At 62.3% G+C, this 57,671-nt stretch carries 46 protein-coding genes and 1 pseudogene (2 of these 47 cut by a window edge); 6 read left to right on the forward strand and 41 right to left on the reverse strand.

From position 1 onward, the window contains the following. Both AB3G88_RS19310 and AB3G88_RS19315 read right to left on the reverse strand, forming a co-directional pair. Positions 1-11,597: the 5' portion of a non-ribosomal peptide synthetase gene (locus AB3G88_RS19310; RefSeq protein ID WP_480451235.1), read on the reverse strand. The gene continues 1,291 nt to the left of window position 1, outside the view; the window shows 11,597 of its 12,888 coding nt (coding positions 1-11,597); it begins with the start codon at positions 11,595-11,597; its stop codon lies off the left edge, out of view. A gap of 54 nt (positions 11,598-11,651) precedes the next feature. After that, positions 11,652-12,404, reverse strand: a complete 753-nt coding sequence (locus tag AB3G88_RS19315; protein ID WP_250924909.1) for a thioesterase II family protein — start codon at positions 12,402-12,404, stop codon at positions 11,652-11,654. 299 nt (positions 12,405-12,703) lie between these two features. Between AB3G88_RS19315 and AB3G88_RS19320 the strand changes: the two genes are divergently transcribed. Continuing rightward, positions 12,704-13,255, forward strand: a complete 552-nt coding sequence (locus tag AB3G88_RS19320; protein ID WP_034117025.1) for an RNA polymerase factor sigma-70 — start codon at positions 12,704-12,706, stop codon at positions 13,253-13,255. 48 nt (positions 13,256-13,303) lie between these two features. On the opposite strand, the gene AB3G88_RS19325 is transcribed toward AB3G88_RS19320, so the two are convergent. The 3 genes from AB3G88_RS19325 to AB3G88_RS19335 all read right to left on the reverse strand — a co-directional run bounded on the left by AB3G88_RS19325 (position 13,304) and on the right by AB3G88_RS19335 (position 15,890). Continuing rightward, a complete protein-coding gene (locus tag AB3G88_RS19325; protein ID WP_099584159.1) occupies positions 13,304-14,317 on the reverse strand; it encodes a GNAT family N-acetyltransferase in 1,014 nt (337 codons plus the stop codon). A gap of 67 nt (positions 14,318-14,384) precedes the next feature. Continuing rightward, on the reverse strand, positions 14,385-15,173 hold the full coding sequence (locus AB3G88_RS19330) for a substrate-binding periplasmic protein (RefSeq protein WP_099584158.1): 789 nt from the start codon (positions 15,171-15,173) through the stop codon (positions 14,385-14,387). Between the two features lie 93 nt (positions 15,174-15,266). After that, on the reverse strand, positions 15,267-15,890 hold the full coding sequence (locus tag AB3G88_RS19335; RefSeq protein WP_158876864.1) for a TetR/AcrR family transcriptional regulator: 624 nt from the start codon (positions 15,888-15,890) through the stop codon (positions 15,267-15,269). Positions 15,891-16,167: 277 nt separating this feature from the next. On the opposite strand from AB3G88_RS19335, the gene AB3G88_RS19340 reads away from it, so the two are divergent. Then, on the forward strand, positions 16,168-16,710 hold the full coding sequence (locus tag AB3G88_RS19340) for a 3'-5' exonuclease (RefSeq protein WP_099584156.1): 543 nt from the start codon (positions 16,168-16,170) through the stop codon (positions 16,708-16,710). Positions 16,711-16,774: 64 nt separating this feature from the next. Beyond that, complete coding sequence (gene ppnP, locus AB3G88_RS19345) at positions 16,775-17,059, forward strand: pyrimidine/purine nucleoside phosphorylase (protein ID WP_010208796.1); 285 nt, start codon at positions 16,775-16,777, stop codon at positions 17,057-17,059. Between the two features lie 65 nt (positions 17,060-17,124). Here ppnP and AB3G88_RS19350 read toward each other — a convergent pair whose 3' ends face one another. Both AB3G88_RS19350 and AB3G88_RS19355 read right to left on the reverse strand, forming a co-directional pair. Then, positions 17,125-17,931: an MOSC domain-containing protein gene (locus tag AB3G88_RS19350; protein ID WP_099584155.1), complete on the reverse strand. Its 807-nt coding sequence runs from the start codon at positions 17,929-17,931 to the stop codon at positions 17,125-17,127. Between the two features lie 40 nt (positions 17,932-17,971). Next, entirely contained in the window at positions 17,972-18,907 is a 936-nt protein-coding gene (locus tag AB3G88_RS19355; RefSeq protein WP_032887940.1) for a chemotaxis protein CheV, read from the reverse strand. Positions 18,908-19,459: 552 nt separating this feature from the next. Between AB3G88_RS19355 and AB3G88_RS19360 the strand changes: the two genes are divergently transcribed. The 3 genes from AB3G88_RS19360 to AB3G88_RS19370 all read left to right on the forward strand — a co-directional run bounded on the left by AB3G88_RS19360 (position 19,460) and on the right by AB3G88_RS19370 (position 21,813). Further along, a complete protein-coding gene (locus AB3G88_RS19360; RefSeq protein WP_177411557.1) occupies positions 19,460-19,909 on the forward strand; it encodes a hypothetical protein in 450 nt (149 codons plus the stop codon). Positions 19,910-20,263: 354 nt separating this feature from the next. Further along, a complete protein-coding gene (locus AB3G88_RS19365; RefSeq protein ID WP_099584153.1) occupies positions 20,264-21,157 on the forward strand; it encodes a sensor histidine kinase in 894 nt (297 codons plus the stop codon). Continuing rightward, a complete protein-coding gene (locus tag AB3G88_RS19370; protein WP_099584152.1) occupies positions 21,154-21,813 on the forward strand; it encodes a response regulator transcription factor in 660 nt (219 codons plus the stop codon). The genes AB3G88_RS19365 and AB3G88_RS19370 overlap by 4 nt, the downstream gene beginning before the upstream one ends. Here AB3G88_RS19370 and yegS read toward each other — a convergent pair. The 34 genes and pseudogenes from yegS to AB3G88_RS19540 all read right to left on the reverse strand — a co-directional run. Then, positions 21,772-22,689 (reverse strand): lipid kinase YegS, encoded by a 918-nt coding sequence (gene yegS, locus AB3G88_RS19375; protein WP_099584151.1) that lies wholly within the window; start codon positions 22,687-22,689, stop codon positions 21,772-21,774. The two genes, AB3G88_RS19370 and yegS, sit on opposite strands and share 42 nt — an antisense overlap. 92 nt (positions 22,690-22,781) lie before the next feature. Continuing rightward, positions 22,782-23,327: a hypothetical protein gene (locus AB3G88_RS19380; RefSeq protein ID WP_099584150.1), complete on the reverse strand. Its 546-nt coding sequence runs from the start codon at positions 23,325-23,327 to the stop codon at positions 22,782-22,784. Positions 23,328-23,360: 33 nt separating this feature from the next. Beyond that, positions 23,361-23,687, reverse strand: coding sequence for a hypothetical protein (locus AB3G88_RS19385; RefSeq protein ID WP_099584149.1), 327 nt, complete (start codon positions 23,685-23,687; stop codon positions 23,361-23,363). Between the two features lie 24 nt (positions 23,688-23,711). Then, positions 23,712-24,023, reverse strand: coding sequence for a hypothetical protein (locus tag AB3G88_RS19390; RefSeq protein WP_480451240.1), 312 nt, complete (start codon positions 24,021-24,023; stop codon positions 23,712-23,714). Positions 24,024-24,451: 428 nt separating this feature from the next. Next, entirely contained in the window at positions 24,452-24,763 is a 312-nt protein-coding gene (locus tag AB3G88_RS19395; RefSeq protein ID WP_112196363.1) for a hypothetical protein, read from the reverse strand. Positions 24,764-24,773: 10 nt separating this feature from the next. Then, positions 24,774-32,552, reverse strand: a complete 7,779-nt coding sequence (locus AB3G88_RS19400) for a hemagglutinin repeat-containing protein (RefSeq protein ID WP_480451243.1) — start codon at positions 32,550-32,552, stop codon at positions 24,774-24,776. Between the two features lie 24 nt (positions 32,553-32,576). After that, positions 32,577-33,098 (reverse strand): toxin-activating lysine-acyltransferase, encoded by a 522-nt coding sequence (locus AB3G88_RS19405; RefSeq protein WP_099584145.1) that lies wholly within the window; start codon positions 33,096-33,098, stop codon positions 32,577-32,579. An 11-nt stretch (positions 33,099-33,109) separates the two neighbouring features. Then, positions 33,110-34,855, reverse strand: a complete 1,746-nt coding sequence (locus AB3G88_RS19410) for a ShlB/FhaC/HecB family hemolysin secretion/activation protein (protein WP_244643504.1) — start codon at positions 34,853-34,855, stop codon at positions 33,110-33,112. A gap of 188 nt (positions 34,856-35,043) precedes the next feature. After that, positions 35,044-35,436, reverse strand: coding sequence for a DUF2802 domain-containing protein (locus AB3G88_RS19415; RefSeq protein ID WP_099584144.1), 393 nt, complete (start codon positions 35,434-35,436; stop codon positions 35,044-35,046). Beyond that, a complete protein-coding gene (locus AB3G88_RS19420; protein ID WP_099584165.1) occupies positions 35,437-35,919 on the reverse strand; it encodes a chemotaxis protein CheW in 483 nt (160 codons plus the stop codon). Positions 35,920-35,999: 80 nt separating this feature from the next. Then, positions 36,000-36,800: a CheW domain-containing protein gene (locus AB3G88_RS19425; RefSeq protein WP_099584143.1), complete on the reverse strand. Its 801-nt coding sequence runs from the start codon at positions 36,798-36,800 to the stop codon at positions 36,000-36,002. After that, the gene (locus tag AB3G88_RS19430) at positions 36,800-37,588 is read right to left on the reverse strand and encodes a ParA family protein (protein ID WP_090399980.1); all 789 of its coding nucleotides are present in this window, start codon (positions 37,586-37,588) and stop codon (positions 36,800-36,802) included. The genes AB3G88_RS19425 and AB3G88_RS19430 overlap by 1 nt, the downstream gene beginning before the upstream one ends. A gap of 50 nt (positions 37,589-37,638) precedes the next feature. Next, on the reverse strand, positions 37,639-38,526 hold the full coding sequence (motD, locus tag AB3G88_RS19435; protein WP_099584142.1) for a flagellar motor protein MotD: 888 nt from the start codon (positions 38,524-38,526) through the stop codon (positions 37,639-37,641). 31 nt (positions 38,527-38,557) lie between these two features. Continuing rightward, a complete protein-coding gene (locus AB3G88_RS19440) occupies positions 38,558-39,298 on the reverse strand; it encodes a flagellar motor protein (RefSeq protein WP_099584141.1) in 741 nt (246 codons plus the stop codon). Next, positions 39,298-40,437, reverse strand: coding sequence for a protein-glutamate methylesterase/protein-glutamine glutaminase (locus AB3G88_RS19445; RefSeq protein ID WP_480451247.1), 1,140 nt, complete (start codon positions 40,435-40,437; stop codon positions 39,298-39,300). The genes AB3G88_RS19440 and AB3G88_RS19445 overlap by 1 nt, the downstream gene beginning before the upstream one ends. Before the next feature lie 48 nt (positions 40,438-40,485). After that, positions 40,486-42,642 (reverse strand): chemotaxis protein CheA, encoded by a 2,157-nt coding sequence (locus AB3G88_RS19450; RefSeq protein WP_480451249.1) that lies wholly within the window; start codon positions 42,640-42,642, stop codon positions 40,486-40,488. Positions 42,643-42,653: 11 nt separating this feature from the next. Continuing rightward, positions 42,654-43,442, reverse strand: coding sequence for a protein phosphatase CheZ (locus AB3G88_RS19455; RefSeq protein ID WP_099584138.1), 789 nt, complete (start codon positions 43,440-43,442; stop codon positions 42,654-42,656). A gap of 18 nt (positions 43,443-43,460) precedes the next feature. Beyond that, a pseudogene (locus tag AB3G88_RS19460) lies at positions 43,461-43,836 on the reverse strand (chemotaxis response regulator CheY). Positions 43,837-44,006: 170 nt separating this feature from the next. Continuing rightward, positions 44,007-44,747, reverse strand: coding sequence for an RNA polymerase sigma factor FliA (gene fliA, locus AB3G88_RS19465; RefSeq protein WP_015885174.1), 741 nt, complete (start codon positions 44,745-44,747; stop codon positions 44,007-44,009). Continuing rightward, entirely contained in the window at positions 44,744-45,577 is an 834-nt protein-coding gene (fleN, locus tag AB3G88_RS19470) for a flagellar synthesis regulator FleN (protein ID WP_003192912.1), read from the reverse strand. Before fleN ends, fliA begins: the two co-directional genes overlap by 4 nt. A 106-nt stretch (positions 45,578-45,683) precedes the next feature. After that, a complete protein-coding gene (flhF, locus tag AB3G88_RS19475; protein ID WP_099584137.1) occupies positions 45,684-47,000 on the reverse strand; it encodes a flagellar biosynthesis GTPase FlhF in 1,317 nt (438 codons plus the stop codon). 12 nt (positions 47,001-47,012) lie between these two features. Further along, positions 47,013-49,127: a flagellar biosynthesis protein FlhA gene (flhA, locus tag AB3G88_RS19480; protein ID WP_178117141.1), complete on the reverse strand. Its 2,115-nt coding sequence runs from the start codon at positions 49,125-49,127 to the stop codon at positions 47,013-47,015. 258 nt (positions 49,128-49,385) lie between these two features. Further along, positions 49,386-49,589 (reverse strand): cold-shock protein, encoded by a 204-nt coding sequence (locus tag AB3G88_RS19485; protein WP_191959176.1) that lies wholly within the window; start codon positions 49,587-49,589, stop codon positions 49,386-49,388. A gap of 368 nt (positions 49,590-49,957) precedes the next feature. Continuing rightward, the gene (gene flhB, locus AB3G88_RS19490) at positions 49,958-51,094 is read right to left on the reverse strand and encodes a flagellar biosynthesis protein FlhB (protein WP_099584134.1); all 1,137 of its coding nucleotides are present in this window, start codon (positions 51,092-51,094) and stop codon (positions 49,958-49,960) included. 3 nt (positions 51,095-51,097) lie between these two features. Next, positions 51,098-51,883 (reverse strand): flagellar biosynthetic protein FliR, encoded by a 786-nt coding sequence (gene fliR / locus AB3G88_RS19495; protein ID WP_099584133.1) that lies wholly within the window; start codon positions 51,881-51,883, stop codon positions 51,098-51,100. Between the two features lie 4 nt (positions 51,884-51,887). Next, on the reverse strand, positions 51,888-52,157 hold the full coding sequence (gene fliQ, locus AB3G88_RS19500; protein ID WP_099584132.1) for a flagellar biosynthesis protein FliQ: 270 nt from the start codon (positions 52,155-52,157) through the stop codon (positions 51,888-51,890). 4 nt (positions 52,158-52,161) lie between these two features. Then, complete coding sequence (gene fliP, locus AB3G88_RS19505; RefSeq protein ID WP_099584131.1) at positions 52,162-52,905, reverse strand: flagellar type III secretion system pore protein FliP; 744 nt, start codon at positions 52,903-52,905, stop codon at positions 52,162-52,164. Beyond that, the gene (gene fliO / locus AB3G88_RS19510) at positions 52,905-53,345 is read right to left on the reverse strand and encodes a flagellar biosynthetic protein FliO (RefSeq protein ID WP_191959174.1); all 441 of its coding nucleotides are present in this window, start codon (positions 53,343-53,345) and stop codon (positions 52,905-52,907) included. The genes fliP and fliO overlap by 1 nt, the downstream gene beginning before the upstream one ends. A gap of 1 nt (position 53,346) precedes the next feature. Next, positions 53,347-53,814: a flagellar motor switch protein FliN gene (fliN, locus tag AB3G88_RS19515; protein WP_099584129.1), complete on the reverse strand. Its 468-nt coding sequence runs from the start codon at positions 53,812-53,814 to the stop codon at positions 53,347-53,349. 34 nt (positions 53,815-53,848) lie between these two features. Then, positions 53,849-54,817: a flagellar motor switch protein FliM gene (gene fliM, locus AB3G88_RS19520; RefSeq protein WP_480451254.1), complete on the reverse strand. Its 969-nt coding sequence runs from the start codon at positions 54,815-54,817 to the stop codon at positions 53,849-53,851. A 9-nt stretch (positions 54,818-54,826) separates the two neighbouring features. After that, the gene (gene fliL / locus AB3G88_RS19525) at positions 54,827-55,327 is read right to left on the reverse strand and encodes a flagellar basal body-associated protein FliL (RefSeq protein WP_099584128.1); all 501 of its coding nucleotides are present in this window, start codon (positions 55,325-55,327) and stop codon (positions 54,827-54,829) included. A gap of 221 nt (positions 55,328-55,548) precedes the next feature. Beyond that, on the reverse strand, positions 55,549-56,889 hold the full coding sequence (locus AB3G88_RS19530; protein WP_099584127.1) for a flagellar hook-length control protein FliK: 1,341 nt from the start codon (positions 56,887-56,889) through the stop codon (positions 55,549-55,551). Positions 56,890-57,017: 128 nt separating this feature from the next. Continuing rightward, on the reverse strand, positions 57,018-57,365 hold the full coding sequence (locus tag AB3G88_RS19535) for an Hpt domain-containing protein (protein WP_191946571.1): 348 nt from the start codon (positions 57,363-57,365) through the stop codon (positions 57,018-57,020). A 30-nt stretch (positions 57,366-57,395) separates the two neighbouring features. Beyond that, positions 57,396-57,671: the final stretch of an ATP-binding SpoIIE family protein phosphatase gene (locus tag AB3G88_RS19540; RefSeq protein ID WP_191959172.1), read on the reverse strand. It continues 1,443 nt past the right edge of the window; 276 of the gene's 1,719 nt are visible here — the last part of the coding sequence; the start codon falls outside the window, past its right edge; its stop codon occupies positions 57,396-57,398.

Consider the following 57,671-nt stretch of genomic DNA (forward strand, 5'->3'; position numbering starts at 1 on the left):
AGGTACGGCAGTTTGCTCAATTGGTTGTTGAGCATGCCGCGCTGTTCGACCATCACGCCTTTGGGCAGGCCGGTCGAGCCCGAGGTGTAGATCACGTAGGCGAGGTTGTCCGGGCCGCTGTAGATGCCTGGGTTTTCACCACGCGCCGGCACGTCTTCCCATACCAGCAATTGGCAGTCGACACCGTCAAGCAACTCGATGGCCTGCTCACGGCACGCCTCGGTGCACACCAGCAACGGCGTACGGCTCATGTCGATGATGCGGCTCAAGCGCTGGCTTGGCAGGCCTGGGTCCAGCGGCAGGTAACCGGCACCGGCCTTGAAGCTGCCGATGATCATGCCCAGCAGGTCGAGGTTACGCTCGGCCAACAGTGCCACCGGTTGATCCAGGCCGACGCCCGCCGCGATCAGCGCATGGCCGAGGCCATTACTGCGACGGTTGAGTTCATCGAACGTCCATTGCTGGTCCAGGCAACTGGCGGCGATCCGCTGCGGATGCTCGCCGACTTGCGCTTCGAACAGCTCTATATAGGTGCGGTCCAGCGGGTAGGCGTGCTCACTCTGGTTGCAGCCTTCTACCAGGAACTCGCGCTCCTGCTCGCCAATCAACGGCAGGTCGGCCATGTCGCCATGGAAGCCCTGCACCAGCGCCAACAGCAGGCGCTTGAACTCGCCGAGCATGCCTTGCACGGTGGTTTCGTCGAAGTAACGCTGGTCGTAAGACAGGTGCAAGCCCAGGTCATCACCGGGGTAACACACCGCGGTCAGCGGGAAGTTGGTGTGGGTGCGACCGGAATCCGAAGTGGCATTCAGGCTTTGCGCACGGTCCAGCACAGAGGTTTCCACCGGGGCGTTTTCGAACACGAACAGGCTGTCGAACAGCGGCTGGCCCTTGGGCAGTTCGCTGTGTTCCTGGATCGTCACCAGCGGCAAATATTCGTACTCGCGCAGCTGCATATTGCTGTCGAGCAGGCCGTTCAACCATTGGCGCACGCTGCACGGTTGATCGTCTTGCGGCAGCTTCACCCGCAGCGCGATGCTGTTGATAAACAGGCCGACGGTGCGTTGCATCTCCGGCATTTGCACCGGGCGCCCGGCCACGGTAACGCCGAACAGCACGTCGCGGTCGCCGCTCAAGCGGCGCAGCACCAGGGCCCATGCCGCCTGGGCAAAGGTGTTGATAGTGAGCTGATGGGCCTGGGCCAGTTCCCGCAGTTGCGCGCCATCACGGGCATCCAGGCGGGTGTAGCAGTCGCCCACCACCATGCCGCCGCTGTGGCCGGCGTGTTCGCGCAGGAACGGCCGGTCGCTCGGGATCGGCGTGGTGCGCTCAAAGCCTTGCAAGTTCTGCTGCCACCACTGGCGTGCTTCATTCAGGTTCTGGCGTTGCAGCCAGGCGATGTAGTCGCGATAACGCGGCGGTGTGGCCAATTGCGCCTCAACGCCTTCGCCCAGGGCCATGTAGATCTCGAAGAAGTCATTCATCAGCAGCGAACGGCACCAGGCATCGATGAGGATGTGGTGGTTGCTCATCATGAACCAGTAGCGCGCTTCGCCGACGCGGATCAGGCGCAGGTGGAACGGCGCCTGGTTGAGCAGATCGAAGCCGGCTTCACGTTCGGCCTTGAGCAGCGCTTGCAGGCGCGGCTCTTGCTCAGCCTCGGGGTCCTGGCTCCAGTCGAGGTACTCAATCGGCGTGCTGCCGGGTTTGTGGATCACTTGCAGCATGTCTTCGCCGACGTTCCAGCAGAACGAGGCGCGCAAGGCTTCATGACGGGCGATCACCGCTTGCCAGGCCTGGGCAAAGCGCTCCGGGTCGAGGGCGCTGTTGATGCGGTAGCGGTCCTGCATGTAGTACAGGCCGGTGCCTGGTTCGAGCAAGGTGTGCAGCAACAGGCCCTCTTGCATCGGGGTCAGCGGGTACACGTCTTCGATGGCGCTGGCCGGAACCGGCAAGCTGTCGAGTTGCGGCTGGGTCAGGTGCGCCAGGGGGAAGTCGGACGGCGTAAGGCCGCCGGCATCGTCCCTGAGGCAATGCGCGATCAGGCTGTGCAGCTCGGCCAGGTAGGCTTCGGCCAACTCGCGGACGGTGTGTGCATCGTGGCGTTCGCGGCTGAAGGTCCAGCGCAGCACCAGTTCACCGCCATACACCTGGCTGTCGACGCTCAGGACGTTGGGCAGCGGCGCATCCGGGTCGTGGGCCAGGCCCGCCGATTCATCCAGCGGATGGAACAGCGCCTCGCTGCCGAAACTCTGGTCGAACTGCCCCAGGTAGTTGAAGGTGATGTCGGCGGTCGGCAGCGCGGCCATGGTCTGCTTGCACAGGTCGTCCGCCAGGTAGCGCAGCACGCCATAACCGAGGCCCTTGTGCGGCACGCCGCGCAGTTGTTCCTTGATGGCCTTGATCGAGTCGCCCTGTTCAGCCTGCGGCGTCAAGCGCAATGGGTAGGCACTGGTGAACCAGCCGACGCTGCGGGTCAGGTCGATCTCGTCGAACAGGGTTTCGCGGCCATGGCCCTCCAGTTGGATCAGCGCCGAGTCGTGCCCGCTCCAGCGGCACAACACGCGGGCCAAGGCGGTCAACAACAGGTCGTTGACCTGGGTGCGATATGCGCTTGGGGCTTGTTGCAGCAACTGACGGGTGTGTTCGGCATCCAGGCGCACACTGACGGTTTCGGCATCGCGATTGCGTAACGAGCCCTGCGCACGGTCCACCGGCAACGCCACGGCCGGGCCCGCCAATTGGTCCTGCCACACATTCAATTCTTCGCGCAGGGATTCGCTGCTGGCATAGGCCTGCAAGCGTGCGGCCCAGTCACGTAGCGCGCTGGTCTTGGCCGGCAGGCTGACGGATTGGCCTTCGCTGAGTTGGCGATAGACGTTCTGCAGGTCTTCGAGCAACACCCGCCACGACACGCCATCCACCACCAAGTGATGGATCGCGATCAGCAAGCGTTGCTGGCCTTCGGGGCCATCCACCAGCAAGGCGCGCAGCAGCGGGCCGTGTTCCAGGTCGAGGCTGCGCTGGGTATCGGTGAACAGCGCGGTGCACTGCGCCATATCGCGCACTTGCGCCTGCATCAGCACGCCGCCCTGGGGCACGGCCATATGCTCGGCATGCCATTGCGCATGGCGCCGGGTGAAGCTCAGGCGCAGCGCGTCGTGGTGCTCCAGCACCGCCAGCAGCGCTTGCTCCAGGCGATGAGGTTCCAGCAATTGCAGCGGCTTGAGCACCAGCGCCTGGTTCCAGTGCTGACGCGCCGGGACGTCGGTGTCAAAGAACCAATGCTGGATCGGCGTGAGGCCCGAGCTGCCGGTGAGTACGCCCTGCTCCGCCGTGACCTGCTCGGAGCGCGTGGCGACGGCGGCCAGGGTTTGCACGGTCTGATGCTGGAACAGGTCGCGGGGGCTGAAATGAATCCCCGCCTGCCGCGCCCGGCTGACCACCTGGATCGACAGGATCGAGTCGCCACCCAGTTCAAAGAAATTATCGTCCAGACCGACTTGCTGCACGTTCAACACCGCGCACCAGATCGCGGCCAAGGTGCTCTCCAGTTCGTTGCGCGGGGCCACGTACTGTTGGCGATTGGCCTCGGGGTCCGGTTGCGGCAAGGCGCGGCGGTCGAGCTTGCCGTTGGCGGTCAGCGGCATGCTGTCGAGCACGATCAGGTGTGCCGGCACCATGTAGTCCGGCAATTGCGCCTTGAGGTGGGTCTTCAACGCCTCGCGCAATGGGCCGTGCTCTGCGTCGCTGACCAGGTACGCCACCAGCTGTTTGCCACTCGGCGAATCCAGCGCCAGCACCACTGCCTCGCGCACGGCTTCGTGTTCCAGCAGGCGGGTTTCGATCTCGCCCAGCTCGATGCGGAAACCACGGATTTTCACCTGATGGTCGATACGCCCCAGGTACTCCACCAGGCCATCGGCGCGTTGGCGCACCAGGTCGCCGGTGCGGTACAGGCGGCCGCCATTGGCGGCAAACGGATCGGCGACAAAACGCTCCGCCGTCATGCCCGGACGCTCGTGGTAACCCTGGGCCAGGCCCGCGCCGCCGACGAACAACTCACCGGTCGCACCTTGGGGCACCAACGCCAGATCGGCGTCGAGAATGTACGCCACGCGGTCGCCGATAATGCTGCCGATCGGCACGCTGCCGGCGCCCTCTTCCAACTGCTGCGGCGCCAGGCTGGCCAGCGGCATCACCACGGTTTCGGTCGGGCCATAGGCGTTGAAAAACACCTCGGGCTGGAAGGCTGCGCGAATGCGCTGCAAGTGTTCGCCGGTCAGGGCTTCGCCGCCAGTGATGCATATGCGTACCGGCAGGGTCTGGTGTTGAGTCGCCAGCCACTGCGCCAATTGGCTGCCGTAGCTCGGGGTAAAACCGAGAATATTGATGCCATGGGTGCGGATCAGCCCGCAGATTTCCTCCGCATCCCACTGGCCCTGGGCCCGCAAGACCACTTGCGCGCCGCTGAGCAACGGCACCAGCAAACGCTCGGTGGCGGCGTCGAAGTTGATCGAATAGAAATGCAGCTCGCAGTCATCCGGGCGCATGCCGAAACGCTCGATCACGGCCTGGCAATGCATGGCGATTTCGCCGTGGGACACCACCACGCCTTTCGGTTTGCCGGTAGAGCCGGAGGTGTAGATCAGGTACGCCTGGTGTTGCGCCAGGCTGATAAACGGTAGCTCATCGGCCGGGTAGTTCGCCAGCACGGGCGAGTCATCCTCCAGGCACCAGCACGCCACTGTAGCCGGCAGTTCACCGAGGGCTTCGAACATCGCCGCGTCGCTGAGCAGCAGGCCGATGCCGCTGTCTTCGATCATGTAGTGCAGGCGATCCAGCGGGTATTCCGGGTCCAGCGGCACATAGGCGCCGCCGGCCTTGAGGATCGCCAGCAGGCCGACGACCATTTCCAGGGAACGCGGCAGCGCCAGGCCGACCCGCACCTGCGGGCCGACGCCGCGTTCGCGCAGCATCCAGGCCAGGCGATTGGCACGGGCATTGAGTTCTGCGTAAGTGAGGGTCACGCCGGCAAAAGTCAGGGCCGGCGCATCCGCACGCTTGAGTGCCTGCTGGCTGAACAACTGGTGGATACACTGATCAAGGCGGTGCTCACCGGCCTCGACGCCCAGACTGTCCTGCAATGCGCGTTGTTCGGTGGCGGTCAGCAGCGGCAGTTCACTGAGGCGTTGTTGCGGGTCGCCAATCAACGCTTCCAGCAGGTTGCGCCAATGTTCAGCCATGCGCGCAATGCGCGGTTCGTCGAACAGATCCGTGCTGTACGTCAGGCAGCAACCCAGGCGATGGTCGAGGTCGGTGACTTCCAGGTTGAGGTCGAACTTGGTCGCACGGGCATCGTTGGCCAGGTATTCGACGGTCATGCCGGCCAGTTGGCGGCTCTGCTGGAATTCCCAGCGCTGCACGTTGCACATCACCTGGAACAGCGGGTTGTAGGCGGCACTGCGCGGTGGTTGCAGGGCTTCCACCAGATGGTCGAACGGCAGGTCCTGGTGGGACTGGCCCTCGATCACGGTGTGACGCACCTGCTCGAACAATTGGCCGACATTCATCTGCCCATTGAGCTGGCAGCGCAGCACCTGGGTGTTGAGGAACGCGCCGATCAGCCCTTCGCTTTCCGGGCGGATGCGGTTGGCCACGGGGGCGCCGATGCGCAGGTCGGTCTGGCCGCTGTAGCGGTAGAGCAACACGGCCAGGGTCGCGGTCATGGTCATGAACAGCGTGAGGCCGCGTTCGGCATTGAAGGCGCGCACGCGGGCGGCCAGTTCGTCGCTCAGATCGAAGCGGTACAGCTCGCCCTGGTGGCTTTGCACTGGTGGCCGTGGACGGTCGCTCGGCAGCTCCAGCAGCGGATGTTCAGTGCCCAGTTGCGCGGTCCAGTAATCCAGTTGGCGTTGACGCTCGCCGGATTCCAGCCACTGACGCTGCCACACGCTGTAGTCGAGGTATTGCACCGGCAACGGCGCCAGCGGCGACAGGCGCTCGTCGATAAAGGCTTCGTACAGCGCGCTGAGTTCACGGGCAAAGATGTCCATGGCCCAGCCTTCGGTGACGATGTGGTGCAAGGTTAGCACCAGGTAGTGTTCCTGCTCGCCGGCCTTGACCACACAGGCGCGCAGCAACGGCCCGGTTTCCAGGTTGAAGGGCGTGTGGGCCTCATGATCGGCCAGTTGCTGCAAGCGCTGCTGGCGCTCGGTTTCGTTCAGCGTGGAAATATCCTGCCAGTCCATGCGCAGGCCAGTCTGCGGCGCGACCTTTTGACAGGCCACGCCGTCGACGCTCGGGAACGTGGTGCGCAGGGTTTCGTGGCGCATGATCAAGGCCTGCAACGCGGCTTCGAAACGCCCCACGTCCAGCACACCCCGCAGGCGCGCCATGCCGCCGACGTTGTAGGCAGGGCTATCCGGTTCCATCTGCCAGAGGAACCACATGCGCTGCTGGGAATAGGACAACGGCACCGGCTGGCTGCGGTCGACCTGGGCAATCGCAGTTTGCTGGTTGCGCTGGCCCGATGCCTGGATCTGCTCGACTTGCTCGGCAAACGCGCCCAGTTCGCTGGCTTCAAACAAGGTGCGCAGCGGCAGTTCGACGTCACAGGCCTGGCGGGTACGGGAGATGATTTGCGTGGCCAGCAGCGAGTGGCCGCCAAGGGCGAAGAAGTCGTCGCGCAGGCCGATTGTTGGCAGGCCGAGCACTTCGCGCCAGATCGAGGCGATCTGCTGCTGCAGCACTGTTTCGGGTTCAATATGTTCGCGGGTTTGCCACACCGGCTCCGGCAATGCGCGGCGGTCCAGCTTGCCGCTGGGGCTCAGGGGCATGGCGTCCAGGCGCATCAGTTGCGCGGGCACCATGTACTCAGGCAGCTCGGCGGCCAGGGCGGCTTTCACGTCCTGTTCATCCAGTGCGGTGCTGGCGGTGTAGTAACCGATCAGCGTGGCGTTGCGCACCAGCACCACGGCCTGGGCGATACCGTCCAGGGCCAGCAGGCGTGCTTCGATTTCTTCCGGTTCCACACGGAAGCCGCGCAACTTGACCTGTTGATCGAGACGGCCGAGGTATTCGAGCACGCCGTCAGCGTTCCAGCGCACGCGGTCACCAGTGCGATACAGGCGTGCGCCGGCCTCGCCCAGCGGGTCGGCAATAAAACGTTCGGCGGTCAAACCGGCGCGCCCGAGGTAACCCCGCGCCAGGCCGATGCCACCGATACACAGTTCGCCAGGCACACCGGCTGGCAACAGGTTGAGGTGATCGTCCAATACGCGGCAGATCACATTGCCCAGCGGTCGGCCAATGGGCGAGCGCTCGCCATCTTCTGCGCTGCAGTGCCAATGGGTGACGTTGATCGCGGTTTCGGTCGGGCCATAGCGGTTGTGCAACTGCACCGCCGGCAACTGCGCCAATACGCGGTTGCGCAGTTCGGCGGGCAACGCCTCACCGCCAGAGAACAGGCGACGCAGGCTGGTGCATTCGGCCACCAACGGCTCGTCGATAAACAACTGCAAAAGCGGCGGCACAAAGTGCAGGGTGGTCACGCCGTGTTCCTGCACCAGCTGCGCAATGCGGTGCGGGTCGCGATGCTCACCCGGGCCGGCCAGCACCAGGCGGCAGCCGGTGATCAACGGCCAGAAGCATTCCCACACCGACACGTCAAAACTGATCGGTGCCTTTTGCATCAGCACGTCGGTGTCGTTGAGTTGGTAAGTGGCCTGCATCCACTGCAAGCGCTCGGCCAGCGCGCCATGGGTATTGCCCACGCCTTTGGGCTGGCCGGTGGAGCCGGAGGTGTAGATCACGTAGGCAAGGTTGTCGCCGTGCAGGTGCAGGCCCGGTGCCTGGGTCGGCCAGCGGTCCAGGTGCAGGCTGTCCATGGCGATGACGCACACGCCGTCGGCGCTCGGCAGTTGCTCCAGCAATGCGGTTTGGGTCAGCAGCAGTTGCACGCCGCTGTCCTTGAGCATGTAGGCCAGGCGCTCGGCGGGGTAATCCGGGTCCAGCGGCACGTAGGCGCCACCGGCCTTGATGATCGCCAGCAGGCCGATCAGCAGTTGCGGCGAACGCTCGGCGGCGATGGCCACGCACACGTCCGGGCCGACGCCTTTGTCGCGCAGGTAATGGGCCAGGCGGTTGGCCTGGGTGTGCAGTTGGGCGAAGGTCAGGCTGCCGCCCTGCCAGACCAGCGCGGTGGTGTCCGAAGTCTGCTGCTTGAGCAGCTCGGGCAACCATTGCTCAGCGGGCGCGCACGGCGCCTGGCTCCACGGTTGCTGCTCGTCCGCCAGCAGCAACTGCAGGTCGCCGAGGGCTTGCCGGGGTTGCTCGCAGATGGCGTGCAGCAGGTTGATGAAGTGTTCGGCAAGGCGCTGGATGGTGGCGCCTTCGAACAGCTCATCGGCGTAGTCGAACGCCAGGCTCAGGCGGCCGTTGCGGTCTTCTTCGGTATGCAGTTGCAGGTCGAACTTGGCTTCGCGGCTGTGCCACGGCAACTCATCGGCGAGCATGCCCGGCAGGCGGCGCAAAGCGCTGAGGTCGCGTTGCTGGTGGTTGAACATGACCTGGAACAGGCCTTGCTCTCGGGCCTGGGGGAAGGCTTCCAACAGCTGTTCGAAGGGCAGGTCCTGATGGGCCTGGGCGCCCAAGGCGGTTTCGCGGGTGGCGGCCAATAGCTGGTTGAACGGCAGGCGCCCGTCCAGCTCGGCACGCAGCACCAGGGTGTTGATAAAGAAGCCGATCAGGCCTTGGGTTTCCTGGCGCGGGCGGTTGGCGTTGGGCACGCCGATGCGGATATCGCGCTGGCCGCTGTAGCGATAGAGCAGGGTCTGGAACGCCGCCAGCAACAGCATAAAAGGCGTGGATTCGTTGGCCTGGGCGGTCTGGCGAATCGCTTCGCTGAGGCCGGCGCTCAGGCGCACGCTATGGCGCGCAGCACTGTGCAGGTGGTGGGCGGAGCGTGGGTGGTCGGTGGCCAGGCTCAGGGTCGGATGCTCGTCCCCCAGTTGGTTTTTCCAGTACGCCAGTTGACGCTGGCCTTCACCTTCGGCCAGCCATTGGCGCTGCCAGCTGCCGTAGTCGGCGTATTGCAGGGCGAGCGGCGGCAGCGCCAGGGATTGTCCCTGGGAAGCGGCGGCGTACAGGCGCGAGAACTCATCGATCAGGATGTTGAGCGACCAACCATCGGCAATGATGTGGTGCAGCGTCACCAGCAATTGGTGGTCTTCATCGTCCAGGCGCACCAGGGTCACCCACAGCAGCGGGCCTTTTTCCAGATCGAATTGCGTGCGCGCTTCGTCTTCGCGGATCTGCTGCGCACGGGCTTCGCGCTCGGCGGCGGGCAGGTCGCTGAGGTCGATGACTTGCAGGTCGAACGCTGCGTTGGCGTCAACGCGCTGGAAGGCTTGGCCGTCACGCTCGTAGAAGCGGGTGCGCAGGGCTTCGTGGCGCTGGATCAGGTGCTGGAAACTCAGGCGCACCGCGTCTTCGTCCAGCTCGCCACGCAGGCGCAGGCCGCCAGGAATGGTGTAGGCGCTGCTCTGCGGGTCCAGTTGCCAGGTGATCCACAGGCGATTCTGGGCCAGGGACTGGGGCAATTCGTCCTGGCGTGACAAGGCATGAATGGCGCCTTGGGCGACGCCGCCGTCCTGCTGCAATTGCGCAACATGGGCAGCAAATGTCGACAGGGTCGGTGCCTCGAACAGCATGCGCAGGTTCAGCTCCAGGCCAAGGGTTTCACGCAGGCGTGCGACCACTTGGGTGGCGGTGATGGAGTTGCCGCCGAGCAGGAAAAAGTGATCGTCGGCAGCGACACTCGCGACCTGCAACTGCTCGCACCAGATCGCCGCGATCTGCTGTTGCAAACCGCCGTCCAGCGCCACATCCCCAGCCTGCCCTTGCAGATCGGGGAATTGCGCGTAGCTGTCGAGGCTGCCATCGGCGTGGCGCAGCGCACAGGCCGCACGTTGCACCTTGCCGCTGGAGGTCTTGGGCAACGCGCCGGGGTTGAGCAGCACCACCACGCTCGGCGCCTCTTGGTACGCCTCGGCCACGGCCTGGCGGATGGCTTTGATCAGCGCTTCGGGCGGCAGGATTTTCTGCACGCTGCGGCTGATTTCGGCGGCGATGCCGATGCCTTCCAGGCCCTGGTCATTCACCGCAAACACCGCAACCCGGCCTTTGCGCACCACTTCCACTTCGCGCTCGATGGTTTGCTCGATGTCTTGCGGATAGAGGTTGTGACCGCGCACGATCAACAGGTCTTTGAGGCGGCCGGTGATGTACACCTCGCCAAAGCGGATAAAGCCCAGGTCGCCGGTACGCAGCCAGGTCCGCCCGGCGTGCTGGACGAAGGTCTTGGCGGTGGCTTCAGGATTGCGCCAGTAGCCGTGGGCGATGCTCGGACCGGTGGCCCAGAGTTCGCCGACGCTGCTGTCGGGCAATTCATCCAACGTGTGGGGATCAACGATCAGCACCGCGTGTTCCGGCTGGCTGGTGCCGCAACTCATGATCGCACTGCCCTGCCCCGGCTCTGCGCGGTTGGCGGCCAGCGCCGTCTCGTCGACGCGCAGCGCCGGGATGCCATGACCCCGGGTGCCGCCAGCGACAAACAGCGTCGCCTCGGCCAGGCCGTAGGACGCAAAGAAATGGTCTGAGCTGAAACCACAGGCGGCGAATTTTTCGGCGAAGCGCTCCAGGGTGTCGAGCCGGATCGGCTCGGAACCGGAATAGGCCACGCGCCACTTGCTCAGGTCCAGGCGCTCCAGGGCGGACTCGCTGACGCGCTCACTGCACAGGCGGTAGGCGAAATCCGGACCGCCGCTGATGGTGCCGCCGTATTCGCTGATCGCTTCGAGCCAGCGCAATGGCCGGCCAAGGAAGTACGCCGGCGACATCAGCACGCACGGCACGCCGCTGAAGATCGGTTGCAGCAGGCCGCCGATCAGGCCCATGTCGTGGTACAGCGGCAGCCAGCTGACAATCACGTCGTCGGGGTTGAGGTCGATGCCAAAGCCACGGCGGATCAGCACTTCGTTGGCCACCAGGTTGCCGTGGCTGACTTGCACGCCCTTGGGCAGCGCCGTGGAGCCGGAGGTGTATTGCAGGAAGGCGATGTCGTCGGGATGCAGCTCGGGGGCGACCCAATTGTCAGTGCCGTCCAAGGGGTCGACACTCAACACCGGCGGCGCATGTTCGATCTGCGCCAGGCCCTCGGCGAGGCTGGCGACGGTCAGCAGCAGGCGCGGTTCGGCGTCGCTGATGATCGACAGCAAACGCTCCTGGTGATGACGGCGGGTGGACTCCGGCGGGTAGGCCGGCACCGCGATCACCCCGGCGTACAGGCAGCCAAAGAACGCCGCGACGTAGTCCGGGCCGCTGGGAAACAACAGCACGGCGCGGTCGCCCAATTCGGCATTGGCCTGCAGGGCGCTGGCGATGGTGCGGGCGCGCTGGTCGAGGTCGCGGTAACTGAGCACAACGCTGTGCTCGGCGGACTCGGCCAGGAAGCGCAGAGCCACCTGGTCCGGGGTCTGCGCGGCGCGACGTTGAAGGGACTGGACCAGGGTGCGGGGAAGTTCGAAGGCGTCCATCTTGGGGTTCCTGCCTGAAATCGGCTTACGGGAAATTCGGGAATTGAGTAGCTATCAGCCGGCGACCAGTTGCCGCGTCACGCCATTGCGCCAGCGGGCCAGGTGTTCGTCGGCGTAGCGCCGCAGGCAGCGCAATACCGCGCTTTCGTGCTGCACGAGAAAGAAGTGGTGGCCGTCGAACATGTCGAGGGAAAAGCCGCTGGCGGCATCGAGTTGCCAGTCGAGCAATTGGTCGGCGCGCACGCTGTCCTGCTTGCCGCCGAACACATGGATCGGCATGGCCAGCGGCGTGCGTTCGCCATAGTTGAAGCTGCCGCACAGCAGGAAATCGGCACGCAGGATAGGCAGCATCAGTTGCATCAATTCGGGGTTGGCCAGGGCTGCTTCGGCGGTGCCCTGCAGTTCACGCAGGCGGGCGATCAGTTGCTCATCGGTCTTTTCGATGGCGTATTCGCTGACATCGCGGCGCGCCGGGCCGGCAGTGCCGGAGGCGAACAGCGCCAGCGGCGCAGGGACGTTGCGGGCGTTCAATGCGTGGGCCAGCTCAAAGGCGAGCAGGCCGCCAAGGCTGTGGCCGAACAACGCGTAGGGGCCACCCAAATCGTGGCTGATTTCATCCGCCAGTTGCGCAGCCAGGGCCTTGATATCGCGCTGCAAGGGCTCGTCCATGCGCATGCCGCGACCAGGCAATTCCAGCGGGCAAACCTGCAGCCACTCGGGCAACGCTCGGCGCCACCGTGCGTAGACCATGGCGCTGGCGCCGGAATAGGGCAGGCAGAACAGGCGCAGTCGGGTCGGCGTGCTCATCGCTCGAAGACTCCAAACTGAAACACGCTGTGTGCACGGTAAAAACCCATTTCGTCCTCCTGCGGGTGCTGATCCTTGGCCGCCTTGCTAACGGACCTGTCACCCAGAAGAACGGACGGCAACCGCAAATAATTAGTCGCCGGGGATGAGCGAGACGTGGTTCACACCGAACAAGAAAGCATAAGATTAGTTGCCCTTCTCATTTGACAATCATTATCATTCAGCCTAATTTGTTGCCCGATGTGTAGGAGGCCTCAGCAAGGACGCCCTCCCCCAACCTATTTATCAAGGTGATTTCCATGACGGAACAAGTATCCACAGGCAGGTGCGACTCACCACTTCTCCAGGCGTTCGTCGACAATCGATTGATTCTGGTGAAGATCGCAGCACGTATTACCGGCTGCCGCTCCCGCGCCGAAGATGTCGTGCAGGACGCCTACTTTCGCCTGCAATCGGCGCCGACGATCACCTCATCGTTCAAGGCCCAACTGAGTTACCTGTTCCAGATCGTGCGCAACCTGGCCATCGATCACTACCGCAAGCAGGCCCTGGAACTCAAATACTCCGGGCCGGAAGAGGAAGGCTTGAATGTGGTTATTCACGGCGCATCACCGGAAACCTCCCACATCAATTTCAACACCTTGGAAAACATCGCCGACGCGCTGACCGAGCTGCCCCAGCGCACCCGCTACGCGTTCGAGATGTACCGCTTGCACGGCGTGCCGCAAAAGGACATCGCCAAGGAACTGGGGGTGTCGCCAACGCTGGTCAACTTCATGATCCGCGATGCGCTGGTGCACTGCCGCAAGGTGTCGGGCAGCCATAGCGATACCTTCGCACGCCGGGTCTGAGGCAAAAAATGGGGAGCGGCCTGCCCGCTCCCGCCTGTGAACCTCGCCTCAGATCAACCCGCACCGCTCAAAAAACCGCTCCCGCCCCAGAATCATCAGCGCCGCGCGCTTGTGCGGGAAGTCGAACTCCTTCTCGCAGTGGAAACACTGGTTGTGCATATGGCCGATCATCTTCGCGTTATCGGCACGCGGTTCCGCCACCACGCGCTGGGTGCGCGGGTCATCCAGGAACAGGTAGTGCACCAGCGCCGACAGCCAGCTGGCGACCTTGTGCGGACCGCGATGATGTTCCTCCCCCACCAGCATGTGGATGCCACGGTCGTAGTCGGCCGCATCGTAGAACGGTGCGATACGGTCTTCCTTGGCCCAGTAGGCTTCGAAATAGGCAAAGGGTTCATCGTCGAAACAGCCGATCAGCGTGAGGGTGTGCGGATCGGCGGCGAGCTTGTCGAGGTATTCCCGATGCTGCTCCAGGCTGCCGCTTTCCTGCCAGAAACTCGCCACGCGCGCGCTGTTCTGCCAGCGATTGAAGCGCGCCAGGTCCACATCGATTTCAACGGTGCGCAGGGAAATCCAGGCGCCGAGGCGTGCGTCGTAACGTCGGTAGACTTCACCTCGGGGTTTCGGTGCGCGGACCGGGTGGCGCTTGCCCGCACTGACAATCATCTGTTGCGGGTAGCTGCCACTGGACGATTGCCCCAACCACGGCTGGGGCAGTTGCCAGAACAGGGTGCGCTCGCAGCGGTACTGCCCGGCGGTCTCGGCGACCACCAGCAAACCAGTGCTCAAGGCCTCTTGCGGCGCATGTGCGAGGTGCCAGGTCAGGCGCTGCCGAGCGGGTTCCCTGGCAAACAACCAGTAGCAGGCGGCCCACAAGGCACGGGCGGAAGGCACATCGCCGGGGTTCTGCAAATGCACCTGCAATTCATCGCCACGTTCCAGGCGCAAACGCGCCAGCGGCTGGCCTTCCAGGGTCAGGCTCAGGTGGCTTTCGGTTTCATCAGCATTCAAGGCAGGCCCGGCCGGCAATGGCAGGACCGACAGGTCATTGAGATTGGACATGGGAGGGGCTCACGTAATCGTCGACAGATAAGGAAGTGACGTGAGCCGGAGGAAGAAATTTAGCCGATCAAGGTACCGCCATCACGTCGATGCGGTACGGCTCGAAAATCTTCAGCATCTGGCCGTTATCACGCAGGCGTTTGAGCATTTCGGCAAACGCAGGCCCCGTGATCGGCGCCTTCGGCCGTAGCAAGGCGTAATGGTGATAGACCTGATCGATACGCTCCGACACCAGGAACTGCGCGGCCATATCCGCATTGCGCACCATAAAGTCACTCAGGTACGAACGGGTGACCAAGGCAATGTCCGCTCGCCCACGCGCAACCATCAGCAGGTTGCTGTCATGGGAATAGGTCAAGGTGGCGTTGAAATGCTCGGCCATGTTCCTGGGGTCGGGATTGAAGCTGGCAAAGGCGTAGTGGTATCCGCTGAACACCGCCAGGCGTTTGCCCGCGAGGTCGGCGAAATAGTCCTGGCCGCGACCGGGCTCACGCTGGGCGATGAAAATCTCTGCGTCTTCCAGCCCCATGTCGATGCTGGTGTGGGGGATTTTCTGCCAGCCCCAGGCGGGGTTTTCGAAGATGGCCATGTCGATCCGGCCCTGCTCTAAATCGCGGAAACGCCTGGGAATGGAGGTGGGCACCAGCACAAACTGGTAGTCGGTTTGCAAGGCGTTCAAGGCCTCGACCAATTGCGGCAGCAACCCGGTGTCGGCGCCCTGCTCCGGGCGCACGGTGTAAGGCGGGAAATGCGCCGCGCCGACGCGCACCAATTGCGCAGCCGAGGCCGGCATCCACCACACGGCGCCCAGTGCCCATATTGTTAGTCCTGCAGCCAGCCGCCATGGCGAAAACATCAAGGCACACACCGTTCAACCGATTGATGGCGATAAGCTAGGCGTTTTTGTCTGGCGAGACAACTTTCCACCACCAAATTAATAGCTTGCGCCTCAGTCAGCTTTCAGAACCATCAGCAGGGCTTCTTCGGCCAACTGCTCCAGCGTCAGGTTGCCCTCGGCGCGAAACCAGGTAGTGGTCCAGGACAAGGCGCCGGTGAGAAAGCGCCGCGCGATAAACACATCACCCTTGATATAGCCCGCAGCCTTGGCCTCGCCCAGCACGTGCAGCCAGAGGTCTTCATACACGTCGCGCAGCGCCAGGACTTGGGCCTGGCCGTCCTGCGACAACGAGCGCCATTCATACACCAGTACCGCCATGGCTTCGCCGCTGCCGCCCATGATCGACTGCAACTCGCAGCGGATCAGCGCCAGCACACGCTCGCGCACGTTCGTCGCGTGCTCCAGCGACGCCCGCATCATCGCCGTGTTGTAGTGGATGGTTTCTTCCATCACGGCCCGCAGGATCTCGTCCTTGCTCTTGAAGTGATGAAAGATGCTGCCGGACTGAATGCCCACCGCACTGGCCAGATCACGCACGGTGGTGCGCTCGAAACCCTTGTTGCGAAACAGGTGCGCCGCGGTTTGCAGCAATTTGCCCCGGGCGCTGTCGGGATCGGTCAATTGGCCGCCTTCGACCATGGTGCGCATCACCCGCATGGCTTGGTGCTCATCCATGCTGCTCTCCTCTACTTCCACTGACGTCTTGGCCGGCAATTTAGGCCGTGTCCGCCAACCAAGCAAGCGCTTGGCCAAATCTTGCTCGAAGCGATGAACAGGGAACATTCACTCACGGTCGGCATTCACGAGATTGCAAAGGCTGGACAGGTGATTGACGCCAACCCGGTGCGCAATCGCCAGGTTTTGCTGGAGATCGAATAGGCCCTGGGCGGAACTACAGGGCCGGGCTACGCTCTATCCCCATCAAGAAGGGACGAGTACGGGAACCTGCACAATGCCTCATTGGCTGATTATTGACCTTGAAGCCACAACGGATGAAGGCGGCTGGCCCGTGACGGAGATGGAAGTCATCGAGATCGGCGCGAGCCTGGTCAACCGCCAGGGCCGCGAACTGGACCACTTCCAGCGCTTTGTGCGGCCGTTGCGCCGCCCATTGCTGACGCCTTTTTGCCGTCAGTTGACCCACATCACCCAGGCAAATATCGACGCCGCCGCGCCCATCACCGAGGTGTGGCCGCTGTTCGAACGCTGGCTGGGCCAGCATCAATCGCGCCTGGAGGGCTGGGCCAGTTGGGGCGACTATGACCGTGCGCAGCTTGAACTTGAATGGCAGCGCAATAGCCTGGTCAGTGCACTCGCCAAGACGCCCCATGTGAACCTCAAGCAGCGCTTCGCCAAGGCCCGGCGCCTGGACAAGCCCCTGGGGCTCAACGGCGCGCTGCAATTGGCGGGCATGCAGTTCCATGGCCAGCAACATCGGGCACTGGAAGATGCACGCAATACCGCACGCCTGCTGCCGTTGATTTTACCGGTCTAGGCAGCTCCCCCGCCCTTGGGCATACTGGCCGACCTTTCCAGACCCTTTTTCCGAGGATTCGCCCATGTTCAAAGTCAACGAGTACTTCGACGGCACCGTCAAGTCGATCGCTTTCGGCACTGCAGAAGGTCCGGCGACCATCGGCGTGATGGCTCCGGGTGAATATGAATTCGGCACCGCCCAGCGTGAAATCATGCACGTGGTTTCCGGCGCCCTGACCGTCAAACTGCCTGACGCGAGCGAGTGGGAAACCTTCGCCGCCGGCAGCCAGTTCAACGTTCCGGCCAACAGCAAGTTCCAGCTGAAGGTCGCCGTGGACACCGCTTACCTGTGCGAATACCGCGGCTAAGCCTTCGCCCGCTCAAAAAAATGCCCGTCTCCTGCGAGACGGGCATTTTTAATGGGCGCTGAAAACTATTCGAGAATGGTCACTGGCATGCCCACTTCCAGGCGGCCGTTGCCCTCATTGACCAGGTTCTGGCCGAACATCGCGCCGTCCTCCGTCTTGCGGTAGGTATCCAGCGTGGCGAAAGGCTCACGGTCGGCACTGCGCTCGCCGGTTTGCGGGTCGATGGTGGTGAGAATGCAGCGTGAGCAGCGTTTCACCGCACGAAACTCCACATCACCGATGCGCAGGCGCTTCCAGCCGTCTTCAGCGAAGGCTTCACCGCCTTCGATCACCAGGTTGGGACGAAAGCGCAGCATCTCCATGGGGCGGCCGATTTTTTGCGAGAGGTCGTCCAGCGACGCTTGCCCGATAACGAGCAACGGATAACCGTCGGCAAACGCCACCTGGTCATCATCGCGACCGTAACCGGCCTCGGTCGTGCGGGCACGGTCCAGGGGCATCTGCACCAGCCGCGTCGGCTTGCCGATAAAGGCGCTGACCCAGGCGGCGGCTTCATCACCGGCGTCTGGCACGCGCAAGGTGTCGCGCCAGATGGTCACGCCGCGCAACTCGGCATCGCTGCCGGGCAGCGCCACGTCCAGCGGCGCATGGCCGGGCGAACTCAAGGTCAGGCCACCGCTGCGGCTCCACAGGGCCGAGAGCTGGCTCATCTTCGCCACTGCCCGCTGCGTAAGGAAACGCCCGCTGGCCTCATCCACCAGCATCCAGCGTCGATCCCCGTCCAACCCGAGTTTATCCAGGCCGATCTGCTGCAAGGTTTCGGCCTTGCCGGACTTCAAAGGGTAACGGTACAACGCACTGAGACGAAGCATGGGCCTGCATTCCTGAGGGGGCAAAGATGCAACCCTAAGGTCAAGCGGTGGCTTCGTCCAGCATCAGTCGCTGACGCACCACATCCACCAGTTTGTCGGGCTGGAATTTGGACAGGAAGTTGTCGCATCCGACCTTCTTCACCATCGAGTCGTTGAAGCTGCCCGACAGCGAGGTATGCAGCACCACGTACAGCTTGCGCAGACGCGGGTCGTTGCGGATCTCGGTGGTGAGACGGTAGCCGTCCATCTCGGGCATTTCGGCGTCGGTGAAAATCATCAGCAGCTTGTCGGTCATCACGTGGCCGGCGTCGGCCCAGGCCTTGAGCATGTTCAGTGCCTTGAGGCCGTCGCTGGCGATGTGCATCTTCACGCCCAGTTGGCCCAGGGTGTCGCGCAATTGCGACAGGGCAACGTTGGAGTCGTCCACCAGCAATACTTCGCGGCCACGGGCTCGTTCCAGCACCGGGTCTTCGAGCTTTTCGCGGGAAACCTTGGCGTTGTAGGGCACGATCTCGGCAAGGACTTTTTCCACGTCGATGATTTCCACCAGTTGATCATCGACCTTGCTGATGGCGGTGAGGTAGTGCTGACGCCCGGCGCTGGTCGGCGGCGGCAGGATGGACTCCCAGTTCATGTTGACGATGCGGTCCACGCCGCCCACCAGGAACGCCTGCACCGAACGGTTATATTCGGTGACGATGATGGTGCTGTTCGGGCCAGGCACCAGCGGGCGCATGCCGATGGCCTGGGACAGGTCGATCACCGGCAGGGTCTGGCCACGCAGGTTGACCACACCGCACACAAAGGGATGGCGCTGGGGCATCAGGGTCAACTTGGGCAGTTGCAGGACTTCCTGCACCTTGAACACGTTGATTGCGAACAGCTGCCGCCCGGCCAGGCGAAACATGAGGATCTCCAGGCGATTCTCACCCACCAGTTGCGTGCGTTGGTCTACCGTGTCGAGAATGCCGGCCATTAAAAGCTCCTGGTGTGCGCTGGAAAATGCGCGAAGGGATTGTGCAATTCATTACTGCTGTTATCGGCGGCGAAAGCCAGACCTTGACCCCCTTAAAATGCCACGCAAATTCATTGATGTCACACTGACATCATGCTCTACTGCACGCACGTCTCCAGACAGCGGTACTGCGGCATTGCACGACATTCAAATCGGTGCAAGGTTCCGCCATGTAAGGGATTCCCCTATACACAATCAGGCCCAACCTGATATTCGCAATATCTAATAGCCATTAATGTGACGCCATTCTCATTGCATGAATGGAGTCAGGCTTTTGTTTGTCATCGCAAGCCCTCGGCCCACGGGTCTTCCGGACGCTCACGTCGCGGCAACTGATGGTGTGCAATTGAGCCTGCTCACAAGGGCCACGCGCAGCCGTCGCCGTCATTCAAATAAACGTCCTACTGAACAATCAGAAGCGACCTACATACTCCAGTTATCTTTCAGCAGTAGTTTTACGCCATTCACCCTGTGCGACCTCTCATCACCCAACCTTATGTTGCGGAGATTTGCATGATGAACGACGGTAACGAGTGGCAATTTGCACTTCCAGAGTTCCTGTACGAGGCTGAAAAGCTGCTGGCCAAGTCGGAGGAGTGCCTGAGTCACCTGCATTTGATTCGCAACGACAACGACGCCATCGACTGCATGAAAGTCAGCCTGATCAAGCTCGCCGAAAAGGCCGATTGCCTGGCTCTGGGGGCGATCAGCGAATTTTCGCGGCACATCCAATACCTGATCGCCAACGCCGAAAACCCTCTGCAGCTGCACGATGAGGCCCTCAATGCCTTGGAGGATTGCCTGAGACTGCTGGCCTGGCAGCTGGAGTTGATCGATGCGAAGACAGGCCTGTTGGCACTGGATGAAGCGGAACAAACCACATTGATCGCCACGGTCACACTGCAGATTCCACAAAAGGACTTCAGATATAAACCGCAGCAGCGTATTCACCACGCTTCTTGAGGGGTTATCCAGTCGGATTCAGCGCTAAGTTGTCTAAAAACGACAGATTTAATTAACGCGCTGAAATTGAATGACCCCTGCATGGATATCAATTAGCCATTAAGGCTACAGGCCTTTAAAACAATAAACCTCACTTCATTAACTCTGGGATTAGCGTCCCGGGGTGTTTGCGCGTCTAAATAAGCCCGCCAGACAGGCACCTGGCGACCAACGGTAAGAGTAGTGGTACTATCACCCCGCTCGAAGTGGCTGAACTTTTGCCACTTTGAAAACGATTCAATCACGTATTCCAAACAGCGTCCGGTCAGCGTCGACCGGTCTTCCCGCAGCGAACCTTCATTGGCTACATCCGCTATGCATGCCAGCCTCAAGACATTCATCGCAAGGTCCGCGTCCCGCAGCAATGCACGCCGTTTGATCCTCACCCTCTGCCTTGGCTCGCTGCTGCTGAGCCTGTGGGCTTATTCCCACTCGGCACCGTTGCCGCTGATGATCCTGCTGTTCAACCTGGCCACTGTGTTGGTGGTGGGCGTGCAACAGTGGTACTCGCGCAAATCCATCAAGTTCCAGCCCCAGGAATTGGCCGATCGCCTGCTGCAAGTGCAGGAAAACGAACGCCACCGCCTCAGCCGCGAATTGCATGACGATATCGGTCAACTGTTGACCGCCGCCAAGCTGCAAAGCGAATGGCTCAAACGCCGCCTGCCGGATGAGCTGCAAACCCAGTGCAACGTCCTGTGCAACACCTTGAACGAGACCCTGGCCAAGGTGCGCGACGTGTCCGCCATCCTCAACCCTCGCCAGCTCGCCAGCCTGGGCCTGGAAGCCAGCCTGCGCGCGCACCTGCTCAAGACCCTGGAAAACACCCCGGTGCATTGGAGCCTGGAATGCCAGCAACGGCTGACCGGCATCCCGGAAGAAATGGCCGTGGCGGCTTTTCGCATCACCCAGGAAGCCGTCACCAACATGCTGCGCCACGCCCAGGCGCGCAACCTGCTGGTACGCCTGCAACGCCTGCCCGAGGGACTGTCGCTGACCATCTGCGATGACGGCCAGGGCTTTTCGCCCGCCATCAACCCCAGCCTGGAAGGCCAGCGAGGCATGGCGGGCATGTCCGAGCGGATCGATCAGCTTGGCGGTTCATTATCCGTGAGCAGCCAGCCAGGCAACGGAACACGCATCGACGCGCTCTTCCCCTGGGCGCCCCGCGCCCTCGAACGGGCCAGCGCCCCTAAGGTTATCGAGTGAGCTGCACATTACTGCTGGTGGACGACCATGCCCTGATCCGGGCCGGCGTACGTGCACTGATCCAGGATATTCCCGGCTACACCGTGACGGGCGAAGCCAGCGATGGCGCGCAGTTGCTGGAGCAATTCAATACGCTGCTGCCGGACATCGTGCTGCTGGACCTGTCGATGAAGCACACCGGCGGCCTGGACGCCTTGCAGCAACTCAAGCGTGCGCACCCCAAGAGCAAGGTGTTGATCCTGTCGATGCACACCGACCCGGAGCTGATCATGTGCGCGCTGGAGGCCGGCGCCCACGGCTATCTGCTCAAGGACACCACCGCCAATGAGCTGGAACACGCGCTGCAAGCCCTGCGCAACAACGAGCGTTACCTGAGCCCGGCGATCGCCCACACGGTGATCAACCAGGCGCTGGTGCGCAGCCAGGGGTCAGTCACACCCGCTGGTCACAGCCATAACCTCACGGCTCGCCAACTGGAAATCCTGCGTCTGATCGTGCGCGGCAAATCCACCCGCGAGATCGCCCACGGCCTGGGCCTGAGCATCAAGACCGTGGAAGCGCACCGGTCGCAGATCATGAAGCGCCTGCAGATATTCGACGTGGCGGGGCTCGTATTATTTGCCGTGCGCGAGCAGATCATCAGCCTGGACGACTAGGGGCGAACCCACCGGTAAATGCACGCGAAGCGCCTTGGGCAGCGCTTCGAAACGCAGGTCGTCCCCTTCCAGCGGCTCGCCATCAAGGTTGATGTACAAGCCCTGCGCCACCTTGATGTTGACCCACGGCAGGCGCGCCCGCACGAACATATTGTCGAGCCCGCCGTCGCTCATCAGATTGAGCAGCGTGCCGACCACTTCCTGGGGCGCCGGCAGAATGCTGACGTCGAGCAAGCCGTCATCGGCCAATGCGCCAGGGCACAGCACATGCCCCCCGCCCGCCTGGCGACCGTTGCCGATGCCCAGCGCCAGCAGCTCGCCCTTCCAGTGGAAGTCCGGGCCTTCCAGCTCGCCATAGGCGGCCTTCAACTCGCTGAAGCGCGTCAGGCCGGTGAACAGATAAGCCGCGCCGCCGAGGACTTTCTTCAGGTCTTCGGAGGTATTGGCCGTGACCTGGCTGCCGAAGCCGCCAGTGGCCATGTTCAGGAAAATCTGCCCGCCGACACGGCCCAAGTCGATTGCCCTGGGCGGCACATCCAGCAACGCCAGGGCCTGGGCCGGCTCCAACGGCACGCCGGCGGCCTTGGCAAAATCATTGGCGGTGCCCAATGGCATCAGCACCAGGCTGGCGTCGCTCTTGGCCTGGGCCATGGCTTCGGCCACGTCACGCAAGGTGCCGTCGCCGCCGCCGGCAATGATATGGGTATACCCAACGTCCAGGGCCTCCTTGACCAGCCGTTGAGCGTCACCGCCCTCCCACGTCACCCGCACCGCCAACTCCCAACCCTGCTCGCGCCGGGCCAGCACCGCCGCGCGCACGTCCTCGTTGAGGGCTTGCTTGCCGTGGAGGATCAACAATGCCTTGGGGGTGGTCATGGGGGGCGTACTCCTGGGTTCAATGGTGCTTGAAGGATGTTGACCTTTGAGGAGTAGGAAAAAGTCATTCAGGCCGAAAAATAATTGGCCTGCTAGAAATTATCCATCGCGTTGCACATCGACACCTTGCCCCTGGGCGCAGGCTCCACCGCAACCCATTGCTTAGCGCCCGCCGGCAGTTCGTGCAGCTGGAACGAACAGCTTGCATAGATGGACGCCTGCACCATGTAGTCCATCCCCGGCCGAGGCACGAAGGTCATTGTGCTGGAGCATTGCCGGGAATACTGCAATTTCCCCAGGTAATGAAACGCGATCGGCGTGTTCGCCGGCACCACCAGCTCGGACGACACGGCAGCGTCCCACGAGTAAATCGGCCCTGGCATGCCCAGGCTTTCGCCGTTGTGATCGGGGAAGCCCGCCTTCGTCGACGCCATCACCCCGGCGCCCGGCACATTCCAATCCAGGCAATCACGCCCCGGTACTGCGCGCACCAGACCGTCGGTGATCAACCGCACGCGAGCGGTTTCGCCGGACGTCGGGGCGACGTAGCCGGTGGACAGCGAGCGGATGTTCGCCACCTGGCCGCAGCCCGTCAGCAGCACCAGCAACACCACGGGAACCCCACGTAAAACATTCATCGGCAATCAACTCGCAAAGGAAAAAAGAGCCGCTTACGGCTGGCGGCAATTCTGGTTGACCGACAGCTGCGGCGCCGGCTCGTACTTCACCATCTGCAAGCCATCGGCGCCCTGGAAGATGAAGTACTTGATACGGCAGTCCTTGAACATCGGCGAGTAACCCTCAGCCCGAAAGCCTTCGCCCTCGACCCGCTTGGTCACGGCGTTGTTGCGGCTGACCACCGCGAGCACCTGGGCATAGCTCTGGCCCATTTTCACCCCTGGCTCGCCGGTGACCGTCATCGACGAGGCACAACCACCCAACCCTGCCGCCACCAATGCCAGCGCGACGCCGTACAGTCCATTGCGTAGCTCGTTCATTCCCTGCTTCCTTTCAGTAATGGATTACCGGCGGCCTTCGCACACCGGTGATTCGCCGATACGGCCAAGCTTGCATAGGTCCAAGTTATCTTTGCGTGTGAAGCCTGCATCTTTCATGCAGTAGAAGCGCGTCAGGACCACATCGATCGGCGACGTGTCTCCCGCGCCATCAAGATTGATATACCCGCAGGCACGCATGGCATCGTCGACCCCTTGTTGCGAAACGCCGCTTTTTTTCCATTGGGTGTAATCCCCAGGCGGCGGTTGAAAGCCCCTGCCCGTGCAGCCGATCAATAACACCGCGTAAACACTCAGCAGCAGGCTCTTCCTGAACATCGTGTTCTTCCTAAGGGTTTGCGCAGATCGTTCATTCCCTACGACCTTTTAGTGATGGATCAGCGGCGACCTTCACACACCGGTGATTCGCCAACGCGGCCAAGCTTGCATAGGTCCAAGTTATCTTTGCGTGTGAAGCCCGCATCTTTCATGCAATAGAAGCTCCTGAGCCTCTCATCAATTGAGCCGCCGCCCGTGCCCGCCACATTCTCGTACCCGCACGCGAGCATGCTGTTCTTGACGCCATCGACAGAGACCCCGCTCTTTTGCCAATAGGTAAAATCCGGGGGCGGTGGTTGGAAGCCCCTACCCGTGCAACTGATCAATAACACAGCGCAAACACTCAACAGCAGGCTCTTCCTGAACACTGCGATCTTCCTCATGGTTTGCGTAGATCGTTCATTCACTACGCCCTTTTAGTTGATGGATCAGCGGCGGCCTTCACACACCGGCGATTCGCCGATACGGCCTTCCTTGCACAAGTCAATGTTGTCCGTACGCTTGAAACCGGCGTCTTTCATGCAATAAAACCGTTTGAGTACCTGGTCAATCGGCGTCTTGTCCCCCGTCCCTGTCAGGTTGGTATAGCCGCAAGCGGTCATAGCACTCTTGACGCCTGCTTGCGAGACCCCGCTTTTTTTCCAATTGGTGAATTCCGGCGGCGGTGGTTGAAAGCCCCTACCCGTGCAGCCGGTCAGTAACAGAGCGCCAATACTCAACAGCAGGCAACTTCTCAACATAACGTCCTCCTTATTCTCCGGCGCGCTTGAAGTGTGGCATGCCGTCGGTTGAATCACCCCAGAAAGGCTTGCAGGCATCCCCCCCGTTGCCGTAGCAGTTGTGCGCTGTCTTATCGCCGCCAAGCACTTTCAGCCACTCCCATAGACGAACGCTGCCGTCCGGGACCGTACCGCCTGTAGCGGCGTTGAACCCCACGAGCGGCAAGCGCGCAACCGGATCGAGATAGTGATTCTGGTAGCGCAGTTCCATCGCCTCACGCTGTGACTCGGAGTCCAACCCTGAACGATTCTGCAAGACGCCCAACAACGAGTCGGCCTTCTGCACACCGTAGGCAGCACCGAAGAAGTTCATCGACGTTTTGCCGAGGATGCCTGCGTTGGCCGGATCACGGGCCAGCGACTCCATGGCACTGCCAGTAGTCAAAGTGCCCCGGCTGTGACCATCGATGTGCAACCCGCTCTGGCCAAACTGCGTCATGTACTCCTTGGTTTGCACAGCTGCATTGGACAACCCCCAGAAATCATTCTCCAGATTCTTCTGATAAGCCGCGATCATCAACTCGGAAGTGAAGTTGTTCGCCTTCTCGAAGTGGATCAAGTATTGCGGCCCGGTATCGGCCGAACTGTGCTGCTCGGCGTATTTGGCCGCACCATCGATATCGTTGAAAATGCCATTGTTGGCGATATGCACTTTGCCGTCAGGCCCTTTCTTGAGGTTCTGTTTCTCTTCGTCGCTCAGTTCGCGACGGTGAACTGTGCCGTCTGGATCAACAATCGCCTTGCCATCCTTGTCCTTCAAGACCTCATACACCCGCGCCTTCTCGATAAAGATCTTGCGATACGCCTCATCCGCCAACAACGAAACCTGATGATAGAACTCACGTTTGATCTCCTGCTCGGCCTCGACCTTGCGCCCCATTTCCGCCACATCCAAGCGTCCCACGGCGACGTGGGCAGCCTCGGTGTTGCGGTTGAGGTTGGCAATTGTCTGGTCGACCGTCATGCCGCCAACCACACGCTGGCGCTCGGCGTTGGTGATCACCAATGTGCCGGCGCTGATCGCGCTGCGGGTGTCGCTGGATTCGGAATCGGAGTCCGAGCCGTTGTTGAGGCTGTTGGCGAGCAGCGCCTTGGCCGTGCCCAGTTTGCCGTCGAGCATGTCCGAGCTCAGGTCGACGCCTGAGGTCTTGGCGCTGGCTTCGGACACGTTGTGGATGTCGGACACGGTCAGCGTGCCGGTGGTCAGGCTGTTTTTGCCGTCGGCAATGGCCTTGTCGGAACTGGCGATCACGCCGCCCTTGAGGTCGGTATTGCCGCGCACGTTGATGTCGAAACCACCATCGCCGGCCCGGATGCCCGATTGCTCGATCACGCTGGCAAAGTTGGACTTCTGCTTGGCGTTGGTGGAACTGAAGCTGGCGGTCGCCGCACCGGCACACACCGGCGGGATGCAGATGCTGATCCCGGCGCTCATGCTCTTCTGCTCGGACGCGAAGGTACTGGTGTCCTGCAGGCTCTCGACATTCAGGTTGCCGCCAATGTCGGCCTTGACGGTCTCGCCCGATACCACCGCACCTCGCAGCGTGGTGTCCTTGCCGGAAATCAGACTGGCCTGTTTGCCGGCCGTCACGTGGGTGTTGCTCCACACCAGGTCATTGCCATCGGCATTGCCACGGCTCTGGGAGGCGGACGCGTTGAAGCTCAGGCCGTTCTTCTCGCTGCCAAACGAGATGCCGATGCCCAGGCTGCCATTCACGCTTTTGTTGGTGCTGTGTTGCTCGATGGTGTTCTGCGCGCCCGCCAGCAGGATATTGCCGTCGGCTTTCAACAACGCATTGTTGCCCGCCGTGATCTCACTGCCCTGCACGGTCAGGTCGTTGTTGCGCGTGCCGCCCGAGGACACGATCGTCACATCCCCTCCGGCGGCGACCGTCGAAGCGGCCGCCGTGTTGCTGGTCTGCTCGCTTTTGCTCTCGCTCTTGTTCATGCCCAGGGCAATGCTCAGGTTGATGCCGCCCGCCGCCGCCGGGTCGGCCATGACCTGAGTATGGGCGTCGTTGGCGGACCACGCGGTACTCAGCGCCGCCAGGGTCTTCATGCGTTTGTCGTCGGTACGCTCGGCGGCTTTGTTCATGCGCTGGGCGGTTTGTACCGCACTCACAATCGGGTTGGTCAGGGTCAGGCTCACGCCGGTCTGCTTGAAGCGCTGCTCCTGCTGCTGCGCACTGAGGTTGCGCGCTTCGAGGATATTGACCTCGGACGCCTCGATCGACACATCACCATTGGGCGCGTTCACATTGCTGCCCACCTGACGGTACTCGCCGCCGGCGCTGATCAGCACGTTGCCGTCGGTTGCGCCAATGTTGCTCGCGGCCGCCGTGGTCTGCTGACCGCTGTCCTTGTTGGTCTGTTGCTTGGAACCAACGGTGACGGCGATCGCGCCGCCGCTGAACATGCCGCTGGTCTTCACATCCTTCATGTGTTTTTCGTCAAGCTGCTCGGTGGCCGCCAACACCTTGATGTCATTGCCCGCCGCCAGCACCGTGCCCGAGGTGGACACCACGTTGCTGCCGGTGACCGTGATGTTGTTGCCGGCCTGCATCACCGCCTGCTCGCCGCTGAAGGTCGAGGCCTGGGCGGTGGTCTGGCTGACCGTGTCGCGAGTCGTGGTGGTCTTGCTCGAAAACATCCCGTTGCTGCCCTTGACCTTGTGCGCTTCATCGGCGCTGTTGAAGCGCTCGCCAGCCTCGACGTTGATATCGCGCACCGCACTCACGGCCACAGCCCCCGCGTCGCTGTTGACCAGCGCCCCGCGCACCTGCACGTCACGCCCGGCGCCCACGCGGATGTCGCCGTTGGCCTGCACCGAACTGCCGACTTCATTGCGCCCGGCTTCCTTGCGCCAGTTGTCGCCATCCCATTGGTTGGCCTGGGTGTAGGACTCTTTCACGGTGGTCAGGCTGATATCGTTGCCCGCCACCAGCGACGTCTTGCCGCCGGCGCCGGTATTGCTGACTTGCGCCGCTTGCAGGTTGATATCGTTGCCGGCAGTGGCAATCAGGCTCGCCGCCGGTGCCGACACATACAGCCCCGCCACGCGCGACAGGCCGGTGCGGGTGCCCTGCGCGCTCTCGCTGTCGGTGGTGACCGAACGCACATTGATGTCGTTGCCGGCGCTCAGGGCCAGCCGGCTGTTGGCGCTGATCAGGCCACCGATGTTGTTGATGTCCTGGCTGGCGCTCAGGGCCACGTTATTGCCCTGGATGCGCCCGCCGAGGTTGTCGAGGTTCTGCACACTGATGTTCACGCCATCGCGCCCGGACAGACTGCCGGAGTTCACCAGATCACCGCGCACATCAAGGTTCAAGGTGCGCCCGGCCATCAGTGCGCCGGAGCCATCCAGATCGCCTTCGCGAACCCGCACATAGACCTGCGGCACCAGCACCTGGCGGACTTCACCGCTGGCCAGCGTCACGTCCCTGGACACCAGCCAGACGATGTCGCTGGTCAGCTGCGCCATCTGCTCGGCAGTCAGGGCGACGCCGGGGATCAGCTTCCACTGACCCGCCAGGGTCACGGCGCTGTCGATCATGCCGCGATACTGTTCCTCATCACTGGCGTAGCCGTCGAGAAAGCGCCGGCCGGTGAGTTGCGCGATTTGCTCACGGATCAGCTTCTGTTCGTAGAAACCGTCACCGAGGCGCTGTTGCGTGGCAGCCGGGTCCAGGTTCAGGCGCCCAAGCATGTAGTCCGAAGACAACCACTTGCGATAGTTGGCAAAGCGCGGATCGGTCTCCACCAGGTAGCTGGCGGTGCTGTTCGGGTTGGTCTGGAACAGGCTGCTGTTAGGCAGGTCGGGGTTGAAACCGCCGGTGCGGATCTGCTCCACCGCGCCTGCCGCGTCCAATTGGGTCAGCGCCTTCACTTCGCTGATCGGGCTCACGGCGTGGGTGCGGCCAGCGCCCGCCAGCGCACCGGTGCCCGCCGTGCTGTCGGTAACGTTGGCCAGCACCAGCGCGCCGACCTGGGTGCCGCTGCCGTTGATGGCCGCGTACTCGGTGTACACCGAGGGTTTGAGTGAGATCTGCTGAATCAACGGTGCCGGCGTGTACGCAGTGATGCCACGGCCCTGACGGTCGCGGCCTTTGCGCTGAATACGATAGAAGTTGCTCAGCGTGCCGCTGTCGGTGGTGATGCGCTCGCCATTCAACTCGGTATTGATCACGCTGCCGACGCCGCTGGCATTCAACGCCTGGCCGGCGATGATCCGACTCTTGTCGTTGAGCACCTGGTCGGCGATCAAGTTGAGGTTGCCACCGGCGAGCATCTGCGCCGGGTCGGAGCTGACAATCTGCGTCTCGGTGACGCTGCGCGTGTAGTCATAGCGGTTCCAGCGCGTACCGGAGCTTTCCGGCGTGACGAGGTGCAGCACCTCGTCGTTGTACAGCGAGATCTGGTCCGGCGTGTAACGGTTGGTCGAGCCCGACAGCAGGAACTCCTGCAGTACCTGATTGGACACCAGCACGCGCTGGGTGGCGAAGTGTTCGTTGGTGTTGTTGATCTGCCTGGCGTTGACGCTCAGATGACCCAGCGCTTCGACGGTGGCGCTCGCATTGTTCAGCACCTGTGCCTGGCCACTGGCCTGGTCGTTGGCGTCGAGCAAGCCGCCGATCACCGTATCGCCGGCGCTGAAGATCAGCCCGTGTTCACGGTTGTTGATGACTTGCGCGCCGATATCCAGGCGGTTGCGTGCCGCGATGGTCGCCGCCGTGGCGCCTTCGAGGGTGTTGTTGAGGGTGCCGGCGCTGATCGACAAATGATCACCGTAGAGGCGCCCGGTGCCGAGGTTGTTCAGGGTCGCGGCGCTGAGGCGAGTGCTCTCGCCATCGACTACGCCACGGTTGTCGAACTGGTTGACCGCGTTGACCTGCGCGCGCCGCCCACTGATCACGCCGCTGGCGCCGTTGTCGATGGCGCCGGCATCCACGCGCACCAGTGCGCCGGACTGCACCGCGCCCTGGTTGCTCAGAGTGCCGCCGATCTGCAGCGACAGGTCGCCGTTGCTCTGCACCAGGCCGCTGTTGATGAGATGCTGGGTCAGTCGAAAAGTCAGGTCGCCCAGGCTCTGGACCCTGCCGGCGCCGCTGTAGCTGGCGCTGTCGATCAGCACCGACTGGCCCGCAATCAGGGTGCCCGCGCCGTTATTGATGGCCAGGCTTTTCTGCGCCGGGTTGCGATCGGCCAGGGTCAGCACGCTGCCCGCCGAGAGGATGCCCGCGTCGTTGTCCACGCTGCCGCTGCCCTTGAGGTTCAGCGTGGTGTCGGACACGATTGAGCCGACGCGGTTGGTCAGCGTATCGGTGTCCAGGTCGACGCTCTGGCCCTTGATGCCCTGGTTCGCGCCCTGGGTCGCGCTGTTGTCCACGCTCGCGGCGGTCAGCAACAGATGCCCGTCGGCGCGCAACAGGCCCGCCTGGTTGCTCAGTTGCTGGGCGTTGATGTCCAGGGTGCGCGCGCTGCCGATAAAGCCCTGGTCGTTGAACACCTGACCGGCGCGCACCGTGACGTCGCGCTGGCCGAGGATGCCGCCGGTACTGCCGGAATTGCGGTTGCTCAGCTGTTGGCCGTGGGTATCCACGCTCAGGTCCGACTTGGCCTGCATGATGCCGCCGTCGTTGATCAACGCGCCGCTGTCGACGCCCAGCGTATCGCTGGCGTTGACGGTGCCTGCGCTGTTATCGAGCTGCTGGCCATGGGTATCGAGCAGCAGTTGCGCGCCGGTGATCACGCCACTCTGGTTGTTCAGGCCGAAGGCGTTGAGAGTCAGCGCCTTGGCCGCCTCCAGACGCCCGCCACGGTTGTTGAGCACGCCGGTGTCGCTGTTGACGATCAGGTCGGCCGCCACCGAACCAAGGGTGCCGCCCTGGTTCAACAGGCTGTCGGTCTTGACCGTCAGGGTTTGCGTGGCGGCGACGGTGCCGTTGGCGTTGTTCAACTGCGCGGCCTTGATCCCCAGCGCACCGCCGGCGGTGATCTGCCCGCTGCTGTTGTCGAGGGTGCCGCCGTCAAGGGTCAGTTTTGCAGCGGTGACCAGCTTGCCGTTCTGATTGTTCAGGTGCTGGCGCGCGCTGACGGCCAGGTCGCCAAGGCCGCCCGACTGCACCAGGCCGCCGGCGTTGTTCAGGGTGTCGGCGCTGACGCCGAGGGCGCCGCCGCTGGAAAGCGTACCGCCACTGTTGTCGAGGCTGCGCGCGACGGTCATCTGCATACCGGTGCTGCCGGTCTGCACCCACTTGCCGGCGACGTTGGACAAGTCCAGCGCGGTCACGCTGATCTGTGCCGCGCCGACCTGTGCGGCATCGCTGAGCAGGCTCTGATTGGCGTCGGCCGTGAGGGTCCGGCTGGCGGTGACGCGGCTGCGACGCAGGTCGAGGTTGCCGACGGTGCTGGTCAACTCGACGGTCTGGGCGGACGTCTGGCTGTCACTCAGGTCGACGTGCGCGGCGCTGGCCTTGAGGGTCTGCGCGGCGAGGTTCTGGCCCTTGGCGCTCAGGGTGCCGGCCGAGGTCAGCGTCAGCGAACCGCTGCTGCCGAGCTTGCCGGCGCTGTCCACGCCTGCGGCCAATGCGGAACCTGCGTGGCTGCGAATCGCCGAATTAGCGCCGGTGGCGGTCAGCGCGGCATTGCCCTGGGCGGACACGATGCCACGGTTGTCGATGTCGCCAGCGGTGTGCGCGTCCAGGTTGCCCTGGGCGTACAGCGTGCCGTCGTTGTCGATGCCCTTGTCGGCGCGGACGGTCAAGTCCGTGGCGCTGCTGATCTGGCCGTGGTTTTCGATACGGCCGTCGCTGCCGATCACTACTTCACCGGCACTGGAACCGATCTGCCCGGCGTTGCGCACACCGACGCCTGCGCCGTTGCCGACCAGGGTGATCTTGCCGGCGTACATGCCGCCCAACTGCGCCACGTCGATGCCGACGGTGGGTGTGTCGGTCGGCGCCGCGCCGGTGGTGCCGGCCTTGATGGTCAAGTCTTTGGACCAGATACCCGCGTTCACCTCGACGGTGCGCGCGATGATTTCGGTGTAGTCGGCACGGCTGGCGTCCATACCTTCGCCGCCGATGCTGACCTTGCCGCCCGAGACTTGGTAGCCGCTGATCAGGCCGTTCTCGAACTGTGCGCGGCCGGTGGTCAGGGTCGCACGGTCGGCGTTGATAAACCCGCAGCCCTCACAGGTGATGCCCGACGGGTTGGCAATGACCACCTGCGCCTTGGAGCCGCCCACTTCGACAAAGCCGCGCAACTGACTGGGATTGTTCGAGTTGACCTCGTTGAGAATCACCCGTGCGCTGCCGTTGACCAGGTTGCGGTTGCCTTCGATCCAGCCGCCCAGCTGCGTCTGGCTGTTGGTCACGCCGTTGTTGAGGATCACCCCGCGCTTGTCCACGTCGAACTGGGTGTAGGTGTTGCGCGACACGCCCGCGCCGCTCGGCCGGGTGATGTCCACCACCGTGGTGCCGTTGCCGGCGGCACCGATGGTCGGGCGCTGGCCCGCGGGTGCGGAGCCATCGACCACCACTTGGGCCTGCACCGGCGCCACCAGCGCGACCCAGCCCATGCCCAGCATCAGCGCAAACCGCAGCGGCGTCAGCGTGGCAACCGCCGTACCCGGACGCGCCACGGCGCCGGAAGTGCCGGGGGCCTTGCACACGCTCTTGACGTTTTCGGCCACCACCATCAGCAGGCCGCGAGCCTGGTTGAAGACAATTCGATACAGATGCTTATTCATGCAGATCCTTTGCGCGGTGGCTGATCAGAGCGCGTCACTGGGTAACGGGTGAGTGGCAAACCAGGCTTGCGCCTCCAGGTCCAGGACGGCGATCCCCTGGAAATTCATGACGCGCAGTCCGCGCTCATCGCCTCGGTGGTACAACGAACGGAAGATCCGTCCAGGCCACAGCCGCCGTCGCAACAGGCCGCTGACCCGTCGCGTATGCCCGAACGGCGCGACCCAGTCGTTGATCCACAGGCGGTCGCCGCTGTCCCAGTCTGCGGCGGGCAGGCAGACGGCCGGCTCGCGCAGATAACGCGCCTCGGCCTCGGCACTGAGGTTGAGCCACGACAGGAAAAACACCGGGCGCCCCGCTTCGCTGATCAGGATGAACTGGCGGAGCTTGATCGCCGGCAACAACAGGGTCGACAGGCTGTGCAACGGCGCATCGCGATGCGCCGCCGAGTGCATCCACAACCACACCGCCGAACCCAGCACCTGGGCTTCGTCGATGGGGCTGTCAGGCGCCGTGGGCGCGAGCACTTCGAGGGTGTCGTCGGACATGCTGGCCTCCTTCAAAATGACCAGTTGGCGCTGAAGCCACTGGTCACGTCGGCGGTCTGGAAACCCTTGGGTTTTTCCAGGGGTTTGCCGGTATAGATGTCATAGGAAAACTGCTTGTAGCCGCCGCGCAGGCCCACCACTGCACCGGCCAGGCGGCGACCCAGCAGGTACTCGGTGGAATGCCCGCCAACCTGACCGTAATCCACGCCCACATAGAGTTCCTGGCCGGTGTTGCCCAGGCTCAGGCCGAGGTCATTGCTGAAGGTCCAGCCGCGTTCGGCAGACAGAATCTGCTCGCCATCAAACCCGCGCACGGTGTAGCGCCCGCCGATCGAAAAGCGGTCCTGGGGGATCAGCGGCGTGCGGTTCCATTGCCCACGCCAGCCGCCGATGTAACGCAGCTTCTGCTGGCCGACGCTGAACGGCACCTGCAATTGTGCGTTGGCAGAAATGATCTGCGAGCGCGACGTGCCTTCGCCGTTTTCTTCCTCGGGCGCGCGCAAGGCATCCCGTGCACCGGTGCCACGGCGATAGCCGACGCCGAGGTCGAGGGTGTTCGCACCGATGAACTCACGGTGATTGATCCCCGCCTGCCAACCGGCCATGCGCCGGCGCTGAAATTCGATTTCGGTGTCTTCGATGTAGTTGCTGGACGTACGGCTCCAACCGCCGAAGGACACGGTGGTCTTGCGCACCGCATCGCGATAGATCACCCGCGACAGCTGCACCTCATTGGTCCGGCTGCGGCCGCTGTAGGAATACGCCTGGTTCACCCCGGCGATAGTCTGGTGGTAGTCGTACTCGCTGGACGTCAGGCTCAACTGCCAATAGTCGTAGGGCACCGAATAGTGAATGGTGTGGCCCTTGGACCCACGGTCGCCGCTTTCGCCGCCGCCCAGGTCATGGTTGAAGCTGATATAGAACAGGTCGTTGAGAGTCGCCACGTTGTCCAGCGAAAGCGCGACGTTGCCCTGGTACTTGCCGGTCTGCTTGCTGCCGGAGTCGTCCACCGACAGGCTGACCCGTACCGGCACGGCCTGCTTCCAGGCGATCACCACATCGCTTTCGCCCGGCTGCGCATCGGCGCCTTCAGCGGGGGTGATCTGCACGTCGGCTTCGGCAGTGGGCACGCGCTTGAAATTTTCCAGCGCCTGTTCGATGTCGCGCAGGTTCAGCACATCGCCATCGGACGCGGGCATCGCATTCCAGTAGTGGGCACGGGCGGAGGTGCCGGCGGCAAAACGGATGTGTTTGATCCGACCGGGCACCACTACCAGCGACAGGGTGCCCTGGTTCAAGTCCTGGGCCTGGGCCAGCACGCGGGTGGTGATAAAGCCTTTGGCGATGATCGCATTCTGGATGCGCTTCATGGTCAGGTTGATCCCGCGCGCGCCGACGCAACGGCCCTGCACGGGATCATCGGACGGGTTGGCGGCACGCAGGGCCCACTGGAAATCTTCGGCCTGGTCGCCGCTGAGGACCACGCGGTCGATCTTGAAGCACGGCGCTTCATCGCGCGGCAGGCGCAGGCTGGCATCGGTATCTTGAGGCGCTTGCAGGCGCACGTCGGGCGACGGCTCCAACTGCTCGCGTTGTGCACGCTCGCGCTGTTGCTGCTGGATCAATTGCTGGGCCGGTGCCTGCGGCTCGGCCGCCGACGCAGCCACGCTGACCAGCAAACCAACCGCAGTACAGGTGGAAATGCAGGACTGCAGCAACACTGATGGTTTTGTTCTAGGTACAGCGACGACAGACATTTCGCATCCTTGTGAGTGAAACTTCCTACATGCGCAGGCTTTGTCACCACAACGACACAAAAGTGCCCCGATAAAAGATGGCACTGTGACACATTTCGCAAAAACAGCCATTCCCGGCCGCCCCAACTTTCACACTGCACCGCTCTAACTCAAGGGTCAGAGCGGTATTGGCAGGCGTGAACCCATCCTCAGCTTTTGTGCAATTTACTCATCAATTGCGCTTCAGCCTGGGTCAAGCCGCAGGACTGGGTCAGCTCATCCACCGTCGCGCCCATGCCCACCAGCTTCGCCGCCTGGGCAAACGACAGGCTCGCCGGGTCGCGCTGTTCGATCTGCGCCAGCTTGTCCGGCAACGGCGCGAGGATGGCGCGCAGTTCATGCACCTCATCCCCGACCTTCACCGCACTTTGCTGGAAGTGATCAACCCGTCTGACCAATTCCAGGATGCGCCGGTCACGCACTGCATCGCGCTCGGCCTGCTGCATCGCCAATTCGCGCTGCTGACGCACGTAGCGCAGCAAAAACGCCAGCGTCCCGGCCCACAGCAGGGCCAGGACAATCACCAAGGCTTCAAAAAACAATCAGATGTTCTCCAGATCCGACCACTCTTCTTCGCTCATCATCTTGTCCAGCTCAACCAGAATCAGCAGTTCGTTGTTCTTGTTGCACACGCCCTGGATGAACTTGGCCGATTCCTCGTTACCCACGTTCGGCGCGGTTTCCACTTCCGATTGGCGCAGGTAAACCACTTCGGCGACGCTGTCGACCATGATCCCGACCACTTGCTTGTCGGCTTCGATGATGACGATACGCGTGTTGTCGCTGATCTCGGTCGCATCGAGACCGAAACGCTGGCGGGTGTCGATTACCGTCACCACGTTGCCGCGCAGGTTGATGATGCCCAGCACGTAGCTTGGCGCACCTGGAACCGGGGCGATCTCGGTGTAGCGCAGCACTTCCTGCACGCGCATCACGTTAATGCCGTAGGTTTCGTTGTCCAGCTTGAAGGTAACCCATTGCAGGATCGGATCGTCTGTAGTGCTCTTACTTGGATTACTGCTCATACTCATGACCCCTTCAAATGCCGTTGCGTACGGCGTGTGTGCTTCGTTGGCCGCACTCGCGCGCGGCCCTTATTGTTCAATCAACTGCGTATGTTTACGGGCATCGACTTGACGGCACCGCTGGCGATCAACTCGGCCAGTTCGGCGACGTCGAGCAACGCGCACATGTGTTCGATCACGGTGCCGGCCAGCCAAGGCCGCTGGCCCCGGTGACTGCGCCATTTGATTTCGTTCGGGTCCAGGCGCAACGAGCGGCTGACTTGATGCACGGCCAGCCCCCATTCGTAGCCCTGCACCGAGATTACATATTGCAAACCCTGGCGGAAGTCATCGCGGTAGCGGTCGGGCATCACCCAGCGTGCGGTGTCCAGGACCTTGAGGTTACCGGCCTGGCTCGGCAGGATCCCGAGGAACCACTCCGGTTGCCCGAACAGCGGGGTCAATTCCTGGCCTTCCAGGGAATAGATTGAACCCAGGCACACCAGCGGCACCGCGAGGGTCAACCCGGCGACGTCGAACAGCAGGCATTCGAACGGCTCGGCCGCCCAGGCCGGACGATCATCACCGCTTACGGGTGGCGGCGTAATGCTCGGTGGCATATGCACTTCCACAACCGGTTCGACCACCACCGGCGCGACAGGCATGGCCACCGGCACGGCGACCGGCACGATCACCGGCGCGGTATACGCGTCACGCGCCTGCTCTTCCAATACGGCCAACTGGAACTCATCCAGAATACTCGCCGACGGTTCTTCTACCGCAGGCTCCAGCACCAGGATCGGTTCCGGCAGTTCTTCCCCGGTCGCTTCCTGCAGCAAGGCATCCAGGTAGGATTCCAGTGCCAGTTGCGGCCGGGTCTTGAGTTGGACAGGACGATTCATCAGGCCACCTGCGCGACAAGCTGCTGGGACAGCAGGTGCTTGAGCAATGCGCGGTAGGCCAGCACCCCACGGCTCTTGCCGTCGAACTGCGACGGCGTCAGCCCGGCACGGCTGGCGTCACGCAGGCGCGTGTCCACGGGGATGTAGCCGTTCCAGATGGTCTCCGGGTAGGCGTCACGCAATACGCGCAAGGTGCCCAGCGAGGCCTGGGTCCGACGGTCGAACAAGGTCGGCACGATGCTGTACGGCAGCGCCTGCTTGCGCGAGCGGTTGATCATTGCCAGGGTGCTGACCATGCGTTCCAGGCCCTTGACCGCCAGGTGCTCGGTCTGCACCGGGATCACCAGTTGCTGGCTGGCCGCCAACGCGTTGACCATCAGCACACCGAGCAACGGCGGGCTGTCGATGATCGCGTAATCGAAGTCCTGCCACAGTTGCGCCAGGGTCTTGGCGATCACCAGGCCGAGGCCGCTCTGCCCCGGCGATTGGCGCTCAAGGGTGGCCAACGCGGTGCTGGACGGCAGCAGGGAAATGCTCTCGTTACTGGTCGGCAGCAGCAATTGGCCGGGCAAGTCGCTCGGCACATTGCCCTTGTGCAGGAACAGGTCGTAGTTGCTGTGCTCCAGCGCGTCCGGGTCGTAACCGAAATAGCTGGTCATCGAGCCATGGGGGTCGAGGTCGACCACGACCACACGCTTGCCCGCCTCGGCCAGCAAGCCGGCTAAAGCGATGGAGGTGGTGGTCTTGCCGACCCCACCTTTTTGATTGGCAACTGCCCAGACTCTCATTCGGATGATTCCTCCCGGTGGACACACGCGCGACCGAGACATTGCATAGGTTATTGAGCCGGTGACGGAGAATTGACGGCACTCTGCCGAACCGGCGGCTTTGCAGGGGCCGGTGCAGTTTGTGTGCCAGCACGCTTCAAGGCCGCGTCCGGTGTTGCATTGGCAGTGCCGGTGCCGGTCAGGCTGCGGCGCACATCCAGGTTGCGTGAAACGACCAACACCACCCGACGGTTGCGCGCACGGCCTTCGAGCGTGGCGTTATTGGCCACCGGCTGGAACTCGCCATAGCCTACCGACGCCAGGCGTCCGGGGTTCACGCCCTGCATCGCGAGCATACGTACGATGCTGGCGGCACGGGCCGAGGACAGTTCCCAGTTGGTCGGGTACTGCGCGGTGCTGATCGGCACGTTGTCGGTAAAGCCTTCGACGTGGACCGGGTTTTCAAACGGTTTGAGGATCGCCGCCACCTTGTCGATGATGGTGAACGCCTGATCGCTGGGCAACGCATCGGCGCTGGCGAACAACAGGCTGGAATTGAGCTCGATCTCCACCCACAACTCATTGCCGCGCACCGTCATCTGGTTGGAGCTGATCAGGTCGCCGAACGCGGCGCTGATGTCATCGGCAATGCTTTTCAGCGGGTCGCTGGTACCGCCCACGCCGGCAGCGGTTTCGTCGCTGTCGTTGACCAGCGGCTTGGCCGGGGTCACGCTCTTGGGCCGTTCCTCACCAATTGGGATCGGCTTGAGCGAGCGGTCGGCATCGTTGAACACGCCGATCAACGCCTGGGAAATGACCTTGTACTTGCCTTCGTTGATCGACGAGATGGAATACATCACCACGAAGAACGCGAACAGCAAGGTGATGAAGTCCGCGTAGGACACCAGCCAGCGTTCGTGGTTGACGTGTTCTTCAGGCTCGCGACGGCGACGGCTCATTGGCAGCTCACCTCTACAGAAAGCATCCCCATCAATCCATGAAGCCCTGGAGCTTCAATTCGATGGAGCGCGGGTTCTCGCCCTCGGCAATCGACAGGATGCCTTCGAGCAACATCTCGCGGTAACGGGATTGGCGCATGGCAATCGACTTGAGCTTGCTCGCCACCGGCAACAGCACCAGGTTGGCACTGGCCACACCATAGATAGTCGCGACGAACGCCACCGCAATACCGCTGCCCAATTGGGAAGGATCGGCCAGGTTGCCCATCACGTGGATCAGGCCCATGACTGCGCCGATGATGCCGATGGTCGGCGCGTAGCCGCCCATGCTTTCAAAAACTTTGGCGGCGTTGATGTCGCGGCTTTCCTGGGTGTAGAAATCCACTTCAAGGATGCTGCGGATCGCTTCCGGCTCGGCGCCGTCGACCAGCAATTGCAGGCCTTTGCGCGAGTAGCTGTCGGGTTCGGCATCCGCCACGCCTTCCAGGCCCAGCAGGCCTTCCTTGCGTGCGGTGAGGCTCCAGTTGACCACCCGGTCGATGCCACCGGCCAAGTCGACACGTGGCGGGAAAATAATCCAGACCACGATCTGCATCGCACGCTTGAACGAACTCATCGGTGACTGCAACAACGCAGCGCCCACAGTGCCGCCGATCACGATCAGCGCCGCCGGGCCGTTGGCCAGCGCGCCGAGGTGACCACCTTCGAGGTAGTTGCCGCCGATAATGGCGACAAACGCCATGGTGATGCCGATCAGGCTCAACACATCCATCAGAGGCAGGCCTCCACCAGATGCTTGCCGATGTCGTCCAGGCTGTACACGGCGTCGGCCAGGTCAGCCTTGACGATGGCCATCGGCATGCCATAGATCACGCAGCTGGCTTCGTCCTGGGCCCAGATCGCGCTGCCGCCCTGCTTGAGCAGACGCGCGCCTTCACGGCCGTCGGCGCCCATGCCGGTAAGCACTACCGCCAGAACTTTGTCGCCGTAGGACTTGGCTGCAGAACCGAAGGTAATGTCCACGCACGGCTTGTAGTTGAGGCGCTCGTCACCCGGCAGGATTTTGATTGCGCCACGGCCGTCGACCATCATCTGCTTGCCGCCCGGGGCCAGCAACGCCAGGCCCGGACGCAGGATGTCGCCATCCTCGGCTTCCTTGACGCTGATGCGGCACAGCTTGTCCAGACGCTCGGCAAAGGCTTTGGTAAACGCCGCCGGCATGTGCTGGATCAACACGATCGGCGCCGGGAAGTTGGCCGGCAGTTGGGTCAGTACGCGCTGCAAGGCCACTGGGCCGCCGGTAGACGTACCGATGGCAACGAGTTTGTAGGCCTTGCGCTTGGGCGCTGGCGAATGGGAATGCCCAGCCGTCGGTGCCGAGGTGCGTACCGGCGGCGGCGCGGGCCGGGCAACCGGGGCAGGCGCCGGGCGACTGAACGAGGAACTGGTAGGTGCAGCCGCAGGCGCTACCGGGGCAGGCGCTGGCGTAGGCGCGCTGAACAGGCTGCGACGGTTACTGCGGGAAATGCTGTGGACTTTCTCGCACAGCATTTGCTTGACCTTCTCGGGGTTGCGCGAGATGTCTTCGAAATTCTTCGGCAGGAAGTCCACCGCACCGGCATCCAGCGCATCGAGGGTCACTCGGGCGCCTTCATGGGTCAGCGAGGAGAACATCAATACCGGGGTCGGGCAGCGTTGCATGATGTGCCGGACTGCCGTAATGCCATCCATCATCGGCATCTCGTAGTCCATGGTGATCACGTCCGGCTTCAGCGCAATGGCTTGATCAATCGCCTCTTTGCCGTTGGTGGCCGTACCGACCACCTGGATGCTTGGATCGGCGGAAAGAATTTCCGAGACGCGGCGGCGGAAGAAACCCGAATCGTCCACCACCAGGACCTTGACTGCCATAAACACTCCGTTAGGTGGGGCGGGCATTACCGCCCTGCCCCACCAGAATCAAATACGCCGTGCGGCGTAACGCTTGAGCATGCTCGGAACATCGAGAATCAGCGCGATCCGACCGTCACCGGTGATGGTCGCACCCGACATGCCCGGGGTCCCCTGCAGCATTTTGCCCAAAGGCTTGATGACCACTTCTTCCTGGCCAACCAGTTGGTCGACGACAAAGCCGATCCGCTGGGTGCCCACCGAGAGAATCACCACATGGCCTTCGCGCTGTTCTTCATGGGCAGCCGATGCAACCAGCCAGCGCTTGAGGTAGAACAGCGGCAGCGCCTTGTCGCGCACGATCACCACTTCCTGGCCGTCCACCACGTTGGTGCGCGACAGGTCGAGGTGGAAGATCTCGTTGACGTTGACCAGCGGGAAGGCGAACGCCTGGTTGCCCAGCATCACCATCAGGGTCGGCATGATCGCCAAGGTCAACGGCACCTTGATCACGATCTTGGAGCCCTGGCCCTTGGTCGAGTAGATGTTGATCGAACCATTGAGCTGGCTGATCTTGGTCTTCACCACGTCCATGCCCACGCCACGGCCCGACACGTCGGAAATCTCGGTTTTGGTCGAGAAGCCTGGGGCGAAGATCAGGTTGTAGCATTCGGTGTCGGTCAGGCGGTCGGCGGCGTCCTTGTCCATCACGCCACGCTTGACCGCGATATTGCGCAAGATCGCCGGGTCCATGCCCTTGCCGTCATCGGTGATCGACAGCAGGATGTGGTCGCCTTCCTGCTCCGCCGCCAGAATCACCTTGCCGCCACGGGACTTGCCCGAGGCTTCGCGTTCTTCCGGCGTTTCGACGCCGTGGTCGACAGCGTTGCGCACCAAGTGGACCAGCGGGTCGGCCAGGGCCTCGACAAGGTTTTTGTCGAGGTCGGTTTCTTCACCCACCAGTTCCAGGTTGATCTCTTTCTTCAGTTGGCGCGCCAGGTCACGAACCAGGCGCGGGAAGCGGCCGAAGACTTTCTTGATCGGCTGCATCCGGGTCTTCATCACCGCGGTTTGCAGGTCAGCGGTCACCACGTCGAGGTTCGACACGGCCTTTTGCATGGCTTCATCACCACTGCTCAGGCCCAGGCGCACCAGGCGGTTACGCACCAGCACCAGCTCGCCGACCATGTTCATGATGTCGTCCAGGCGCGCGGTATCAACCCGCACGGTGGTTTCGGCTTCACTGGCCGGTTTTTCCGGCGGCGGTGGCGCCGCAGCACGCGCAGGTGCTGGCGCGGCGGCCTTGGCGGCAACCGGTGCCGCCGTGGCCACAGCCGCCGTCGAGGCGACTTCGGTGAACTTGCCCTTGCCGTGCAAATCGTCCAGCAGCGCTTCGAATTCGTGATCGGAGATCAACCCATCGTCCGCAGGCTTGGCACTGGCGGCCGCAGCAGGCGCTGCCGCCACTTCCGGCAGGGCGTCGACCGCAAACGTGCCTTTGCCGTGCAACTGGTCCAGCAAGGCTTCGAATTCGTCATCGGTGATGTCGGTGCTGGCCGGGGCCGCAGGTGCTTCGACAGCCGCGACAGGCGCCACCGCATCGGCGGCGAACTGGCCCTTGCCGTGCAACTGGTCGAGCAGCGATTCGAACTCGGCGTCGGTGATGTCTTCGCTGGTCGGCGCCGCTGGCGGGGCAACGGCGGCCGGCGCTTCAGCCTCGGCCTTGACGGCACTGAGGGAGTTGAGCAACTGCTCGAACTCACTGTCGGTCACGTCCGCTTCAGGCTCCGCCACCGGCTCAGGCTCAGCCTCGACCACCGGCGCTGCCGTGGTGTCGGCCGGCTCTGCATAGCGCGCCAGGGCGGCCAGCAGTTCCGGGGTGGCCGCGGTGATCGGGGCACGTTCGCGAACTTCGCTGAACATGCCGTTGACCGCATCCAGTGCTTCGAGAATCACGTCCATCAACTCCGAATCAACGTGACGCTCACCCTTGCGCAGGATGTCGAACACGTTCTCGGCGATGTGGCAGCACTCCACCAGCTCATGGAGCTGGAGGAAGCCGGCGCCCCCTTTTACAGTATGAAAACCGCGAAAAATTGCATTGAGCAGGTTCGCATCATCCGGTCGGCTTTCCAGCTCGACCAGTTGTTCGGACAGTTGCTCTAAAATTTCGCCGGCCTCTACAAGGAAATCCTGAAGGATCTCTTCATCGGCGCCGAAGCTCATGTGGGTGCTCCTTAGAAGCCTAAACTGGATAACAGGTCATCTACGTCATCCTGACCTGACACAACGTCTTCACGTTTATCGGCATGAATCTGCGGACCTTCACCCTTGGCGAGATGTTTTTGTGGATCTTTTTCAGAGAGGATCGCTTCGCGGTCATGTTCGATGCCGGCAAAACGGTCTACCTGGCCAGCCATGAGCACCAATTTGAGCAGATTGCTTTCCACTTCGGTGACCAACTGGGTCACGCGCTTGATCACCTGACCGGTGAGGTCCTGATAATCCTGGGCCAGCAGGATGTCATTGAGGTTGCTGGCGACCGTGCGGTTTTCCTGTTCGCTGCGCGACAGGAAACCGTCAACCCGACGGGCCAATTCACGAAACTCTTCAGCCCCCACTTCACGACGCATGAAGCGGCCCCAGTCAACGCTCAGCGCCTGGGCTTCAGTGGCCATGCCATTGACCAGAGGCGTGGCGTTTTCCACCAGGTCCATGGTGCGGTTGGCCGCGGCCTCGGTCAGCCTGACCACGTAGGACAGGCGTTCGGTGGCATCAGTGATCTGCGAGATTTCTTCGGCCTGGGGCATGTGCGGGTCAATCTGAAAATTGACGATCGCACTGTGCAGCTCGCGTGTGAGCTTGCCCACTTCCTGGTACAGGCCGCGGTCACGGGTCTGGTTGAGCTCATGGATCAACTGCACCGCGTCGCCGAAATGGCCTTTTTCAAGGCTGTCGACCAACTGGTGAGCATGCTTTTTCAGGGTGGACTCGAAGTCTCCCTGTGACGATTCGTTATGCTCCATAGCTCCCCCGCGATGGCATTAGCCGTGGATGCGTTCAAAGATCTTTTTCGATCTTCTCTTTCAAGGCCTGTGCAGTGAATGGCTTGACCACGTAACCGTTGACCCCGGCTTGGGCGGCTTCGATGATCTGCTCACGCTTGGCTTCGGCGGTTACCATCAACACGGGAAGACTGCGCAATTTTTCGTCGGCGCGCACGTGGCGCAACAAGTCGATGCCCGTCATGCCTGGCATGTTCCAGTCCGTTACCAGAAAGTCGATGCTCCCGCTGTTGAGGATCGGAATCGCCGTAAGGCCGTCATCCGCCTCGACCGTGTTTGTGAACCCAAGGTCACGCAACAGGTTTTTTATGATCCGCCGCATCGTTGAGAAGTCATCAACGATGAGGATTTTCATGTTCTTGTCCAATTCGACCTCCAAGCAGTCTTAAACGCGCCCAGCACCTGGACGCGCCATTTCAATCAACAGGCATTACACAAAAAGGACTGCCGGGGGCACCACGGATCGAACCCGCGATGGCCTATCACCATCGCGGTATCGCTTTGCAGTGCTCCCCACACTGCCTGTCAGCGCGCTCGCCACTCTCCCAAACGCCCCCGCAAGCGGGCTGCGCATTGGCTGTGCAACTGGCTGACACGCGATTCGCTGACCCCCAGGACCTCACCGATTTCCTTGAGGTTCAGCTCTTCGTCGTAGTACAGCGCCAACACTAACCGCTCGCGCTCGGGCAAGTTGGCAATGGCGTCCGCCAATGCGCCCTGGAAGCGTTCATCCTCCAAGTCACGTGACGGCTCCATGTGCGCGCTCGCGCCGTCCTCGTGCAACCCTTCGTGTTCGCCGTCCTGCAACAGGTCGTCGAAACTGAACAGGCGGCTGCCCAAGGTATCGTTCAAAATCCCGTAGTAATCGTCGAGACTCAATTGGAGTTCGGCCGCAACTTCGTGATCTTTAGCGTCGCGGCCGGTTTTTGCTTCAATTGCACGAATTGCGTCACTGACCATGCGCGTATTGCGATGCACCGAACGCGGTGCCCAATCGCCTTTACGCACCTCATCGAGCATCGCGCCACGGATGCGGATGCCCGCATACGTCTCGAAACTCGCGCCTTTGCTGGCGTCGTACTTGGTCGACACTTCGAGCAAGCCGATCATGCCGGCCTGGATCAGGTCTTCGACCTGCACGCTGGCAGGCAGGCGTGCCAACAGGTGATAGGCGATACGCTTGACCAGCGGCGCATAGCGCTCAATCAACTCACCCTGACTGTCACGGGCAGACTTCTTGTAGGCGTTGTAGCCGTTCGCTGTCATAGCACCGGTCCTGCGCTCGTCTGATGTACCAATCGCTCGACGAAAAACTCCAGATGCCCCCGTGGGTTGGCGGGCAACGGCCAGGTATCGACCTTCTGGGCAATAGCCTTGAACGCCAGTGCGCATTTGGAACGAGGGAACGCTTCGTAGACCGCACGCTGCTTTTGCACAGCCTTGCGCACACACTCGTCGTAGGGAACTGCGCCGACGTATTGTAAGGCGACATCGAGAAAGCGATCCGTGACCTTGGTCAACTTGGCGAACAGGTTGCGCCCTTCCTGCGGGCTCTGGGCCATGTTGGCCAGGACGCGGAAGCGGTTCATGCCGTAGTCACGGTTAAGCAGTTTGATCAGGGCGTAGGCGTCGGTGATCGAGGTGGGTTCATCGCAGACCACCAGCAACACTTCCTGCGCGGCGCGCACGAAGCTGACCACGGACTCGCCGATCCCGGCGGCGGTGTCGATCACCAGCACGTCGAGGTTGTCGCCGATATCACTGAATGCCTGGATCAGGCCGGCATGTTGCGCCGGGCTCAGGTGCACCATGCTCTGGGTGCCGGAGGCGGCCGGCACGATGCGGATCCCACCGGGGCCCTGGAGCAGCACATCGCGCAGCTCGCAGCGCCCTTCGATCACATCGGCAAGGGTATGTTTGGGCGTCAGTCCCAGCAGAACGTCGACGTTCGCCAGCCCCAGGTCAGCGTCCAGCAGCATGACGCGACGGCCAAGCTCTGCCAGGGCCAGGGACAAATTCACTGACACGTTAGTTTTCCCGACGCCACCTTTGCCGCCGGTCACCGCGATCACCTGTACGGGATGCATGCTGCCCATTTTATTTCTTTACCTTGTCTTGCTTAGACGCAGGCTACATGGCTTGGCCGCGTGAATCGCTTGCAGACCATCGATGTAGGTACATTTCACGGTGTTCATCCTGACTTCAACCGACCCGTTTTGCCGGGTTGTGGTAGAGGTCGGCGAACATATCGGCCATCGCTTCCTCGCTAGGCTCTTCTTGCATTTGCACGCTGACGGCGCGGCTGACCAACTGATGACGGCGCGGCAGATGCAGATCATCCGGGATCCGCGGCCCGTCGGTCAGGTAGGCAACCGGTAGTTCATGGCTGATAGCCAGGCTCAACACTTCGCCCAGGCTGGCGGTTTCATCCAGTTTGGTCAGGATGCAACCGGCCAGGCCGCAGCGCTTGTAGCTATGGTACGCAGCGGTAAGAACCTGTTTCTGGCTGGTGGTTGCAAGCACCAGGTAATTTTTCGACTTGATGCCACGCCCGGCCAGGCTTTCCAGCTGCATGCGCAACGCCGGGTCGCTGGCTTGCAGGCCAGCGGTGTCGATCAGCACCACGCGCTTGCGCAGCAGCGGGTCGAGGGCGTTGGCCAGGGATTGGCCCGGGTCGACGTGGGTCACCGGCACATTGAGGATGCGGCCCAGCGTCTTGAGTTGCTCCTGGGCGCCGATGCGGTAGCTGTCCATGCTCACCAGCGCGATGTTGTTCGCGCCGTACTTGAGCACATAACGCGCTGCCAGCTTGGCCAGGGTGGTGGTCTTGCCCATGCCGGCAGGGCCGACCATGGCAATGATACCGCCCTCTTCCAGGGGTTCGATTTCCGGGGTAGTAATCATCCGCGCCAAGTGGGCCAGCAACATGCGCCAGGCCTGGCGTGGTTCTTCGATTTCGGTGGTCAGGGCCAGCAGGTCGCGGGACAACGGGCCGGACAAGCCGATGCGTTGCAGGCGGCGCCACAGGTTGGCCTGTTGCGGTTTGCTGCCTTGCAGTTGCGTCCAGGCCAGCGAGCCGAGCTGCACTTCGAGCAGTTCGCGCAGGCCGTTGAGTTCAAAGCGCATCGAGTCGAACACACGCTGGTCGACAGCCGCGGCCGGGGCTGGCGCGGCAGGACGCGGCGGCTCGACGAAGGTCGGCTCAACCAGGGGCTCGGCAGCGGTCAGCGGCAGGCCGGCGAACAACTGGCGATTGGTGGTGGTATCGCTGTCGCCACGCATGCTCAGTTCAGCCTGGGCCGAGACGATGCGCGAGGCGGTCTTGCGCAGCTCGTCTTCGAGCTCCATGTTCGGCACACGGGGCGCCAGTGCCGAGGGGGTGTAATCCAGGGCAGCCGTCAGCTCGACACCACCGGCAATACGACGGTTGCCGATAATCGCGGCGTCGGCGCCCAGCTCATCACGGACCAGTTTCATGGCCTGACGCATATCGGCGGCGAAAAAACGCTTCACTTGCATAACCCACTACCCTCAGCCGTTGGGCCCTACTGTCGCGACGATAGTCACTTGCTTGTTGTCAGGAATTTCCTGATAAGCCAAAACGTGCAAATTCGGTACTGCCAGGCGTCCAAAACGCGACAACATCGCGCGGACCGGGCCTGCCACCAGCAGAATCACCGGTTGGCCCTGCATTTCCTGGCGCTGCGCGGCGTCGATCAACGAGCGCTGCAGCTTTTCAGCCATGCTTGGCTCCAGCAGAACGCCCTCTTCCTGGCCTTGTCCTGCCTTCTGAATACTATTGAGCAATATTTGTTCCAACCTTGGTTCCAAGGTGATCACAGGCAGCTCGGAGTCAAGCCCTACAATGCTTTGCACGATTGCGCGGGACAATCCGACACGCACCGCAGCCACCAGCGCGGCAGTATCTTGACTCTTGGCGGCGTTGTTGGCGATGGCCTCGGCAATGCTGCGAATGTCGCGTACCGGCACCTGTTCGGCCAGCAACGCCTGCAGCACCTTGAGCAATTGCGACAGCGACAGCACGCCCGGCACCAGCTCTTCTGCCAGTTTTGGCGAGGCTTTGCCCAGCAAGCCCATCAATTGCTGGACTTCCTCGTGGCCGATCAGCTCGTGGGAGTGCTTGTACAGAATCTGGTTGAGGTGGGTCGCAACCACGGTACTGGCGTCGACCACGGTGTAGCCCAGGGATTGCGCCTGGCTGCGCTGGCTGATTTCGATCCACACCGCTTCCAGGCCAAAAGCCGGATCTTTGGCGGTAATGCCGTTGAGGCTGCCGAACACCTGGCCGGGGTTGATCGCCAACTCGCGGTCCGGGTAGATCTCGGCTTCGGCCAGGATCACGCCCATCAGGGTCAGGCGGTAGGCGCTCGGGGCCAGGTCAAGGTTGTCGCGGATGTGCACAGTGGGCATCAGGAAGCCCAGGTCCTGCGACAACTTCTTGCGCACCCCCTTGATCCGCGCGAGCAATTGGCCGCCCTGGTTGCGGTCCACCAGCGGAATCAGACGGTAGCCGACTTCCAGGCCGATCATGTCGATCGGGGTCACGTCGTCCCAGCCCAACTCCTTGGTTTCCTGGGCGCGGGCCGGGGATGGCAACAGTTCCTGCTGACGAGCGATCTCCTGTTGGGCAATCACTTTGACCTGGTTCTGCTTCTTCCAGAACAGGTACGCGCCGCCGCCGGCCAGGGCCGCCATGCTGAGGAACGAGACGTGGGGCATGCCCGGCACGATGCCCATGATCGCCATGATGCCCGCCGCCACGGCCAGGGCCTTCGGCGAGGCAAACATCTGCCGGCTGATCTGCTTGCCCATGTCTTCGGAGCCCGACGCACGGGTCACCATGATGGCCGCAGCTGTAGATAACAACAGTGATGGCAATTGCGCCACTAAACCGTCACCGATGGTCAGCAAGGCGTACACCTTGCCCGCATCGCCGAAGGTCATGCCGTGCTGGAAGATACCGACGGCGATACCGCCAATCAGGTTGATGAACAGAATCAACAGGCCGGCGATGGCGTCACCGCGCACGAATTTGCTGGCACCGTCCATGGAACCATAGAACTCGGCCTCCTGAGCCACTTCCAGGCGGCGGCTCTTGGCCTGGTTCTGGTCGATCAGGCCGGCGTTGAGGTCGGCGTCGATGGCCATCTGTTTGCCGGGCATGGCATCGAGGGTAAAGCGCGCGCTCACCTCGGAGATCCGCCCGGCGCCCTTGGTCACCACCACGAAGTTGATGATCATCAAGATCGCGAAGACCACGATACCGACCACGTAGTTACCGCCGATCACCACCTCACCGAACGCCTGGATCACCTTACCGGCGGCGGCGTGGCCGTCCTGGCCGTGGAGCATCACCACGCGGGTGGAGGCCACGTTCAGCGCCAGTCGCAGCAGGGTTGCCACCAGCAGGATCGTCGGGAACACCGCAAAATCCAGCGGCCGCAAGGCGTACACGCAGACCAGCAGGACCACGACGGAGAGGGCAATGTTGAAAGTGAAGAACACGTCCAGCAGGAACGGTGGCATCGGCAACATCATCATTGCCAGCATCACCAGCAACAACAACGGCACACCCAGATTGCCTCGCGAGAGGTCAGTCAGGGTCGTACGGGCCGTGCCGAGCATTTGAGAGCGATCCACCACCGGTATTCCTCGTTTCCTTGAAGCAAACTTTTGACGCCGGGAGGCGTCCTGAAGGCGGTATTGCAAGAAGCCTTCCAACTTTGCCTTTGAGGGTGTGGATCGCTACGGTCGCCCGAGATACTGCGGATGCAAGAAATCCAAATGTGGGAGGGGGCTTGCCCCCGATGGCGGTGTATCAGCCACCGGCTCCTGGCCTGAAACACTGCAATCGGGGGCAAGCCCCCTCCCACCTTTGAGCCTTTAAATAGGTTTTATATTCTCGGCTTGCAGACCTTTTGGTCCTTGTGCTGTCTCATATTCCACTTTTTGGCCTTCATTCAGGCTTTTGTATCCATCCGTCCTAATTGCCGAGTAATGGGCAAAAACATCCGCACTCCCATCATCCGGGGTAATAAAACCAAAGCCCTTCTCCGCGTTGAACCACTTCACCGTACCCGTCGCCATTGCCGTTCTCCGTACGCTTCAATTAAGGACCTGCACCGGTTTCGTCAGATCAGTGTGATGTCGCATGCATAGATGCCATCGGGCCGATGAATCATCCGAAACGACACATTCTGGCCCTGCGAAAGCCTGCGGCCATCCGAGCTGCGCAGATCTACTGACACCTCATCCCCACCACCATCCGGCGCAATTGAGCCTCTACCGGTCTGCGGGTCATAAGATTTGACTCTGCCTGTAAACAACTGCATCACCTCACTTCCTGCATCTTATTGCGCAGTGCCTGAAGGCTATAAAACAGCGAGAAGGTGATGCTGGCTACTGTCAAAGTTGACAGGTAGACGGAGATTGTCGATCGGTGGTAGTCGAATAAATCAGGAATCGCGCCGCAATTCCGGAGGGATCGGCAGGTCTTTGAGCGGATCCGGGCGTTTGCCCTTCCCTGCGCGGTACTGGCGAATCTGATAGACATACGCGAGTACTTGGGCCACCGCCAGGTACAACCCGGCCGGGATTTCCTGGTCGAGGTCGGTGGAGTAGAAGATCGACCGCGCCAGTTCCGGGGATTCGAGCAACAGGATGTCGTTGGCGACGGCGATTTCGCGGATTTTCAAGGCCGTGAAGTCGCTGCCCTTGGCCAGCAGCATCGGCGCGCCGCCCTTCTCCGGGTCGTACTTGAGGGCCACGGCGTAGTGCGTCGGGTTGGTGATGACCACATCGGCGTCGGGCACCGCGCCCATCATCTTGCGCTGGGACATTTCCCGCTGCAGTTGGCGGATGCGTTGCTTGACCTCGGGCCGGCCTTCCTGGTCCTTGTGTTCGTCGCGCACTTCCTGCTTGGTCATCAGCAGTTTCTTGTGGCTTTCCCACAGCTGGATCGGCGCATCCACGGCCGCAATGATGATCAGCCCGGCGGCCATCCACAGCGCGCTCCAGCCGACCACCTGCACGCTGTGGATGATCGCCGACTCCAGCGGTTCATGGGCGATGCGCAGCAGGTCGTCGATGTCGGACGACAATACCATCAGCGCTACAAACAGAATCAGGATGAACTTGGCCAGGGCCTTGAGCAGCTCCACCAGGGCCTTGGCGGAGAACATGCGTTTGAGGCCCGCCGCCGGGTTCATGCGGCTGAATTTGGGCGCCATGCTGCCCGCGGCGAACAGCCAACCGCCGAGGGCGACCGGGCCGATCAACGCAGCCAGCAGCAAAGTGATAAGGATCGGCTGCACCGCCAGGATCGCGATCTTGCCCGAGTGCAGTAGGTATTGCCCCATGGCATCAGGATTGAGCAACACTTCGCGGGGCAAGGTGAAGTTGTGCTTCATCAACTCCAGTAGATCCAGCGCCAGGCCACCGCCGTAAATCAGCAGGGCGCCGGCACCGGCCATCATGGTGGCGACGGTATTGAGTTCTTTGGAGCGCGCAATCTCGCCCTTTTCCCTGGAGTCCTTTTTACGTTTCTCCGTGGGGTCTTCTGTTTTGTCCTGACCACTCTCGCTCTCGGCCATGGCTCAGCGCGCCCGTGCCAGATCACGTAAGAACTGCAAGGCGTCGGTCGCCAGCGGTTGATACTGATTGAGAATGTCGGCCAGGCCGACCCAGAAAATCCCCATGCCCAATACCAGGGTCAACGGGAAACCAATCGAAAAGATGTTCAACTGCGGCGCCGCACGGGTCATCACGCCAAACGCGATGTTGACCACCAACAACGCAGTGATCGCCGGCAGCACCAGCAACAGCGACGCGCCCAGCACCCAACCGAGGCGCCCGACCGTTTCCCAGAAGTGATTGACGACCAATCCGGAACCCACCGGCAAGGTGGTGAAGCTTTCGGTCAGCACCTCGAACGCCACCAGGTGTCCGTTCATGGCCAGAAACAGCAAGGTCACCAGCATCGTCAGGAATTGCCCGATCACCGCCGCCGACACGCCGTTGGTGGGGTCGACCATGGAAGCGAAGCCCATGCCCATCTGGATCGAGATGATTTGCCCGGCAATCACAAACGCCTGGAAGAACAGTTGCAGGGAGAAACCCAGCATGGCGCCGATCAGGACTTGTTCGGCGATCAGCATCAGGGCACTCAGGTCCAGGGCGTTCACCGGCGGCATGGGCGGCAAGCCCGGCACCAGCACCACCGTGATCGCCACAGCGAAATACAGGCGCACCCGGCGCGGCACCAGGGTCGTGCCGAACACCGGCATGGCCATCAACATGGCCGTCACGCGGAACAACGGCAGGATGAACGAAGCCACCCAGGTGCTGATCTGGGTGTCGGTCAATGCCAGCAGGGAGTTCACCCGATCAGCCGATCAAGTGCGGAATACTGCCGTACAGCTGCAGGATGTATTCCATAAAGGTTTGCACCAGCCACGGGCCGGCGACGATCAGGGTGACCAGCATCACCAGCAAGCGCGGCAGGAAGCTCAGGGTCTGTTCGTTGATCTGCGTGGCGGCCTGGAACATCGCCACCAGCAGGCCCACCAACAGGCTCGGCACCACCAACACGGCGACCATCACGGTGGTCAGCCACAGCGCTTCACGGAACAGGTCGACGGCAACTTCTGGAGTCATCGACCTATACCCCGCCGAAGCTGCCGGCCAGGGTGCCGATAATCAGCGCCCAGCCGTCCACCAGCACAAACAGCATGATCTTGAACGGCAACGAGATGATCAGCGGCGACAGCATCATCATACCCATGGCCATCAGCACGCTCGCCACCACCAGGTCGATGATCAGGAACGGAATAAAGATCATGAAGCCGATCTGGAACGCGGTCTTCAACTCAGACGTCACGAAGGCCGGCACCAGGATCGTCAGCGGCGCCTGATCCGGCGTGGCGATGTCAGTGCGCTTGGACAGGCGCATGAACAGCTCCAGGTCGCTGGAGCGGGTCTGCGACAGCATGAAATCCTTGATCGGCACCTGGGCCCGGTCAATCGCCACCTGGGCGGTAATGGTTTCCGCCAGATAGGGCTGCAGGGCTTGCTGGTTCACCTTGTCGAACACCGGCGCCATGATGAACATGGTCAGGAATAACGCCATGCCGGTGAGAATCTGGTTCGACGGCGTCTGCTGCAAGCCAAGGGCCTGACGCAGGATCGAGAACACGATGATGATCCGTGTGAAGCTGGTCATCAGCATCACAAACGCCGGGATAAAGCTCAGCGCGGTCATGATCAGCAGGATCTGCAGGCTGACCGAATATTCCTGGGCCCCGGACGCGTTGGTACCCAGCGTGATCGCCGGGATCGACAACGGGTCGGCGGCCATCGCCAACGGCGCAGCCAGCAACAGCATGAGCGTCAATAAAACGCGCATTACTTCGTATCCTTCTGATCCTTGCCCAGCAATTCCATCAGGCGCTGAGCGAATTCGGGCGTGGCGGGCTTGGACTGGTCCACGTTCACCGGGGTCTTGAGCACATGCAGCGGGGTGATGCGGCCAGGGGTCAGGCCCAACAGGATCTGTTCTTCACCCACTTGCACCAGCACCAGTCGATCACGCGGGCCGAGGGCGCGGGAGCCGATCATCTCGATCACCTGCGCGTTGCCCGGACCGACCTGCTGCACGCGGCGCAACAGCCAGGCCAGCACAAAGATCAGGCCCACCACCAGCAACAGACCCAGCACCAGCTGGGTCAACTGGCCACCGAGGCCGCTGCCGACCGGCGCCGCAGCGACGGCCGCCTGAGCCACCGGTTCTGCCGCCCAGGCGCTCAATGGCAGCGCGACCGAGAGTCCCACCATCAGCCGCTTCATATCAGCGCAACTTCTTGATGCGTTCGCTCGGGCTGATCACGTCCGTCAGGCGGATGCCGAACTTCTCGTTGACCACCACCACTTCACCGTGGGCAATCAGGGTGCCGTTGACCAGCACGTCCAATGGCTCACCGGCCAGGCGATCCAACTCGATCACCGAGCCCTGGTTGAGCTGCAGCAGGTTGCGGATATTGATGTCGGTGCTGCCCACTTCCATGGAAATCGACACCGGGATGTCGAGGATCACGTCCAGGTTCGGCCCATCAAGGGTCACCGGGTCGTTGTTCTTCGGCACGCTGCCGAATTCTTCCATTTGCATGCGGTTTCCTGCGGGTGCGGTGGCGGCATCGGCGGCCAGCAAGGCGTCGATGTCGTCCTGGCCCACATCGCCGGTTTCTTCCAGGGCCGCAGCCCATTCGTCAGCCAGGGCCTGGTCTTCGGCGGAAGTGTTTTCGTGTTCGGTAGCCATTACATGTCCTCGGCGAAGCAAAAATGAGTGTTGATCAGCGACGATTGATCGGCTCGACCACTTGAAGAGCCAGGTTGCCCTTGTGGGAACCCAGCTTGACCTTGAACGACGGCACGCCGTTGGCGCGCATGATCATTTCTTCCGGCAACTCGACGGGGATGATGTCCCCCGGCTGCATGTGCAAAATATCCCGCAAGCGCAGTTGGCGACGGGCCACGGTGGCGCTCAAGGGCACGTTGACGTCCAGCAGGTCTTCGCGCAGGGCCTTGACCCAACGTTCGTCCTGGTCGTCCAGGTCGGACTGGAAACCGGCGTCGAGCATCTCGCGCACCGGCTCGATCATCGAGTACGGCATGGTCACGTGCAGGTCGCCGCCGCCGCCATCGAGTTCGATGTGGAACGTGGACACCACAATGGCCTCGCTCGGCCCGACGATGTTGGCCATGGCCGGGTTTACTTCCGAGTTGATGTACTCGAAATTGACTTCCATGATGGCCTGCCAGGCTTCCTTCAAGTCGATGAAGGCCTGCTCCAGCACCATGCGTACGACACGCAACTCGGTGGGGGTGAATTCGCGGCCTTCGATCTTGGCGTGACGGCCGTCACCGCCGAAGAAGTTGTCCACCAGCTTGAACACCAGTTTGGCGTCGAGGATGAACAGCGCGGTGCCGCGCAACGGCTTGATCTTGACCAGGTTGAGGCTGGTCGGCACGTACAGCGAGTGCACGTACTCGCCGAACTTCATCACCTGCACGCCGCCCACCGCCACGTCCGCCGAGCGGCGCAGCATGTTGAACATGCTGATCCGGGTGTAACGGGCGAAACGTTCGTTGATCATCTCCAGCGTCGGCATGCGTCCACGGACGATGCGATCCTGGCTGGTCAGGTCATAACTTTTGACGCTGCCGGGCTCGGCAGCCATTTCGGTCTGTACCAGACCATCGTCGACGCCATGCAACAGCGCGTCGATTTCATCCTGGGACAGCAGGTCTTGCACGGCCATGTCGTGATCCTACTGCAATACGAAGTTAGTGAAGAGCGCCTGCTCGACCACGACTTTGCCGAGCTCTTTCTGGGCCACTTCCTGCACGCTGGCAGTGACCTTCTGGCGCAGCATTTCCTGGCCCACCGGGGTGGCCAGGGTGTCGAAGCTCTGCCCGGAGAACAGCATCACCAGGTTGTTGCGGATCACCGGCATATGCACTTTGAGGGATTCGAGGTCGCCTTTGTCGCGCGCCAGCAAAGTGATGCTCACCTGGAGGTAGCGCTGACGACCGTTCTGATTGAAGTTGGCGACAAAGGCCGGAAGCATCGGCTCGAAGATTGCCGGTTGCTTGACGTTACTGGCGGTTTCAGCGGCGGGTGCCGGTTTGCTTGCACTGCTGTGCATGATGTACCAGGTGCCGCCCACGGAGGCGCCGATGGCCAGGAGCAGGCCCACGACTATCATCAGGATAAGCTTGAGCTTGCCTTTGCCTGCGGGTGCTTTTGCTGCGTCTTCGCTCTTCGCCATGCCAATAATCCGTCACTATTCGGGGATTCATAGATCTACGGAAAGGCAAGAGCAAGTGTTATGCCAGAGTTGTCCGGGCAAGCGGGGATGAAGGGCACCACAAAACAAATGTGGACGGGGGCTTGCCCCCGATGAGGTGTTTCAGTTCATACATCAGTTGACTGACACACCGCTATCGGGGGCAAGCACCCTCCCACATTTTGACCCATGCCAGGCTCAGGTCAGGCGTAGTAATCGACGGCGCTGGAGCCGACCACCGTAGACGTCACGGGCGCAACCGCTTCAGCCACATCAAGGTGGCTGCCGCTGTCACCGCTGTCGCCACCGCGCCCAGCGCGACTCACGCCACCGGTCTGGGCCTGCTGTTGCTGCTGCTCCTGACCACGGGACTGGTCGGACACATTGACGTCCACCTGCCCCATGCCCTGTTGCGCAAACATCTCCCGCAGGCGGCCCGACTGGCTTTCCAGCGCCTCACGCACCACCGGATGAGCACTCATGAAATTGACCTGGGCCTGCTGATCGGCGGTCATGTTGACCTTGATATCCAGCCGACCGAGTTCAGCCGGCTGCAACTGGATCTCCGCCGACTTGAGGTTGGCGCTGGACAGGTACATCACCCGATTTACGATCTCGTCAGTCCAGCCGCTCTGGTGCATGGCCAGTGGCGCATTCGTCGTCGGCGGCAAGGCGTTGGCCGTTCTCGGCGTGGCCGCCTGGGTCAGCGCCGCCAAGCGATTGGCGAAGTCATCGACACGGGTGTCGCTGCTGGCGTTTTTCAGGTCTTTGAGGCCGCCCTCGATCAAGCCGCTGAAGGCTTTGTCGCCGCCTTGGTCAGTGCTGTCTTTGGTGGCTTGCTCGTCGACCATCGTGGCCAGCCCGGCGGCAAAGTTCTGCGCGGCGGTTGGCTGGTCCTGGGTGGTCGTCGGCGCAGTCTTGGCCTGCGCCTGGCTGCTGGCCGACACATGCCCGCCCTGCTCCATCGCCAGGCGCAGGGTCGGCAAGGCATCCAGGGGATCGGCCTCGGGGTCGAACACCGGCTTGGCTTCTTCGCTCGCCGCAATTGGCGCTGCGCTCACGGGCTGAGCCTTGGTGTCGGCTGCGTCAGCGACAGGGGCCGGGACTGCCACCGGAACGGGCACGGCCACCGGGGTGACAGCGGCAATCAACGCCGGGTCGACAACCGGATCAACGGCGGGCTGTTGCACCACCAGCGTCGGGTCAGCCGGCGCCTCCTCATCCGCGCTGGCGCTATCGTCGGACGCGACTGGCGGCTTGGCAGGCAAGGTATTGCCGCTATCGGCAACGGCGGGCGTACTGGCGGCAGGCTTGTCGCTGCCGGTCGCCGGTTTGGCGGCGGCATCGGCAGGCTTGTCCCGCGCTGGTTTGACCGAGTTGTCGTCGGCCTTGACCGGGGCTTTCGTGCCTTGGTTGGCGAACACTTGAGCGAAGCCAGGGCCCTTGTCCCGTGGGTCCGCGGCCGTGACCAGTGCATTAGCGGCAGGCGCTTGCGGCTTGGCCGCAGGAGCAGCCTGAAGAAGCGAATTAGGGGCGACTGGCATAAGTAAAGGTCTCCACTGCATGGGGATCGGGGATGCAGTATCAGGAGATATAGCAAGAGTTGGGCCAGGTTTGCGGGATGCGCTGTGCAATGGGTGCATAGCCGGTGCCTGGCCAATGGCACGCTCGATCAAACCCCGACAAACCGCTCCCGTTCATGCTCATACAACGGCCGAACCAACTCAAACTCCCGATCAATCTGATCCACCAAGCCCCCCAAGTCCGACGCAGCCTTAACAGACTCAGCCTCCAGCAACTGACACAACTGCGCCAAACGCACCGCCCCAAGGTTGCCACTGCTGCCCTTGAAACTGTGCGCAATCTGCCCCAGCGCCTTGGCATCATCCCGCGCCTGGCGCAGCGCCTCGACGCGTTTGCGGGAGTCGTCCAGAAAGGTATCAAGCAGCTTGGGATAGTCGCCTTCCATCACCTCCTGCAAACCCGACAACACATCCGGGTCCATATGAATCTCTGCCACTTGCTCGCTCCCTGATCAAGAATCGGCGGATTATGCCAGAGCCCCCCAGCAAAACTCCACGCAGACACTGCGTCCACCGTCGGACCAGCGTACCTCGCTACTCAGCTGGCGCACCAGGCTCAGGCCCCGACCAGACAGACGGTCCACATCCAGCGGCCGCGCCAGTACCCGTTCCACGTCGAAGCCCGGCCCGCTGTCTTCCAGGCGCAGGGTCATTTTGCCGCCCATCGGGGTGGGTACCACTTGCACATGTACCCGCACGTAACCGCTGTTCAACTGCGCCAGACGGTCGTTGCGCTGGCGATA

The organism is Pseudomonas arvensis (assembly GCF_056688935.1).

Coding starts and splice junctions, on each gene's coding strand:
- AB3G88_RS19365 (WP_099584153.1), top strand. CDS start 20,264: ATGCATGCCAGCCTCAAGACATTCATCGCAAGGTCCGCGTCCCGCAGC.
- fliP (WP_099584131.1), bottom strand. CDS start 52,905: ATGCGCGTTTTATTGACGCTCATGCTGTTGCTGGCTGCGCCGTTGGCG.
- AB3G88_RS19420 (WP_099584165.1), bottom strand. CDS start 35,919: ATGAGCAGTAATCCAAGTAAGAGCACTACAGACGATCCGATCCTGCAA.
- AB3G88_RS19315 (WP_250924909.1), bottom strand. CDS start 12,404: ATGAGCACGCCGACCCGACTGCGCCTGTTCTGCCTGCCCTATTCCGGC.
- flhB (WP_099584134.1), bottom strand. CDS start 51,094: ATGGCCGAGAGCGAGAGTGGTCAGGACAAAACAGAAGACCCCACGGAG.
- flhA (WP_178117141.1), bottom strand. CDS start 49,127: ATGCTCGGCACGGCCCGTACGACCCTGACTGACCTCTCGCGAGGCAAT.
- flhF (WP_099584137.1), bottom strand. CDS start 47,000: ATGCAAGTGAAGCGTTTTTTCGCCGCCGATATGCGTCAGGCCATGAAA.
- AB3G88_RS19455 (WP_099584138.1), bottom strand. CDS start 43,442: ATGGAGCATAACGAATCGTCACAGGGAGACTTCGAGTCCACCCTGAAA.
- AB3G88_RS19350 (WP_099584155.1), bottom strand. CDS start 17,931: ATGCTTCGTCTCAGTGCGTTGTACCGTTACCCTTTGAAGTCCGGCAAG.
- AB3G88_RS19380 (WP_099584150.1), bottom strand. CDS start 23,327: ATGAATGTTTTACGTGGGGTTCCCGTGGTGTTGCTGGTGCTGCTGACG.
- AB3G88_RS19325 (WP_099584159.1), bottom strand. CDS start 14,317: ATGTCCAATCTCAATGACCTGTCGGTCCTGCCATTGCCGGCCGGGCCT.
- fliN (WP_099584129.1), bottom strand. CDS start 53,814: ATGGCTACCGAACACGAAAACACTTCCGCCGAAGACCAGGCCCTGGCT.
- fleN (WP_003192912.1), bottom strand. CDS start 45,577: ATGGGCAGCATGCATCCCGTACAGGTGATCGCGGTGACCGGCGGCAAA.
- AB3G88_RS19430 (WP_090399980.1), bottom strand. CDS start 37,588: ATGAGAGTCTGGGCAGTTGCCAATCAAAAAGGTGGGGTCGGCAAGACC.
- AB3G88_RS19425 (WP_099584143.1), bottom strand. CDS start 36,800: ATGAATCGTCCTGTCCAACTCAAGACCCGGCCGCAACTGGCACTGGAA.
- AB3G88_RS19400 (WP_480451243.1), bottom strand. CDS start 32,552: ATGAATAAGCATCTGTATCGAATTGTCTTCAACCAGGCTCGCGGCCTG.
- AB3G88_RS19410 (WP_244643504.1), bottom strand. CDS start 34,855: ATGTCTGTCGTCGCTGTACCTAGAACAAAACCATCAGTGTTGCTGCAG.
- AB3G88_RS19530 (WP_099584127.1), bottom strand. CDS start 56,889: ATGCCAGTCGCCCCTAATTCGCTTCTTCAGGCTGCTCCTGCGGCCAAG.
- AB3G88_RS19335 (WP_158876864.1), bottom strand. CDS start 15,890: ATGGATGAGCACCAAGCCATGCGGGTGATGCGCACCATGGTCGAAGGC.
- AB3G88_RS19390 (WP_480451240.1), bottom strand. CDS start 24,023: ATGTTCAGGAAGAGCCTGCTGCTGAGTGTTTACGCGGTGTTATTGATC.
- fliQ (WP_099584132.1), bottom strand. CDS start 52,157: ATGACTCCAGAAGTTGCCGTCGACCTGTTCCGTGAAGCGCTGTGGCTG.
- ppnP (WP_010208796.1), top strand. CDS start 16,775: ATGTTCAAAGTCAACGAGTACTTCGACGGCACCGTCAAGTCGATCGCT.
- fliO (WP_191959174.1), bottom strand. CDS start 53,345: ATGAAGCGGCTGATGGTGGGACTCTCGGTCGCGCTGCCATTGAGCGCC.
- AB3G88_RS19385 (WP_099584149.1), bottom strand. CDS start 23,687: ATGAACGAGCTACGCAATGGACTGTACGGCGTCGCGCTGGCATTGGTG.
- AB3G88_RS19440 (WP_099584141.1), bottom strand. CDS start 39,298: ATGGATGTGTTGAGCCTGATCGGCATCACCATGGCGTTTGTCGCCATT.
- yegS (WP_099584151.1), bottom strand. CDS start 22,689: ATGACCACCCCCAAGGCATTGTTGATCCTCCACGGCAAGCAAGCCCTC.
- AB3G88_RS19485 (WP_191959176.1), bottom strand. CDS start 49,589: ATGGCGACGGGTACGGTGAAGTGGTTCAACGCGGAGAAGGGCTTTGGT.
- AB3G88_RS19340 (WP_099584156.1), top strand. CDS start 16,168: ATGCCTCATTGGCTGATTATTGACCTTGAAGCCACAACGGATGAAGGC.
- fliM (WP_480451254.1), bottom strand. CDS start 54,817: ATGGCCGTGCAAGACCTGCTGTCCCAGGATGAAATCGACGCGCTGTTG.
- AB3G88_RS19330 (WP_099584158.1), bottom strand. CDS start 15,173: ATGTTTTCGCCATGGCGGCTGGCTGCAGGACTAACAATATGGGCACTG.
- AB3G88_RS19445 (WP_480451247.1), bottom strand. CDS start 40,437: ATGGCAGTCAAGGTCCTGGTGGTGGACGATTCGGGTTTCTTCCGCCGC.
- AB3G88_RS19395 (WP_112196363.1), bottom strand. CDS start 24,763: ATGTTGAGAAGTTGCCTGCTGTTGAGTATTGGCGCTCTGTTACTGACC.
- AB3G88_RS19360 (WP_177411557.1), top strand. CDS start 19,460: ATGATGAACGACGGTAACGAGTGGCAATTTGCACTTCCAGAGTTCCTG.
- fliL (WP_099584128.1), bottom strand. CDS start 55,327: ATGGCGAAGAGCGAAGACGCAGCAAAAGCACCCGCAGGCAAAGGCAAG.
- motD (WP_099584142.1), bottom strand. CDS start 38,526: ATGAGCCGTCGCCGTCGCGAGCCTGAAGAACACGTCAACCACGAACGC.
- AB3G88_RS19355 (WP_032887940.1), bottom strand. CDS start 18,907: ATGGCCGGCATTCTCGACACGGTAGACCAACGCACGCAACTGGTGGGT.
- fliA (WP_015885174.1), bottom strand. CDS start 44,747: ATGACAGCGAACGGCTACAACGCCTACAAGAAGTCTGCCCGTGACAGT.
- AB3G88_RS19320 (WP_034117025.1), top strand. CDS start 12,704: ATGACGGAACAAGTATCCACAGGCAGGTGCGACTCACCACTTCTCCAG.
- AB3G88_RS19450 (WP_480451249.1), bottom strand. CDS start 42,642: ATGAGCTTCGGCGCCGATGAAGAGATCCTTCAGGATTTCCTTGTAGAG.
- AB3G88_RS19405 (WP_099584145.1), bottom strand. CDS start 33,098: ATGTCCGACGACACCCTCGAAGTGCTCGCGCCCACGGCGCCTGACAGC.